At 57.4% G+C, this 54,841-nt stretch carries 59 protein-coding genes and 3 tRNA genes (1 of these 62 cut by a window edge); 25 read left to right on the plus strand and 37 right to left on the minus strand.

What is annotated here, in order from left to right:
* Window positions 1–108 precede the first annotated feature (108 nt).
* Window positions 109–1,104: a hypothetical protein gene (locus GOW93_RS08760; RefSeq protein ID WP_170383216.1), complete on the minus strand. Its 996-nt coding sequence runs from the start codon at window positions 1,102–1,104 to the stop codon at window positions 109–111.
* Window positions 1,105–1,355: 251 nt separating this feature from the next.
* Here GOW93_RS08760 and GOW93_RS08765 point away from each other — a divergent pair, with 251 nt between their 5' ends.
* Entirely contained in the window at window positions 1,356–1,739 is a 384-nt protein-coding gene (locus GOW93_RS08765) for an MAPEG family protein (protein WP_170383218.1), read from the plus strand.
* Between the two features lie 15 nt (window positions 1,740–1,754).
* Here the strand turns inward: GOW93_RS08765 and GOW93_RS08770 are convergent, their stop codons facing one another.
* Window positions 1,755–1,907 carry a hypothetical protein gene (locus tag GOW93_RS08770; RefSeq protein WP_170383220.1) on the minus strand — a complete coding sequence of 51 codons (153 nt, stop codon included), beginning with the start codon at window positions 1,905–1,907 and terminating at the stop codon, window positions 1,755–1,757.
* Window positions 1,908–2,055: 148 nt separating this feature from the next.
* On the opposite strand from GOW93_RS08770, the gene GOW93_RS08775 reads away from it, so the two are divergent.
* From GOW93_RS08775 to GOW93_RS08785, 3 genes are all read left to right on the plus strand, one after another.
* Window positions 2,056–2,130, plus strand: a tRNA-Gly gene (locus GOW93_RS08775).
* A gap of 33 nt (window positions 2,131–2,163) precedes the next feature.
* Window positions 2,164–2,238 (plus strand) — tRNA-Gly (locus GOW93_RS08780).
* A gap of 81 nt (window positions 2,239–2,319) precedes the next feature.
* Complete coding sequence (locus GOW93_RS08785) at window positions 2,320–3,180, plus strand: GNAT family N-acetyltransferase (protein WP_170383222.1); 861 nt, start codon at window positions 2,320–2,322, stop codon at window positions 3,178–3,180.
* Here the strand turns inward: GOW93_RS08785 and GOW93_RS08790 are convergent.
* Complete coding sequence (locus GOW93_RS08790) at window positions 3,177–3,416, minus strand: Lrp/AsnC family transcriptional regulator (protein WP_170383224.1); 240 nt, start codon at window positions 3,414–3,416, stop codon at window positions 3,177–3,179. The two genes, GOW93_RS08785 and GOW93_RS08790, sit on opposite strands and share 4 nt — an antisense overlap.
* A 154-nt stretch (window positions 3,417–3,570) precedes the next feature.
* Between GOW93_RS08790 and hisB the strand changes: the two genes are divergently transcribed.
* Together hisB and hisH are read left to right on the plus strand one after the other, a co-directional pair.
* On the plus strand, window positions 3,571–4,158 hold the full coding sequence (gene hisB, locus GOW93_RS08795; protein WP_170383226.1) for an imidazoleglycerol-phosphate dehydratase HisB: 588 nt from the start codon (window positions 3,571–3,573) through the stop codon (window positions 4,156–4,158).
* On the plus strand, window positions 4,159–4,797 hold the full coding sequence (gene hisH / locus GOW93_RS08800) for an imidazole glycerol phosphate synthase subunit HisH (protein WP_170383228.1): 639 nt from the start codon (window positions 4,159–4,161) through the stop codon (window positions 4,795–4,797).
* Window positions 4,798–4,800: 3 nt separating this feature from the next.
* Here hisH and GOW93_RS08805 read toward each other — a convergent pair whose 3' ends face one another.
* Window positions 4,801–5,202 carry a DUF2147 domain-containing protein gene (locus GOW93_RS08805; RefSeq protein ID WP_170383230.1) on the minus strand — a complete coding sequence of 134 codons (402 nt, stop codon included), beginning with the start codon at window positions 5,200–5,202 and terminating at the stop codon, window positions 4,801–4,803.
* Between the two features lie 134 nt (window positions 5,203–5,336).
* Between GOW93_RS08805 and hisA the strand changes: the two genes are divergently transcribed.
* Complete coding sequence (gene hisA / locus GOW93_RS08810; RefSeq protein ID WP_170383231.1) at window positions 5,337–6,056, plus strand: 1-(5-phosphoribosyl)-5-[(5-phosphoribosylamino)methylideneamino]imidazole-4-carboxamide isomerase; 720 nt, start codon at window positions 5,337–5,339, stop codon at window positions 6,054–6,056.
* 5 nt (window positions 6,057–6,061) lie between these two features.
* On the opposite strand, the gene GOW93_RS08815 is transcribed toward hisA, so the two are convergent.
* Window positions 6,062–6,508, minus strand: a complete 447-nt coding sequence (locus GOW93_RS08815; protein WP_438826190.1) for a DUF302 domain-containing protein — start codon at window positions 6,506–6,508, stop codon at window positions 6,062–6,064.
* A 118-nt stretch (window positions 6,509–6,626) separates the two neighbouring features.
* Here GOW93_RS08815 and hisF point away from each other — a divergent pair, with 118 nt between their 5' ends.
* The 4 genes from hisF (at window position 6,627) to GOW93_RS08835 (ending at window position 8,755) form a co-directional block, all read left to right on the plus strand.
* The gene (hisF, locus tag GOW93_RS08820) at window positions 6,627–7,388 is read left to right on the plus strand and encodes an imidazole glycerol phosphate synthase subunit HisF (RefSeq protein ID WP_170383233.1); all 762 of its coding nucleotides are present in this window, start codon (window positions 6,627–6,629) and stop codon (window positions 7,386–7,388) included.
* The gene (locus GOW93_RS08825) at window positions 7,388–7,801 is read left to right on the plus strand and encodes a hypothetical protein (protein ID WP_170383235.1); all 414 of its coding nucleotides are present in this window, start codon (window positions 7,388–7,390) and stop codon (window positions 7,799–7,801) included. The genes hisF and GOW93_RS08825 overlap by 1 nt, the downstream gene beginning before the upstream one ends.
* On the plus strand, window positions 7,798–8,115 hold the full coding sequence (locus tag GOW93_RS08830; RefSeq protein ID WP_170383237.1) for a phosphoribosyl-ATP diphosphatase: 318 nt from the start codon (window positions 7,798–7,800) through the stop codon (window positions 8,113–8,115). The genes GOW93_RS08825 and GOW93_RS08830 overlap by 4 nt, the downstream gene beginning before the upstream one ends.
* A 73-nt stretch (window positions 8,116–8,188) precedes the next feature.
* Window positions 8,189–8,755, plus strand: coding sequence for a hypothetical protein (locus GOW93_RS08835; protein WP_170383239.1), 567 nt, complete (start codon window positions 8,189–8,191; stop codon window positions 8,753–8,755).
* Between the two features lie 3 nt (window positions 8,756–8,758).
* On the opposite strand, the gene GOW93_RS08840 is transcribed toward GOW93_RS08835, so the two are convergent.
* From GOW93_RS08840 to rlmB, 4 genes are all read right to left on the minus strand, one after another.
* Window positions 8,759–9,229, minus strand: coding sequence for a CoA-binding protein (locus GOW93_RS08840; RefSeq protein WP_170383241.1), 471 nt, complete (start codon window positions 9,227–9,229; stop codon window positions 8,759–8,761).
* A 198-nt stretch (window positions 9,230–9,427) separates the two neighbouring features.
* The gene (locus GOW93_RS08845; RefSeq protein WP_170383243.1) at window positions 9,428–9,880 is read right to left on the minus strand and encodes a YHS domain-containing (seleno)protein; all 453 of its coding nucleotides are present in this window, start codon (window positions 9,878–9,880) and stop codon (window positions 9,428–9,430) included.
* Window positions 9,881–9,986: 106 nt separating this feature from the next.
* Complete coding sequence (locus tag GOW93_RS21010; protein WP_170383788.1) at window positions 9,987–10,268, minus strand: hypothetical protein; 282 nt, start codon at window positions 10,266–10,268, stop codon at window positions 9,987–9,989.
* Window positions 10,269–10,288: 20 nt separating this feature from the next.
* Window positions 10,289–11,062: a 23S rRNA (guanosine(2251)-2'-O)-methyltransferase RlmB gene (gene rlmB / locus GOW93_RS08855; RefSeq protein ID WP_170383245.1), complete on the minus strand. Its 774-nt coding sequence runs from the start codon at window positions 11,060–11,062 to the stop codon at window positions 10,289–10,291.
* 116 nt (window positions 11,063–11,178) lie between these two features.
* Between rlmB and GOW93_RS08860 the strand changes: the two genes are divergently transcribed.
* A tRNA-Tyr gene (locus GOW93_RS08860) sits at window positions 11,179–11,262 on the plus strand.
* 34 nt (window positions 11,263–11,296) lie between these two features.
* Here the strand turns inward: GOW93_RS08860 and GOW93_RS08865 are convergent.
* The 7 genes from GOW93_RS08865 to GOW93_RS08895 form a co-directional block, all read right to left on the minus strand.
* Entirely contained in the window at window positions 11,297–12,415 is a 1,119-nt protein-coding gene (locus tag GOW93_RS08865; protein WP_170383247.1) for an alanine racemase, read from the minus strand.
* Complete coding sequence (locus GOW93_RS08870; RefSeq protein ID WP_170383248.1) at window positions 12,412–13,659, minus strand: D-arabinono-1,4-lactone oxidase; 1,248 nt, start codon at window positions 13,657–13,659, stop codon at window positions 12,412–12,414. The genes GOW93_RS08865 and GOW93_RS08870 overlap by 4 nt, the downstream gene beginning before the upstream one ends.
* 87 nt (window positions 13,660–13,746) lie before the next feature.
* Complete coding sequence (locus tag GOW93_RS08875; protein WP_170383250.1) at window positions 13,747–14,268, minus strand: DUF2478 domain-containing protein; 522 nt, start codon at window positions 14,266–14,268, stop codon at window positions 13,747–13,749.
* Between the two features lie 72 nt (window positions 14,269–14,340).
* Window positions 14,341–15,006, minus strand: coding sequence for an NnrU family protein (locus GOW93_RS08880; RefSeq protein ID WP_170383254.1), 666 nt, complete (start codon window positions 15,004–15,006; stop codon window positions 14,341–14,343).
* 119 nt (window positions 15,007–15,125) lie between these two features.
* Window positions 15,126–17,192 (minus strand): ABC transporter permease, encoded by a 2,067-nt coding sequence (locus GOW93_RS08885; RefSeq protein ID WP_170383256.1) that lies wholly within the window; start codon window positions 17,190–17,192, stop codon window positions 15,126–15,128.
* Entirely contained in the window at window positions 17,189–18,241 is a 1,053-nt protein-coding gene (locus tag GOW93_RS08890) for a quaternary amine ABC transporter ATP-binding protein (RefSeq protein ID WP_170383258.1), read from the minus strand. The genes GOW93_RS08885 and GOW93_RS08890 overlap by 4 nt, the downstream gene beginning before the upstream one ends.
* A 10-nt stretch (window positions 18,242–18,251) precedes the next feature.
* Window positions 18,252–19,202: an ABC transporter substrate-binding protein gene (locus GOW93_RS08895; protein WP_170383259.1), complete on the minus strand. Its 951-nt coding sequence runs from the start codon at window positions 19,200–19,202 to the stop codon at window positions 18,252–18,254.
* A 417-nt stretch (window positions 19,203–19,619) separates the two neighbouring features.
* Between GOW93_RS08895 and GOW93_RS08900 the strand changes: the two genes are divergently transcribed.
* Window positions 19,620–20,282, plus strand: a complete 663-nt coding sequence (locus GOW93_RS08900) for a DNA-3-methyladenine glycosylase I (protein WP_170383260.1) — start codon at window positions 19,620–19,622, stop codon at window positions 20,280–20,282.
* Window positions 20,283–20,341: 59 nt separating this feature from the next.
* Window positions 20,342–21,010 (plus strand): hypothetical protein, encoded by a 669-nt coding sequence (locus GOW93_RS08905; RefSeq protein WP_438826191.1) that lies wholly within the window; start codon window positions 20,342–20,344, stop codon window positions 21,008–21,010.
* A 3-nt stretch (window positions 21,011–21,013) separates the two neighbouring features.
* Here GOW93_RS08905 and GOW93_RS08910 read toward each other — a convergent pair whose 3' ends face one another.
* The gene (locus GOW93_RS08910) at window positions 21,014–21,418 is read right to left on the minus strand and encodes a c-type cytochrome (RefSeq protein WP_170383264.1); all 405 of its coding nucleotides are present in this window, start codon (window positions 21,416–21,418) and stop codon (window positions 21,014–21,016) included.
* Window positions 21,419–21,510: 92 nt separating this feature from the next.
* Here GOW93_RS08910 and GOW93_RS08915 point away from each other — a divergent pair, with 92 nt between their 5' ends.
* Complete coding sequence (locus GOW93_RS08915) at window positions 21,511–21,948, plus strand: DMT family transporter (protein WP_170383266.1); 438 nt, start codon at window positions 21,511–21,513, stop codon at window positions 21,946–21,948.
* On the opposite strand, the gene GOW93_RS08920 is transcribed toward GOW93_RS08915, so the two are convergent.
* The 3 genes from GOW93_RS08920 to proS form a co-directional block, all read right to left on the minus strand.
* Window positions 21,932–22,618 (minus strand): ABC transporter ATP-binding protein, encoded by a 687-nt coding sequence (locus tag GOW93_RS08920; protein WP_170383268.1) that lies wholly within the window; start codon window positions 22,616–22,618, stop codon window positions 21,932–21,934. The two genes, GOW93_RS08915 and GOW93_RS08920, sit on opposite strands and share 17 nt — an antisense overlap.
* Window positions 22,611–23,906, minus strand: coding sequence for a lipoprotein-releasing ABC transporter permease subunit (locus GOW93_RS08925; protein WP_170383270.1), 1,296 nt, complete (start codon window positions 23,904–23,906; stop codon window positions 22,611–22,613). Before GOW93_RS08925 ends, GOW93_RS08920 begins: the two co-directional genes overlap by 8 nt.
* 950 nt (window positions 23,907–24,856) lie before the next feature.
* Window positions 24,857–26,197 carry a proline--tRNA ligase gene (gene proS / locus GOW93_RS08930; RefSeq protein ID WP_170383272.1) on the minus strand — a complete coding sequence of 447 codons (1,341 nt, stop codon included), beginning with the start codon at window positions 26,195–26,197 and terminating at the stop codon, window positions 24,857–24,859.
* Window positions 26,198–26,364: 167 nt separating this feature from the next.
* On the opposite strand from proS, the gene GOW93_RS08935 reads away from it, so the two are divergent.
* The 5 genes from GOW93_RS08935 to GOW93_RS08955 all read left to right on the plus strand — a co-directional run bounded on the left by GOW93_RS08935 (window position 26,365) and on the right by GOW93_RS08955 (window position 32,162).
* Window positions 26,365–27,729 (plus strand): FAD-dependent oxidoreductase, encoded by a 1,365-nt coding sequence (locus GOW93_RS08935; RefSeq protein WP_170383274.1) that lies wholly within the window; start codon window positions 26,365–26,367, stop codon window positions 27,727–27,729.
* Entirely contained in the window at window positions 27,729–28,703 is a 975-nt protein-coding gene (locus tag GOW93_RS08940; protein WP_170383276.1) for an isopenicillin N synthase family dioxygenase, read from the plus strand. The genes GOW93_RS08935 and GOW93_RS08940 overlap by 1 nt, the downstream gene beginning before the upstream one ends.
* Window positions 28,704–28,783: 80 nt before the next feature.
* Window positions 28,784–29,878: an AI-2E family transporter gene (locus GOW93_RS08945; RefSeq protein ID WP_170383278.1), complete on the plus strand. Its 1,095-nt coding sequence runs from the start codon at window positions 28,784–28,786 to the stop codon at window positions 29,876–29,878.
* On the plus strand, window positions 29,879–30,568 hold the full coding sequence (locus tag GOW93_RS08950) for an HdaA/DnaA family protein (RefSeq protein ID WP_170383280.1): 690 nt from the start codon (window positions 29,879–29,881) through the stop codon (window positions 30,566–30,568).
* A gap of 49 nt (window positions 30,569–30,617) precedes the next feature.
* On the plus strand, window positions 30,618–32,162 hold the full coding sequence (locus GOW93_RS08955) for a Ppx/GppA family phosphatase (protein WP_170383790.1): 1,545 nt from the start codon (window positions 30,618–30,620) through the stop codon (window positions 32,160–32,162).
* A gap of 3 nt (window positions 32,163–32,165) precedes the next feature.
* On the opposite strand, the gene GOW93_RS08960 is transcribed toward GOW93_RS08955, so the two are convergent.
* The 6 genes from GOW93_RS08960 to scpA all read right to left on the minus strand — a co-directional run bounded on the left by GOW93_RS08960 (window position 32,166) and on the right by scpA (window position 37,604).
* A complete protein-coding gene (locus tag GOW93_RS08960; protein ID WP_170383282.1) occupies window positions 32,166–32,537 on the minus strand; it encodes a hypothetical protein in 372 nt (123 codons plus the stop codon).
* Window positions 32,538–32,574: 37 nt separating this feature from the next.
* Window positions 32,575–33,552 (minus strand): endonuclease/exonuclease/phosphatase family protein, encoded by a 978-nt coding sequence (locus GOW93_RS08965; protein ID WP_170383284.1) that lies wholly within the window; start codon window positions 33,550–33,552, stop codon window positions 32,575–32,577.
* 5 nt (window positions 33,553–33,557) lie between these two features.
* Complete coding sequence (locus tag GOW93_RS08970; protein WP_170383286.1) at window positions 33,558–34,238, minus strand: molecular chaperone DjiA; 681 nt, start codon at window positions 34,236–34,238, stop codon at window positions 33,558–33,560.
* Window positions 34,239–34,283: 45 nt separating this feature from the next.
* Window positions 34,284–34,772, minus strand: coding sequence for a GNAT family N-acetyltransferase (locus tag GOW93_RS08975; protein WP_170383288.1), 489 nt, complete (start codon window positions 34,770–34,772; stop codon window positions 34,284–34,286).
* Entirely contained in the window at window positions 34,769–35,371 is a 603-nt protein-coding gene (locus GOW93_RS08980; protein WP_170383290.1) for a VOC family protein, read from the minus strand. Before GOW93_RS08980 ends, GOW93_RS08975 begins: the two co-directional genes overlap by 4 nt.
* A gap of 106 nt (window positions 35,372–35,477) precedes the next feature.
* On the minus strand, window positions 35,478–37,604 hold the full coding sequence (scpA, locus tag GOW93_RS08985) for a methylmalonyl-CoA mutase (protein ID WP_170383292.1): 2,127 nt from the start codon (window positions 37,602–37,604) through the stop codon (window positions 35,478–35,480).
* A gap of 168 nt (window positions 37,605–37,772) precedes the next feature.
* On the opposite strand from scpA, the gene GOW93_RS08990 reads away from it, so the two are divergent.
* Window positions 37,773–38,219, plus strand: coding sequence for a DUF4174 domain-containing protein (locus GOW93_RS08990; RefSeq protein ID WP_170383294.1), 447 nt, complete (start codon window positions 37,773–37,775; stop codon window positions 38,217–38,219).
* Between the two features lie 76 nt (window positions 38,220–38,295).
* On the opposite strand, the gene GOW93_RS08995 is transcribed toward GOW93_RS08990, so the two are convergent.
* The gene (locus GOW93_RS08995) at window positions 38,296–40,341 is read right to left on the minus strand and encodes an acetyl-CoA carboxylase biotin carboxylase subunit (RefSeq protein ID WP_170383295.1); all 2,046 of its coding nucleotides are present in this window, start codon (window positions 40,339–40,341) and stop codon (window positions 38,296–38,298) included.
* 114 nt (window positions 40,342–40,455) lie between these two features.
* Window positions 40,456–40,659: a hypothetical protein gene (locus GOW93_RS09000; RefSeq protein ID WP_170383296.1), complete on the minus strand. Its 204-nt coding sequence runs from the start codon at window positions 40,657–40,659 to the stop codon at window positions 40,456–40,458.
* A gap of 641 nt (window positions 40,660–41,300) precedes the next feature.
* Between GOW93_RS09000 and GOW93_RS09005 the strand changes: the two genes are divergently transcribed.
* A complete protein-coding gene (locus GOW93_RS09005) occupies window positions 41,301–42,455 on the plus strand; it encodes a DcaP family trimeric outer membrane transporter (RefSeq protein WP_254443503.1) in 1,155 nt (384 codons plus the stop codon).
* Window positions 42,456–42,541: 86 nt separating this feature from the next.
* On the opposite strand, the gene GOW93_RS09010 is transcribed toward GOW93_RS09005, so the two are convergent.
* The 3 genes from GOW93_RS09010 to GOW93_RS09020 form a co-directional block, all read right to left on the minus strand.
* Window positions 42,542–42,895: a hypothetical protein gene (locus GOW93_RS09010; RefSeq protein ID WP_170383298.1), complete on the minus strand. Its 354-nt coding sequence runs from the start codon at window positions 42,893–42,895 to the stop codon at window positions 42,542–42,544.
* A 130-nt stretch (window positions 42,896–43,025) separates the two neighbouring features.
* Window positions 43,026–43,511 carry a DUF6497 family protein gene (locus tag GOW93_RS09015; protein ID WP_254443504.1) on the minus strand — a complete coding sequence of 162 codons (486 nt, stop codon included), beginning with the start codon at window positions 43,509–43,511 and terminating at the stop codon, window positions 43,026–43,028.
* 98 nt (window positions 43,512–43,609) lie between these two features.
* Window positions 43,610–45,142 carry an acyl-CoA carboxylase subunit beta gene (locus GOW93_RS09020; protein WP_170383300.1) on the minus strand — a complete coding sequence of 511 codons (1,533 nt, stop codon included), beginning with the start codon at window positions 45,140–45,142 and terminating at the stop codon, window positions 43,610–43,612.
* Between the two features lie 183 nt (window positions 45,143–45,325).
* On the opposite strand from GOW93_RS09020, the gene GOW93_RS09025 reads away from it, so the two are divergent.
* Together GOW93_RS09025 and GOW93_RS09030 are read left to right on the plus strand one after the other, a co-directional pair.
* Window positions 45,326–46,531, plus strand: a complete 1,206-nt coding sequence (locus GOW93_RS09025; RefSeq protein ID WP_170383302.1) for a multidrug effflux MFS transporter — start codon at window positions 45,326–45,328, stop codon at window positions 46,529–46,531.
* A 65-nt stretch (window positions 46,532–46,596) separates the two neighbouring features.
* On the plus strand, window positions 46,597–47,997 hold the full coding sequence (locus GOW93_RS09030) for a helix-turn-helix domain-containing protein (protein WP_170383304.1): 1,401 nt from the start codon (window positions 46,597–46,599) through the stop codon (window positions 47,995–47,997).
* A 74-nt stretch (window positions 47,998–48,071) separates the two neighbouring features.
* On the opposite strand, the gene GOW93_RS09035 is transcribed toward GOW93_RS09030, so the two are convergent.
* From GOW93_RS09035 to GOW93_RS09060, 6 genes are all read right to left on the minus strand, one after another.
* Window positions 48,072–48,311: a YdcH family protein gene (locus GOW93_RS09035; RefSeq protein ID WP_170383306.1), complete on the minus strand. Its 240-nt coding sequence runs from the start codon at window positions 48,309–48,311 to the stop codon at window positions 48,072–48,074.
* 78 nt (window positions 48,312–48,389) lie between these two features.
* Window positions 48,390–50,048, minus strand: coding sequence for a choline dehydrogenase (gene betA / locus GOW93_RS09040; protein ID WP_170383308.1), 1,659 nt, complete (start codon window positions 50,046–50,048; stop codon window positions 48,390–48,392).
* A gap of 73 nt (window positions 50,049–50,121) precedes the next feature.
* Window positions 50,122–51,630, minus strand: coding sequence for a choline-sulfatase (gene betC / locus GOW93_RS09045; RefSeq protein WP_170383310.1), 1,509 nt, complete (start codon window positions 51,628–51,630; stop codon window positions 50,122–50,124).
* Window positions 51,627–52,199, minus strand: coding sequence for a choline-binding transcriptional repressor BetI (betI, locus tag GOW93_RS09050; protein WP_170383312.1), 573 nt, complete (start codon window positions 52,197–52,199; stop codon window positions 51,627–51,629). The genes betC and betI overlap by 4 nt, the downstream gene beginning before the upstream one ends.
* A 91-nt stretch (window positions 52,200–52,290) precedes the next feature.
* Window positions 52,291–53,199: a DMT family transporter gene (locus GOW93_RS09055; RefSeq protein ID WP_170383314.1), complete on the minus strand. Its 909-nt coding sequence runs from the start codon at window positions 53,197–53,199 to the stop codon at window positions 52,291–52,293.
* 40 nt (window positions 53,200–53,239) lie between these two features.
* Window positions 53,240–53,839, minus strand: a complete 600-nt coding sequence (locus tag GOW93_RS09060) for a LysE/ArgO family amino acid transporter (RefSeq protein WP_170383316.1) — start codon at window positions 53,837–53,839, stop codon at window positions 53,240–53,242.
* 86 nt (window positions 53,840–53,925) lie between these two features.
* Between GOW93_RS09060 and GOW93_RS09065 the strand changes: the two genes are divergently transcribed.
* A protein-coding gene (locus GOW93_RS09065; protein WP_170383318.1) for a LysR family transcriptional regulator ArgP crosses the window boundary here: on the plus strand, window positions 53,926–54,841 show its 5' portion. 2 nt of this gene lie beyond the right edge of the window; only the first 916 of its 918 coding nucleotides appear in the window; the start codon lies at window positions 53,926–53,928; the stop codon is cut by the window's right edge — 1 of its three bases falls inside, at window position 54,841.

Raw genomic sequence — 54,841 nt, forward strand, 5'->3', positions numbered from 1 at the left:
CGTACAGCCCGGCGGCCAGATCGACGCCAAGGACCTGCTGGTCGAACTGGAATAAAATAGAAAGGCGCGCAAACTGCGCGCCTTTTCACTTTCGGACGGTAGGCAGTATCAGCCGTCGACGACCTCATCTTCTTCTGTCGTCTCAGTCCCTGCATCAGCCTCAGCCTCAGCCTCAGCCTCAGCCTCAGCCTCAGCCTCTTCCGAGATTTCTTCGAGTTCCTCCGGATCGGGCAACCCCAGTAGATCATGCAACTCGTCCATTGCATCCGGCGACAATTCGCGACCACCTGTCAGTGCGTCGAAAGTCTCCTGCGGGTCTGCCGCATTTGCCAGATCATTTTCGGCATCCTGAACAGCCTGTTCAGCGTCGGCCACCGCATCATTGTACTTGTCTTCAGTCGTGATGCCCTGCTCAGCCTCTTCCTCGGTCGGCGCGAACTGTTCCTCGATTTGCTCGTCTGTCAAATCTTTCAGGTCGGATAGTTCTGTCTGTTTTTCTTCCAAATCCGCAGTTGCGTCCGGGTAACCAAGTACACTTTGCTGATACGAATACAGCTTGCCGGGCATACTATTAGGCGCTGCATTTCTAAGCCCTGTCTGGCTCGCATGCGCAGCATTGAGCGATTTCAACTCGGAAGCGATTTTTCCATGTTTGTTAGGTGGAACTGCTTCTTCGTCAAGCGCGACAACCTCTTTGGGCTTTGCACGCGTCACAGCCTTGGCCTTATTTTTGTTGCCCTTAACAATGTTTTCCAGCTTGGTCATGAATGCCGGCTTGTTCTTGTTTGCAGAGCTGGATTTCGTAGATTTTTTCTGGTCGGTTTTCTTTAGACCCAATCTGCCCAACAGCCCCTTGCCTGTACCAGCCGATGTCTTGCCTGAATTGCCCTTGGCTTTTGCGCCTTGTTCGCCGGATTTGCCGCCGCTATTGCCTTTGTCGCCGCCGTTTCCTTTGCCGCCGCCATTGCCGCCGCCGTTTCCACCGCCATTGCCGTTCTTAGCGATGGCCACGTCCGGAGCAGCGACAACCGCAACAAAGCTGGCTGCCCCAAGCAGCATCAAGGAGGTCGCAAAAACGCGAGAGAACAACATAACTCGTTTCATAATATCCACCTGTCCCTTTCATTGATGGCAGCGGGAGCCACGGTATTGCATGTTCAAAAAGCTATATTTGCATAGAATGGTCGTGGAATTTGACAAAATTGCGGCGGAAGTTTGACCAGCATCTGGGCAACTGGAACTTGCTAGAAAAAACTAACTTTTCCTCTCTAACTGGAACAGGCCACCAAACCGGCTAATGTTCAAGGCATCGCTCAAACGCCCGCGCAGCTTTTGATGATTAGAAAGAGACCTCAATGCTGACCTTCACTCCAATCTATGCCGCGTTGTTGGCGATCCTGTATGTCCTGCTAAGCCTAAAGGTCATCAGCCAACGCCGTATCGGCAAGATCTCTTATGGTGACGGCGGGAATACAGACATGCTTAAGGCGATGCGGACGCATTCGAATTTTATCGAATACACGCCTTTTGCCTTGCTGCTAATCTTGATGGTCGAACTGCAGGCAGGCAGCGGTCTGCTGGTGAATCTGCTGGGATTGAGCCTTCTGGTCGGCCGCGTGCTGCATGCCTATGGCTTCGGCCGCAGCCCGCAGATCATAATTCTGCGCCAGATCGGGATGTTGCTGACATTCACGGCCATTCTGGTGGCCGCCCTCGCGAATCTCGTACTGGTACTCTGACTCAGTTGACGGGGCTTATCCCGTCAATGTCTGAGTCTCTATCAGCGGCGCTTTCATGAGGACCGGCTCGACCTCGACCAGCTTGTCCTCATCTTGTGCGCAAATCACGGCCGTCAAAGCGATCAGCGCGGCCAACAGTGCCATTTTCATATCTGCGATCCGTGTCATTTCCTCTCCTCGAACCTTCTTGTTTTATAATGCTCTTTGTTTTGAACGTACGTTGGCGAGATTTCCGTCGAAAGATTTTTCCGCGTTTTTGTGTTTTTCCGCTTGCAGCCCCGCGTGGGAGTTTATACATCCCTCCTCACTCAACGGCGCGGGCGTAGCTCAGGGGTAGAGCATAACCTTGCCAAGGTTAGGGTCGGGCGTTCGAATCGCCTCGCCCGCTCCATTGAGAGGTCTACGGACCATATATGTATCTGATGCGGGCGTAGCTCAGGGGTAGAGCATAACCTTGCCAAGGTTAGGGTCGGGCGTTCGAATCGCCTCGCCCGCTCCAGATACAAAACCTTTCGGACATTCTGGTTCTTTCGCGATCGTTGCGCCATTCTGGTTGCGGTACGTAACACAGGATTCCTCCATGTCCGACTATGTCATCCGCCCTCTCACCGCTGACGAGTTGCAACAGGCCGTGGATTGGGCGGGGCGCGAGGGGTGGAACCCTGGCCATCATGATACCGCATGCTTCCATAACACCGATTCCGACGGATTCTGGGGAGGATTTCTGGATGGAGAGATGATCGCCTCAATCTCGGTTGTTCACTACAACGATACCTTTGCCTTCCTTGGGTTCTACATCGTGCACCCTGAATTTCGCGGCGCTGGGCATGGGCTAAAGCTTTGGCAGCACGCATTGTCCAACTGTTCTGCCCACAACGTCGGGCTGGATGGGGTCGTCGATCAACAGCACAATTATCGCAAGTCGGGGTTTGCCTTTGCGTATAACAACTATCGTTTCACCGGGACCATTGCGGATATTCAGCGGGCGTTGAAACCTTCAATTGGTGTTGAAACTCTCACTCAGGCCTCAGACGCCCTGGTTGCTTATGACCGACAGCTCTTTCCAACCCCGCGTGACACATTCCTGCAGGGCTGGATCAGCGCACCTACCCATGTCTCCCGCGTCTATTCCGAGGACGGCGAAATCAAGGGCTATGCAACGTTGCGACCGTGTCAAACCGGTTACAAGGTCGGGCCGCTATTCGCGGACCGCGCCGATATTGCCGAAACCCTTCTGGCAAGTTTGCTGGAAGCTTTACCAGCGGATCATAGCGCGCAAGAGGTCTTCATCGACATACCCCAACCCAACCAGGCCGCATTTGATTTGGCAGCAAAGCTTGGGTTGGAAAAGGTTTTCGAAACGGCTCGGATGTATTCCAGCCATCAGCCGGACATCGAACTGAACCGCATCTTCGGCGTCACCACGTTCGAGCTTGGTTAAAACGCTTTGAACGTCATCGTGGTCAGAGACCGCTCGATATCGGGAATGACCAGCAGGTTTTCGTTGATGAAATGCCCCACATCCTCGGTTTCGGGGATGTAGAGTTTCAACAGCAGGTCATATTCACCACTGGTCGAGTAGAGTTCGGAGTGGATTTCGCGCAGGGCGATTTCCTCTGCCACTTTGTAGGTGGTACCGGGTTTGCAGCGGATCTGGATGAAAACGCAGGTGGACATGGGCCGAGCCTTGTTGGTTGAGTTGCCCGCAGGCTGGCATGGGCCGCGCCCGGGTGCAATCCCCTGCAACAGTTTGCGGCGAATGCCACGTGTGGTCTGGAAAAGCCCGCCCTTCCCCGTCTATAAGCGCGCCTGTAGCAAAAGGAATTGACCCATGCGCAGCGCAAAGATCAGCCGTCAAACTGCCGAGACCGAGATCTCGGTCGAGGTAAATCTGGACGGCACCGGCACCTATGACAACCAGACCGGCGTTGGGTTCTTCGATCATATGCTGGACCAGCTGGCGCGGCATTCGCTGATCGACATGACGATCCGTGCGAAGGGCGATTATCACATCGACGATCACCACACCGTTGAGGATACCGGCATTGCGCTAGGTCAGGCGCTGACGCAAGCCCTGGGCGACAAGAAAGGTATCCGTCGCTATGGCGAATGCCACCTGCCTATGGACGACGCTCAGGTACGCTGTGCGCTGGATTTATCTGCTCGTCCCTTCCTGATCTGGAATGTGGAATTGCCGACTCAGAAGATCGGCACATTCGACACCGAACTGGTGCGCGAATTCTTTCAGGCGCTCAGCACTCATGGCGGCATCACGCTGCATATCGACCAGTTGCACGGTTTCAACAGCCACCACATCGCCGAGGCTGCCTTTAAGGCTGTCGCCCGCGCCCTGCGTGACGCGGTTGAAACCGACCCGCGCAAGGCGGATGCGATTCCCTCGACCAAGGGTGCGCTGTAAATGCTAACTGCCATCATCGACTACGAGAGCGGCAACCTGCACTCGGCCGAAAAGGCATTTCAACGCATGGCGCGCGAGGTGGATGCGGGTGAGGTCGTGGTGACCTCGGACGCGGATGTCGTGGCGCGTGCCGACCGGTTGGTACTGCCCGGAGACGGCGCGTTCCCCGCCTGCGCGGCCGAGCTGCGCGGGCACAAGGGCATCTACGACGCGATGGTCGAGGCCGTCGAACAGAAAGGCCGCCCCTTTCTTGGCATCTGTGTCGGCATGCAGCTGATGGCCTCCAAGGGTCACGAATACAGCGAAACCGAGGGGCTGGGCTGGGTGGCTGGCGACGTGGTTCGGATTGAACCATCCGACCGTACGCTAAAAGTGCCGCATATGGGTTGGAATGATCTGGTTCTGGAAAGCGATCACCCCGTTTTTAGCGGGATCAAATCAGGCGACCACGCTTATTTCGTCCACTCTTACCATTTTCGCGTTGCCGATCCGGCCCAGCGTTTGGCCTATGTGGACTATGGGCAAGAGGTCACGGCCGTAATTGGCCGCGACACGATGATCGGAATGCAATTCCACCCAGAGAAAAGCCAGGATGTGGGCCTGCGCATGATCGGCAATTTCTTGACCTGGACCCCCTAAGGATTACTGAACCCGCGTCCAGGTTTGCCCACGGCAGACCAGCCCCCCAACCGCGCACCCTTTGACCGTTAGCTTGTTCTGACTGTCCAGCGTCATCTTGGATTTGTAGGTTTTGTCACGGTCCGGCGCCCAGATCTTGCCGCTGTCGTACTGGCCATCACCTTCGGGCACCATGTCCCAGATGATTTGCTTGCCCAGATTTTCATATTCCAGTTGTTGGTTTCCATCGCCATCAAAGGCGCTGTCGATGATGCCGCAAATGGCACTTCCGCACTCGGAAATGGTCACGTGAAGATATCCGCCCGTGTCGCCCGGCTCTGTCTTCCACAGACCATCAACCGGATCGGCGGCAAAGGCTGTTGTCGCTATCCCGGCAATACCTGCTGCGAGTAGAAGTTTCTTCATGATGCTCTCCCTGTTTTACAGTCACTCTGGCCCGGTGACCGGCTTCGGGCAAGAATGACTTTGCGTCGCGTTGCATCCCCTGCCCTGCTTGTGCGATACGCCGCCCGTGTAACACTGATATAGGGCCGCCCGACATGATCCTCTACCCCGCCATCGACCTGAAAGACGGCAACGCTGTGCGCCTGCTGCGTGGTGAAATGGACAAGGCCACTGTGTTTAACGAAGATCCCGCCGCACAGGCCCGCGCCTTTGTCGAGGCTGGCTGTGAATGGCTCCACCTTGTCGACCTGAACGGCGCTTTTGCCGGCGAGCCGGTCAACGCTGCCCCGGTCGAGGCAATTTTGAAGGCCTGCAAAGTGCCTGCTCAGCTGGGTGGCGGCATCCGCGATATGGCTACCATCGAAACCTGGATCGAAAAAGGTCTGGCACGGGTCATTCTGGGTACTGTCGCGGTAGAAAACCCTGACCTGGTACGTGAGGCTGCCAAAGCCTTTCCCGGCAAGGTTGCCGTGGGAATCGACGCCCGTAACGGAATGGTTGCCACTAAAGGCTGGGCCGAGGAAACCAATGTGCAGGTCACCGATCTGGCCCGCAGCTTTGAGGACGCAGGCGTCGCGGCCATCATCTACACCGACATCAACCGCGACGGTGCCATGCAAGGCCCAAATATCGAAGCGACCGCAGATCTGGCCCGTGCTGTTTCGATTCCGGTAATCGCGTCCGGCGGCGTCAGCTCTCTGGACGACCTGATCGCCCTGCGCGACTGTGGCGTAGAGCTAAACGGCGCAATTTCTGGCCGCGCTCTCTATGATGGCGCGATTGACCTGAACGAAGCCATTCGCGCCCTGTCTTAAATCACCTACTGCGCGGCAACCGAGGTCAGCTTGGCCAGCGCGCCGCGCATCTTTTCGATGACCGGAGAGCTCTCGACCCCATCAAGGTCATCCATGGTCTCTTTCGGGTCTTCATAGGCCAGCCAGACCTGCCCGTTTTCATCCTCATAGGCCTGAACCTTCAATGGCAAAAACAATCCCGCACGCGGGTCGATCTGCATGGCGGGTGTGCCCAGCGCCGGGTTGCCAAAGATCAGTACTTGGTTTGCCGGAATGGTCAAACCGACCTTTTCGGCACCGGCCGCGTGGTCGATGCGGGCAAAGACCGTTGCTCCGGCGTTGCCGATCGCAGCCTCTAGCGCATCCAGCGCTTCGGACACCGATTTATCTGTATTTACCTTGATGATATCATCTGCCATCGCCGCGACGGTTCCCCCTATGACAAAAGCAGTTGTTAAAAACAATTTGCGCATCTCATTGATCTCCTGATGAATTTAGGGGCAGTTTTCACAGGTTTGAGAGATGTGGCAATCACAAGTCTGGCATCGGCAAGGCTTTGCCGGTAGAGGTGCGCCAATAAAGGAATCCGACATGCTGAAAACCCGCATCATTCCCTGCCTGGATGTCGCTGATGGCCGTGTGGTCAAGGGCGTCAATTTCGTTGGCCTGCGCGATGCGGGTGACCCGGTGGAATCGGCCAAGGCTTATGACGCCGCCGGCGCGGATGAAATCTGTTTTCTGGATATTCACGCCACCCACGAAAACCGCGGCACCATGTTCGACGTCGTACAGCGCACGGCTGAGCAGTGTTTTGTTCCTCTGACGGTGGGCGGAGGTGTCCGCACCAAGGACGACGTACGCGCCCTGCTGCTGGCGGGTGCGGATAAGGTCAGCTTCAATTCTGCCGCTGTGGCGAATCCGGATGTGATTGCCGAGGCAGCGGACCAGTTTGGCAGCCAATGCATCGTCTGCGCCATAGACGCCAAGACCGTCAGCCCCGGCAAGTGGGAGATTTTCACCCATGGCGGACGCAAACCCACTGGCATCGACGCGGTTGAGTTTGCGAAAACCGTTGTGGCCAAAGGCGCCGGGGAAATCCTGCTAACGTCAATGGATCGCGACGGCACCAAAGCGGGCTTCAACCTGCCGCTGACCCGCGCAATCTCGGACGCGGTGGATGTGCCGGTTATCGCATCAGGCGGTGTAGGAAACCTGGACCATCTCGTCGAAGGTGTAACCGAAGGCGGGGCCAGCGCAGTACTGGCCGCCTCAATCTTCCATTTCGGCGAGTACACTATCCGCGAGGCCAAGGAACATATGGCCGCCGCCGGCATACCGATGAGGCTGACATAGTGCGCTGGGAAGATATTTCTGTCATCGAGCAAGAAACCGAACGAACACCTTGCGATTGCTGCCGAAAAGTTACCACCTTTGGCGCAGGGGAACTCCTTTATACGGGCGAGTTCGTTGGGTGGTTCTCAGTAAAGTTTTCAGAAGACCCTGAGTCTCACTCAACGATTATCAAAGTATATGTTGGCGACTGGTCAGATGGTGCGCCGGTTGATACACGCTGGGGCATTAGTGTCTCTTGCCATTCAGAAGGTTGCACTTTGCTCGATTGGGGAGAAGAAGATCAGAAAAACAATGATCTGTTCACTTGTCTCAATCGAGCCGACATACTTGGTTCAGATTTTGCAGCAGAACTCTGGGCTATGGTTGACGCAATCATAATGAAGGACAGCCGTCTTAAGGAACTGAACCTATGACGACACTCGAAGAACTTGAGCGGACTATTGTATCACGCAAAACGGCCGACCCGGACTCCAGCTGGACTGCTAAGCTGTTGGCCAAAGGCCCCGAGAAATGCGCCGAGAAATTCGGAGAAGAGGCCGTTGAGGCGATTATCGAGGCCGTAAAGGGTGACAAAGGTGGGCTTACAGCTGAAGCTGCAGACGTGCTTTATCATCTGCTGGTCATGCTGGCAGCGCGGGACGTGGCTCTGGATGACGTACTAGCGGAACTGGCCCGGCGTCAGGGCACCAGCGGTATTGCCGAAAAAGCCGCGCGCCCCAAAGGATAATCCGCAGGGTTCCGTCATCTTGAACCACCCTTTATGATCAGGTTTCACAGTCCCCGGATCAAAGGGCACAAGAATGATCAGAGCCCTGGCCATTGTTCTGGCCTTTGTGACACTATCGGCCTGCGCAACCCCGCCCCCTTCGGCCGGGGATGAAGTGCAACGCTTGGCGAGTGAAATCCGCAGCCTTGGCCCTGACATTGACCCCAAAGAAGCGGACCGAGCAGCCCGTATCGCCTATTCCTACACCGCGCAGCTAGTGCAGGAGTATGAGATCACCGACCCTCCTCTGATCCACAACGCCAAGGTCAACAAAGGTCTGCGCCCGCGCGGCCTGTGCTGGCATTGGGCCGAGGACATTGAACGACGTCTGAAGCAAGAGAATTTCAAGACGCTGGATCTGCACCGCGCCATCGCCAATGCGGACAACCCATTTCGGATCGACCACAGCACCGCCATCATCAGCCGCAAGGGCGAGACGATGTATGACGGCGTGGTGCTGGACCCATGGCGCTACGGCGGGGTGCTGTTCTGGTCGCCTTTGGAGGAAGATACCAAGTATGAATGGGTGCCGCGCGATATCGTATTGGATAAGCGCCGTCAGGAGCAATACGGTGAACTGCTGCCCTATGCTGGCGAATAGCCGTCACAGCTTGGACGAGATCACTCCGGTGGCGAATCCACCCATGCGCAGTTCGCCGAACAGACGCTGATATTCGATCTTTGGGCAACGGTTCATCACCACATCCAGACCGCGTGCCTGTGCGGTTGCGGCAGCATCTGAGTTTTGCACACCGATCTGCATCCAGATTGTGCGCAGGTTGGGGATTGTGGCCAAAGCCTCGTCGACAATTGGCGGCACAGCTTCAGAACGACGGAAGATATCGACCATGTCCACCGGCTCGGAAATTTCGGCCAATGACGCCCTAACGGTCCGACCAAACAATTCTTTCCCAGCGTGGCCAGGGTTGACCGGGATAACCCTATACCCCTTAAGCGACAGATATCGCGCCACGTAATAGCTGGGCCGCACCGGGTTCATCGACACACCAACCACGGCGATCACCTTGGTGCGCTGCAAGATCTCTTTCAGATAAACATCAGAGTATTCAGCCATGCGGGCACCCTAGTCGGTGTGTGCAAAAGAAAAAAGCGCCCAGGTCGAACCTGAGCGCCAGTTGTTGGAACGAGGGACAGTGAAATGACCCGCGGCAGTTCCGTTCCGCGGTCACTGTGACATTTAGGCATAATTTAGAAGAAAAAAAGAGGCAGCGCGCATTTTTGTGATGACAGCTCACGAATGGCGATAACTGGCCTATTGCTCGTAGAGAATTCCGGGCCAATACATCTCGGCCATGGAGATATATTCGGCAGTGGCTTCGCGCCACATCTCTTCGACCTCGGGGGAATGTGTCAGGTACAAACGGCCATCCACAACACCCCAGAGCGTCGGCTCCGTGCTTTTCAGCTTACCGTGCGCCATAGCATAGGCACAATATCCGCCGAATTGTGGTGCAAAGGCGTGCGGGTTGCGTTCAAATGCATCCCGGTTCTCAGCCGAGGCAAATTGCCACTCGGCCCCCTTCCATACGACCGCGTATTCCGGCCGCCCCAGAACAGGCGCATTTCCACTGAAATAGGATACCACGTCATACCCGGCCACCGCGGCACCATCGGTCGCGTAAAATACGGGCATATCCTGCGCTTTTACGGCAGGAGCAAACAGAACGGCGGTCAGTGCGCCCAGAAGGAAACGTCGAGTCAGCATCACAGAATTCGATTCAAAAACTTCAGGGTCTCAAAATGCAATATTTTCGGCCCAGTTGAACCCCATTTAACGAGGTTGTGATCGCAATTGTCATCCAGAGACTTTGTCAGTCAAAGATATCTTCGATAACATCCCACGCCTCATCCAACACGCGCGAAAGAACACTCTTCTTCTTTTTCTGCTTCTTTTTTCTTTGACCAACAGTCGATTTGGATACGTCGCGCCTTGGCTTGCCCTCAGCTAGCTTGCGCTTGGGCAGCATCTTGAGATCATGCAGTGGTGCCCCACAACTGGAACAACTCAATTCATGTCGTTGCTTGCCTTTCAGAACCAACGCGGCGCGGGTCCCGCAATAACAGCAGGTAGCAATCTTGGATGGGCTGGGAATGGGGCTCTCCTGTCTATCTTCTATCTGTGCCTAGAAGCATATAAGGCAATTGCAGCGGCATTTGAGACATTGAGCGAGCCAAACCCGCCCGCAGCGTCGATTTTCACCAGATGGTCAACGGTTTCCTTAGTTTTCTGCCGCAATCCGGGCCCTTCAGCCCCCAGCACCAGCGCCACGGGCTGATCCAACTTGCCACCCAAGGCCGTCTCAATGGTCTCTTCAGCCTCACCATCCAGCCCCAGAACCAAGAATCCCATATTCTGCAATTCAACGATGGCGTCAGCCAGATTTCGAACCCGCAGATAGGGCTGGCGCTCTAACGCGCCACTTGCTGTTTTGGCCAGCGCACCGGTTTCCGGCGCCGAGTGATGCCGCGTACCGATAACTGCGCTGGCGCCCAAAACCTCGGCCGAGCGTAGAATCGCCCCGACGTTATGCGGGTCAGTCACGCGATCCAGCAGAATCACACGAGGATGTTCGCGCCCGATGCAGTTTTCAGCCAACCCGCCCCAATCCAGCGGCTTGACTTCAAGAGCTGCGCCTTGATGGACAGAGCCCGGATCAATTGGCGCAGTGAATTTGCGAGGGTCGACCATTTCGGCATCAATCCCTGCAAATTCAATCGCTTCAGCCAGTTTGTCTCGCGCGTTACGTGTCACGATCAGGTGCAGTTTTTGTCGGTTCGGGTTCATCAAAGCGTCCCGCACGGCGTGCAGGCCAAACAGCCAGACGGTTTCTGCAGAGGCCGCTTTACGGGCCTGCTCCTTTTCAACGACCCACTTGGGTTTCTTCATTTCTTGGGCCTCCGGGCCGGGAATTCGGTTTCATGCGTCAAAGCGGAATTTTCCTGTTGACGCTCCTTTAAGGCGCTAGTAATCACGCCTCCACGTCAGGTGCAACGCCTGACAGTGGGCGACAGGCCGCAAGGTGTGGCAGGGGACTGTAACTCCCTCGCGGAGACGCACGCCTGGTTCGATTCCAGGGTCGCCCACCATCTTCCTTAGATGGTGACAAAGTTCAACTGGCCGTTAATTCGGCAGAACATCCCATTCTTCCACAACCTTCCCACCCCGCACCGCCAGCACGATTCCGAACTGGTTCAGTACCGCCTCGCTTTGGTTTGGGTGCAGCAATGCAATATCTCCAGGCGCGACCGAAGCAGAGCGCGGGCCGGTCCACATCTCTTGATTGGTTGAACGTCCAAAGACCGACGAATAACCGAACCGCTCGGGGAAAATGGGAGCGGCCTGATAATACCCACCGAAAATGGCAAGGTCAGTCTTCTGACGGGGCAGAAAATCCAAACCAGGCAGAGAATTACCCGGCATTGTCTTCAAAATTGGCGTGGCTATGTAGGCCGCGGGCTGAAAGTTTTGCGTCGTGGTGTGGTCGAAATCTCCGGGTTTTACCAGCACCGAGCCAAAGGCAATCTCGGTAGCGGTTCCACCAGAACTGTAGGACTGAAAGGTCAGGCTACCCCCTGTGTTCAGGCACAACCCGTGTGCATCATTCGGCAGTTGCGATACCGCATGACTAAAGTTACCTGAACAAGCCCGTATCGCGCGCTTGCGCAGCAATCCGGGCAGCTTGGCCAAATGCGCCTCATACCCCATGACGCCAGACAGACGAGCAAAGGGGTTAGATTCTATCTCTTGCGCAATCGACGCAATCTGGTCAGGTCGAAACCCACCCCGATGCAGCCCGATATCAACTTCAAGCGACAGGCGAAGGACGAATTGCCGCTCTGCCGCCAAATTCAAATACTCCTGCAACCTTTCCGGGGAATCGATCAGCCATTGAACACGCGCTGCGGCGTCTGGGCATGCACAAAGAACCCGCGCCGCGGAAGTGACGGGCAGCGGCTTGCCGATCAGGTGATCGGTTTCGCCCTCAACCTGCAACAATACCTGCAGCATAGGCTCGGAAAAGGTCATCAAGCCACTGGTCGGGATCTGCCTGCGTATGTGATCCAGTAAAGGCAGGCACGGCAACGACTTGGCAACCAAACGGTAATCCAGTCCTTCATCCGCAGCCTGCACCGCCAAGGAACAATTCGCATCCAAGCGGTCCAAATCGACCACTGCAACCGGTTTATCGACGCCATAAACCCGAAGGACTGTAGAAAGGGATTGCAGGTATGCTGTCATGGTCGAAACAGCTTTGCCAATGCGGGCGTAAGGAACTTTCCCGTGGGGTCCAGTTGCTCCCGCAGCGCGCAGAACCGGTCAAAATCCGGGTAAAGGGTGGCCAGGACTTTGTAGGTCAGGCTGTGCATCTTGCCCCAATGGGGGCGCCCACCGGCTTCGACAAATAGCGGTTCTATCGCATCGAAATATCGGCGGTGATCCTCGTTCGCGTCGGTGTGGATGGCAATTGAAATCCGAGGCCCGCCCTGAAACGGGGAAAGACAGGCGGTGTCACCCGCAGTCTGGCGCACCTCGATCGGAAAATAGATGTCCTTGTGGTCGCGATGCAGGCGGGCGATGACCTCTTGCAGCACGTCGCCCGCGACATCGGGCGGCAGATGGTATTCCATCTCATTGAACCGGATGCGCCGGTCGCTGCACAGCACGCGCCAGCTTTCGCCCACATAGTCTTCGTCAGAGTGCGCCATGGTCAGCATTTTAAGCAGCGCACGGCGCAATCCGCCACTGACTCTGCCTTTATTGCGCGCCAGCTTCAGCACCTTGACGGCAATCATATCCAGATCACGCGGCACCTTACCCTCAGGCGCGTCAGACACCTCATGGCGCAGTTCAACAGCTTTGCCGCTGAAGGGGATATAAAAGAACTCGAAATTCCGGTTCTTACTCCAGTTCCGATGCATGTTTGCGATGCTGTCCTGCAGGTCGACCAATCGCACCTGACGGCGCAAATTGTATTTCGGCACCACCGAAATTTGCGCTTCGATCAGGATGCCCAGCATCCCCAAAGTGACTTGGGCCATCTCAAGTGGAATATCGTCAGTGGTCAGAATATCCCCCCTCGCGCTGACCAGCTTTGCCGCCGTGATTTCCGCCGCAAGGCAAGGCAGCGTCCGCCCTGTGCCATGCGTCGCGGTCGAGACCGCCCCGGCCAGAGATTGCGCATTGATATCCCCAAGATTTCGGAACGCTAGGCCGTGGTCTGCTAACGCAGGTGATAAATCCCGCAGGTGCGCATTTGCATTGACCCAAACCCGACCGCCACTGACCTCGCCCACCTTTGGCAGGTTCAGGTTCGACAGGTCCAAAATCCGGTCGCCCCCGGCGACAATGGGCGTAAAGGAATGACCCGCCCCCACAACGCGCAGATTACCAGGCTGGGCCATGGCTCGCTGCAAATCAGTGACAGAGGTCAGGCGTGCAATGGCCGTGTTTGCCTGTTGGTTTCCTGCCCAATTGGTCCACATCTGCTGTCTCCTCAGGGATCGAGGATTGCAGCACATGGGCATTGAAACAAGACAGGATTACAGAGACTTACGCAACGGCAGGTTATTTCAAGCGGCTGCCGCACGCTGCGAATTGACCCGCTCAAACCAAACCGAGATTGCCTCGAGATTAGGGTCGATCTGCTCGGCTGCGCCATCCGTAAAGGCCTGGAACTTGTCGTTGTTCAGGCCATTCACACCAACAAGAACAGGGATGTCCTGCGCCAGTGCCTCGGCGATCACCGGGCGGAAACCCCGCCCATCGGATTCATGCTTACCAAACTTGTTGATGATCAAGAGTTGCGGGTCGTCTCCCAGAGAACTGCTGACCAATCCCACGGCTTGCTCCAGAGCGGCAGGATCCAGACGGCAGCCCCGTGCATGTTCCCCCAGCGACTGTGAGATGCGAATGGTCTCTCCGTCCGGCAGGACGCGGACATCCATGTCGCATTTACTGCTGTCGACGCATTCGGTGTTGGTCTGCACCACACCGGCCAGACGGGCACCTTTGGACAACAAGAGATCGGCAGCCGCGCTCAGCAAGCGATCAGTTGCGCCGCGGTCGGTTGTGGTGACATAGGCCAGATACATTGAAAGACCCTCATAGTCTAAAGTGTGACAGTTCAGATAGCACGCGTGGCCCGGTCCGACCACTCCTGAGTGCTACGGCAGCGGCGAAAGGCCGATCACAGGTGCGTGCAGGTGAAGCAGGACAGCGAAGACGGCAAGAGCAACCACCCCGATCCAGAAACCGGGCCAAGGTTGAGGAGCGCGCAGGGAAAACCGGGCGGTATTGCGGGACAGGCGCGTCCATTCGATACCCATCTGTTGGGCCTTGCGGCGGTCTATCAACGCCATGCCCATCGCGGCAAAGCCCGCGAACAGACCAAACAGAATGACGTGAGACAGGCTGCCATTAGCCAATAGGTGCGCGCAGGCCCAAAGCATGAGCGCGGCCAGAATCGGGTGACGTGTAGTGCGAAGGATGCCGGGGTTTTCCGGATCAAATGATCGATGTCCCAATCCACCGAAGGAAAACGGATTATCGATAGACAACCCGGCCACAGCCAGCCAGCAAACCACCGGCATGACCAGCAGCGGAGCCCAACGAAATATGCTGAGCGGAGGGATGACTTCAACATATGGCGCCTGAGCAGCCGCGATGATCAGCCAGCCCAGCACCAGCAAGGATAATGCGGAATAAGCTGCAAAGTACCGTCTGCGCCCCATGGTTTCAATCAACCATCCACGCACTGCCGGACGCGCCGGGATAACGTGTGTCAGCAGAAAGGTGATCAGTGCTGCAAGGAAAAGGCCCCAGCCCATCATGGTAGTCTCCGAACATATTTCGCCCGGTTTAGGCCGCTGAACCGGGGCAGTCCTTGTCCGAAATCAAGTCGAATTCGGGGGCTCGAGCAAAGGGGCGAACGGGTCGCCCCTGCCCTTGTTTACAGGCCCAGCGCCTTGCGCCGTTCCTCGGCAAAACCCTGCACCATACGGTCCGCGATCAGCGCCAGAATAGCCATTGCAGCCCCTGCCGAGATACCAAGCCCGACATCCGCCTGCCCCAGCGCCAGATAGATCGACTGACCCAGACCGGTGGTCCCGATCAACGCCGCGATCACCAGCATGGCGAAGGCGTAAAGGATGGTCTGGTTCAGCCCCAACAGGATGGTTGGCGCAGCATATGGTGCACGCACGTCGCGCATGATCTGCCACTCGGTCGCGCCACTGGAAATGGCGGCTTCCATCATTTCGTCCGGTGTGTTGACCAGCCCGTGCCGCGTATAGCGGATCATTGGGACGATGGCATAGGCGCAGATCGCCAGAAAGGCCGAGAACTCACCGATCTGAAATACCATCAGAACCGGGATCAGGAACACGAACAGAGGGATCGTCTGCAGCATATCGCAGATCGGGCGAACCACCTTCCACACTGGCTCCCACACAGCGCTGGCCAGACCGATCAGCCCGCCAACAACGGCACAAGAGAATACGGCCGCGCCGCTGAGGTATAGCGACAATAGCGCCCTCTCCCACAGGCCCGAAACGAGGATGGTGCAAAGCAGCCCCACCGACAATGCCGCCAGACGCCAGCCGCCCGCGACCCAACCCAAAGCGGCCGCTCCGGTCAGGACAAACGGCCAAGGCAGGTTGGCGATACCGGTTTCCAGCATGCCGATCAGGATCAGGACCACCAGCCCACCGGTCAAATGCCCGCACCATGCCATTAGCAGGGCAATCACCGCACCGACCGCGAAGAGCCCGTAGCTCATGACAGGTGTCCACTGGAAACCCCACGTGAATGGCAGTACCGCCTGATCCAACCCGATGCGCAAAGGCAGAAGCACGTAGAACAGCGAGTTGTTCTTCAGCGCATCCAACCACGGACCGTTCGCCTGTGTGAACGCCGTCAAGCCACTGTCCACCGCCTCGGCCATCGGGTCCAGCAGTGTCAGCTCGGACGGGTTCGGAAGCCACGCCCAGAATGCGGCTGTAAACAGCACTGTAAAACCCAGAACCGCCCAGACGACACGCTGGTCGTAACGCTTGCGCTCGGTCGCTAAGGTGCCACTCATCCGGTCGATCACCACTGCGAAAACCACGATCACCAGACCAGCCATCAGAGATTCACCAAACTGCGCCTTGCGCATGGTTAGCAGAACTTCCCAACCAATATCGTTGAACCCGCCGATAACAGCAGCGATGATCACCATCGACAGTGCTGCCATCAGGCATTGGTTTACGCCGACCATGATCTGGGTCGCAGCCGCCGGTATTTCGACCTGAAACAGTTGCTGAAACCGCGTGCCGCCGGACATGATGGCCGCTTCTTTGATCTCGGGCTCTACCCGTTCCAGCCCCAACATCACATTGCGCGCCATCGGTGGCGCGGCGTAGATGGCCGAGGCAATCAAACCTACGACAGGACCGAAACCAAATAACAACAGCAACGGGGTTAGATATGCAAAGGTCGGCACGGTCTGCATTACATCCAGAACCGCCTGCACAAAGGATTTCACCCGCGGTACTTCATTTGCAAGGATGCCAATGGCCCCGCCTACGAACAGCGCAACAGGAACTGAAACAGCAACCAGCGCCAGCGTATTCATGCTCTCGGCCCAATAGCCCGAGGCCAGCACAAAGCTGAGACCAATGAACCCCAACAAAGCCATCGGCAATCCGCCCAGATACCAGCCCAGCGCGGTCACCAGACCGATCAGGATCGGCCACGGTGTATTACCCAGCACATAATTGGCTGCATCCATCGGATAGGTCATCAAATCGGAAAACAGACGCATTGCTGGTTTGATGCCGTTCAGAAACCAGTCCAGAAACGCTCCAACCCACTGAGTTGCAGGTAGTTCCCACGCGGCAGGCCATTTGACCAGCCATGGCGCGACACTTTCCAGTGCCAGGCACACTGCACCTACGATCACCGTGATCAGCGCGGCCTTAGCACCCGCTGTCAGTCGCGCCGCGTGCTGAGAGGGGATGTCTGTGACCGCCGTCATGTCTCATCCACCTGCAACGCCGCGGCCAGATCGGACGGATGGACGTTGCCAACGATGTTGCCTGCCTCATCGCGGACCGGCACGGGCTCGTACAGTTCCATGCAATGTGCCAGCGCTGCGTCCAGTGTCATCGCGGTGGTCAGGCCCGGATCGTCGGGCCCACATTCGCTTTCATCGCCACGCATGACCGAAGCAACCTTGGCATGCTGCCCTTTGGCCACGTCCTTTGAGAACTCTCGCACGTAGTCGTCGACCGGGCGCAGCACGATATCGGTCGGCGTGCCGATCTGAACGATCTTGCCATCGCGCATGATTGCGATGCGGTCGGCCAGTTTCAGCGCCTCTTGAATGTCGTGCGTGATGAAAACAATGGATTTCTTCAACGTCGCCTGGATGCGCAGGAATTCGTCCTGCAACTGGCGGCGGATCAGTGGATCAAGGGCAGAAAACGGCTCATCCAGAAACCAGATATCTGGATTCACGGCCAAGGACCGCGCGATCCCCACACGCTGACGCTGACCACCGGAAAGCTGGCGTGGGAAGCTATCTTCGCGACCTTCCAGTCCGACCAGCGAAATCACCTCTTGTGCGCGGGCCAACCGTTCTTTGCGGCCAACGCCCTGAACGCGCAGCGGGTAAGCCACGTTTTCAGCAACCGTCATATGGGGAAACAAGCCAAAATGCTGGAATACCATGCCCAGCTTTTTACGCCGCAGTTCCGTTAGCGCCTTCTTCGACGCGCCGATGACGTTTTCACCGTCGACTCTGATTTCGCCGCCCGTTCCTGGCAGCAATTGAGAGATACAGCGGATCAGCGTGGACTTACCCGATCCCGAAAGCCCCATGATGACGAATAATTCGCCCTCTTTGACTTCGAAATTCGCGTCCTGAACGGCGGGGATGAACCCGCTTTCGCGCAAGTCGGCAGCGGCCGTGTCAGCATCATTCCCTGACCGAGACAACGCGTCGGTCAGGGCTTTGTCAGCACCGGGGCCAAAAACCTGCCAGAGATTCTGGCAGGCAATGGCTGGTGTAGTTGCATCAGTCACTTAAGCAGGCTCACTGAGTTGCCGCGTCAACGACCGGACGCCATTTGCCTTCGTTCTCGGCCATCCATGCGGCGACGACCTCTTCGACGGAGCCGCCATCAACGTCGATTGCGCCCATCATCGGCTGTTGGTCTTCGACCGCCAGTTGATAGTTGGTCAGGATCTCATAGGCGGCTGGCCATTTGTCCGCCATGCCGCTCCACCCTGCCTTGAAAATACGCGAGGGCGAGAAATCACAATCATTCACCGCATTCGGGTTCGGACCCCAAGCCGGATCGGTAAAGCAAGCCTCCTCGCCTGCGGGTAGGTCCACAAACTGCACGTCATAGGCGGACATCGCCCAATGCGGCTGCCAGAATGTGATCAACAGGGGCGATTTCCGCTCGGTCGAAGCACGCAGTTCAGCGATCAGAGCGCCTTCGGAACCCGCAGGCACAGCTTTGAAGGGAAGTTCCAATCCGGTCATGCGATCCGCGCCGGGTGTGCCCCAATCCGCCGGATAATCGACAAGACGACCGCCCGGCAGCGTTTCAGCCGTAGCAAATACCTGCGCGCAGTCCTTCAACGCTTCCCACGCAGGCAGACCTGGGCACAGGTCGGCGACATGCGCCGGGTATGCAATACCCTCTTTGGCGTCCAGCCCCAGATCACCGATTTCGACAACAGTGCCTTCTTCGATTTTCTTGGCGTATTCGTCGGATACGTTGGACGACCAGATTTCCAGCGTCGCGTCGATGTCACCATCGGCCAGGGCCTGGAATTGGTTCATCATGCCTGCAGTGACGTACTCCACGTTGTAACCTGCGGCTTTCAGCATTTCGCCTGCAACATGGGTGGTGACGTGCTGACCGGTCCATTCGTTGATCGCCAGTTTGATCGGTTCATCCACGGCGCCCATATCAGCGGCATACGCGGAACTGGCAACGGCCATTGCCAACAGGCTTACACTAAGTTTTTTCATCGACATTTCTCCCTGTCATATTTTGTATTTGCCCACCCGGCGCGAAGTCTGGCACCGGAAAGCTTGTCTAACGACAATACCATGTCGCAACATGCACAAAATCAGCCGGAAAAGGGAAGTGAACTGTTCGAGCTAGAGCGGATTTATCGCCATATAGCCCAACAAAATTCCCCCCACCTGCTGCGTCGTGCAGAACGCTCAGCCCCCGGATTTCGTATTTTCTGCGGCTTGAGGTTGACTGACGAGTCAATCAGAAACCCGATTCCCCCTTTTTGTCGAGCATTTCTTTTTCTTTTCCGCTGTTTTTTTCTGCCTTGTTTCAAACTTGGCAGGATCGGTTACGCGTAAAGCGATCAAGATTATGGGCCTTGAAACTGCGCGCCCAACACGCAAGCTTGCCAATGGAGGACCCTGCAGATGCATCACTTCGACGAGATCTTCACCATGGCCGCGAACCGCCACGGCGGTCCGGGCGCTCTGAACGAAAAGCTGAGCAAACCCAAAAGCATAACTGAGCTGGCTGAAATGCCGGATGATCGCTGGTTGTCTATTATCACCAAGACCATCTTTCAGGCAGGGTTCAACTGGAAGGTCATCGAAAACAAATGGGAGGGGTTCGAGACTGCCTTTGACGGGTTCGACGTTGGGCGCTGTGCATTCATGGATGATGAGAAATTCGATACCCTGCTGCAGGACAAGCGCATTGTACGAAACGGCACCAAGATCGCCGCTGTTCGGGACAATGCGGCTTTTCTGCTAGAGCTGCGTCAGGAAGGCGGAGTAGGACACATTCTGGGCGGGTGGCCTTCGACCGACTACATTGGCCTGCTCGCGATGCTGGGCAAGCGCGGCTCACGCCTTGGCGGAGCCTCGGCCCAATATGCGATGCGGTTTGCTGGGCGCGACAGTTTCATCCTGTCGCAGGATGTAACAGCTCGCCTGATTTCTGAAGGTATCGTCGACAAAGCGCCGAGTTCGAAAAAGGCAATGGCAGCCGTACAAGACGCCTTCAACACATGGATGGATCAATCCGGGCGGTCGCTGACCGAAATCAGCCGCGTTTTGGCGATGAGCCTGTGAAAACCTGTTGCAGAGCGGATGCATCGGATTAGGCTTGGTTTATGGCTTGGCGAATTTTTATGACGTTTTTGTTGATGCTGGCCTCCTGTGGTCGACCGCTAACTGATCAGGAGCGCGCGTTTGCGAGTGCCGTTCAAGGCGACACGCTGAATCTGGACCGAGTACGTCTGGTCGAAGGTGCACCAGTCGCACCGATTACCTACTATCGAAAATCCCGTCCCCGCCTTGCATGCCGCGAGCGTATTCTGCCGCCTCCGAAAGAGGGGGTTGTTACCGGCAAGCCCGCCGCTGTGGCTCTGTTCAACAAGGTCTATTTCACGCAGGACTGGTATCTTGAGGACTACATGTCCGATTTCCCTGATCAGATGAACCTGATCGCCGCTATGTTGCTGGCCCATGAGCTTACCCATGTCTGGCAATGGCAGAACCGAAAGACCACCGGTTACCACCCACTGCGGGCCGCAGCCGAACACGGTGGCAGCAAAGATCCCTATCTGTTCGATCTGGAAACGTCGCCCGATTTTCTGGCCTACGGGTTTGAGCAACAAGGCGCAATTGTCGAGGAATATGTCTGTTGCCGGGCGCTTGACCCGCAAGCCCCTCGTACGCAGCGCCTGCACGACATGCTGGGTGAACATTTCGATCTGGCGCAACTGCCGGACCAGCCACGCGAACGCGCCGTGGTCATCCCCTGGAGCGGGGCCGAGATCGAAGGCATTTGCCGCTAAGGATTACTGCCCCTGCAACGTCTCAAGATAGGCGACCAGATCCACAATCGGCTGACTTGTCAGTATCGGTTGGCCTGCAGGGGTTTTCATTGAAGTGTCCTGCCCGTCGAAATATGGCCCGTAGACCGGCATCGGACTGCCATGGCTAACCAGCGGGTCGCGCCCGTCAATCCGCGCAACGACACGGGCGGTTGGAAACACCCCATCCTCTCCGGCCAGTTTGGTGAGGTCTGGTGGCTGAATGACCAGCACGCCCGCCATCGGACCATGCCCGGTTGCATCAGTTCCGTGGCAGGTCGCGCAATAATGTTGATACAGTTCGGCCCCGGTTGCCACATCCTGCGCTGCGGTCTGCGAAGCCACCGCAAGCACTCCGATTGAAATTGCCGTCATTAGCGGTCTGGTCATCGCATCCTCCTGTCACGATTGACATTTGCAGGCTTGCCCGGCGAGCGGCTTGGCGCAATGATCCAGATCAACGAAGCAGGAGGATACGGGCAATGACACAATACGCAGCCATCATGCTGGCCGCTGGGATTGGCGTTCCGATCCTTGCAGCATTGAATGCCGCGCTTGGAAAACTGATCGGATCCCCGACCACTGCCGCTGTCGTCCTGTTTGCCATCGCATTCGGTGCATCCGCACTTGTGATGCTGGTTTTTCCCGGAATGGGCGCGCTGGCCAAAGTCGCGCAAGCCCCCAAGCACCTTTTACTTGCGGGTGTTTTGATTGCCTTCTACGTGCTGTCGATTACCCATGTGGCACCGCATTTCGGCGTCGGCAACGCGGTGTTCTTTGTGTTGCTAGGTCAGCTGATCAGCACCGCAGCCATTGACCATTTCGGCCTGTTCGGCGCACAGGTCACACCCCTGACATGGGTGCGCGCGGGTGGTATTGCGGTCATGGCGGCGGGTGTCGCCATCACTCAACTGGCGTGAGCACTCCGCCTTCAAGCCGCAGCTTGCGATCCATCCGCGCCGCCAGATCCATGTTATGCGTGGCGATCAACGCCGACAGCCCTTCTTCGCGCACCAAAGCCATCAAGGCGTCAAACACCTGATCCGAGGTCTCGGGGTCCAGATTGCCTGTAGGCTCATCCGCCAGCAGAATACGCGGCTTGTTGGCCAGCGCCCGGCAAAACGCAACCCGCTGTTGTTCGCCCCCTGACAGTGCTGCTGGGCGGTGATCCGCGCGCGCGGCAACACCGACGCGATCCAGCAAAGACATCGCCCGCGCCTGCGCCGTCTTCTCGGACACCCCGTTGGCCAGTTGCGGCAAGGTGATATTTTCCAGTGCCGTGAATTCGGGCAACAAGTGATGGAACTGATAGACAAACCCCACGTCCTGTCGTCGCAGGGTGGTGCGGGTCCGATCGCCCTTGCCCTTGACAGCCTGGCCCGCGATTTCGACCGACCCGCCGTCAGGTGTGTCTAACAACCCCGCAATATGCAGAAGGGTCGATTTGCCCGCCCCTGAGGGCGCGACCAGTGCCACCGCTTCGCCCGCGCGAAGTTCAAGATCGGCACCGCGCAGCACCTGCACCTCGCCCGGCGTGCCTTTCAGATAGGTTTTGGTCAGACCGTTCAGCCGCATCGTCACATCATTCATAGCGCAGCGCCTCAACCGGGTTCAGCCGCGCCGCGCGGCGGGCGGGGAAATAGGTGACAAAGAAAGACAAACCCAATGATAGTCCAATCGCCTTGAGCACATCCGACAAGTGCAACTCGGCCGGCAGAGCATAGATGCCGCGAATTGAGGGATCCCAAACACCGCCGCCCATGATGTAATTCACGAACGAAAAGATCGGGTCGATATAGATTGCGAACAGGCAGCCCAGAACGACGCCCATCGCCGTTCCGATTATTCCCGTGAACGCACCGCAGATGAAGAAGACCCGCAGAACCGAACCTTCGCTCAGCCCGATTGTTCGCAGGATGCCGATATCACGGCCCTTGTTCTTTACCAACATGATCAAGCCCGAAACGATGTTCATTGCGGCGATCAGAACGAGGATCGACAGGATGATGAACATCACGTTGTCTTCGACCTCAAGCGCACGCAGAAACCCGCCCGAGGCGTCCTGCCAAGTCCAAATCTGGCTGCGCTCGCCTGCCGCCTCAAGGATGGGGATCAGGATCGGGGTCAGTTCCTCAGGTCTATCGACCATTACTTCGATTTCGTCGGCCACACCTTCCCGATTAAAAAAGCTTTGCGCCTGTTCGAAGGGCATATAGACCCGCGTGCGGTCGATATCATAGCGTCCAGCTGAGAACACATAGACCACGCGATAGGCATTCACACGCGGCGAGGTACCAAACGCCGTTTTCACCCCGTTTGGCGAGGTCAATTTGACCGTATCCCCAACGGTCGCACCGATGCTGCGCGCTACGCCGGACCCGATGGCAATGACGTCTTCTCCATTCTGGAACTGAGACAGGTCTCCCGCGGCCTGCTCGCTTTCGGCCACACCGGGCAGGTCCAACAGGTCATCGGGGTGGATGCCGAATACCTCAACACCGCTGCTACGCTCGCGGTTGGTGATCAGCACCTGCCCTTTGACCAGAGGTGCGGCCCGCTCAACCCCCGGCACATGAGCAATACGGCCAGCCACGTCGTTATAATCTTCAATGGTGCGATCCAGTTTGCCCTGCGCATCGAAATTGCCCGCAGAATAAACCGTGACATGCGCGTTGGCCCCCAGAATGGTGCCCACGAACTCTGATCGGAACCCGGACCGCACGGACAACGTCGCGATCAGGGCAAACACCGCCAGTGTTATCCCGATCAGCGATATCCAAGTCATCACGCTGACGCCGCCCTCAGCCCGGCGCGCGCGCAGGTATCGCCAAGCGATCTTCCATTCAAATGCGGCAAAGGGCGGGGGCGTCTTGGCCATGTCTGCTCCGGGTATTTTAGTTTGGCGCGACCCTTTCGGCATTTCGCCAAATGGTCAAGCTGGTTATGCCCGCCCCGCATCACGATAGGCAACTCTGCGACTATTCAGAGGTGCAGTTCCACGCGAATCACTTCAAAAGCCAGAAAGGTCACTCTGGCAAAAGGAGACAAAGGGAATGATGGCTACCCCCTTGGTTGTGACTCATTTCACAGACATACCCCTAATGTTTCAGTTATGAAGTCAATTGGCACATTGCGTGAGCAACTGAACTGAATATGCCACATCAATTAAGCAACTTTATTTCGCCTTTTGCTTATTTTGGGAAATTTTGTCACCATAGAGCTGAGGGGGACACCATTTTAAGAGCGGGAGTCGCTCATGTTTGTAAAGAGTAAGACGGAATTATTGGGCCCGATTTTAGTCCGAAATTCTTCAACAGAACTTGATTGTGAAACTGCGGCGCTTTTACGTGCAACCATTCGCCCCGTCTTTGACACAGCGGCAAGCTGGGCGAGCCTGACAGACATCCTAAAAGACAAAGGGTACCGCCTTGTGTTTCGTCAGGGGCGGTTGTGCATTACGGATCGCGAAACTGATCAAAGGGTCTGCGGGATACGTTTTCTAGGGTTCGAACTAAGGGATCTGGTCAGACGTCTGGGGCGCCCGATCGTCGTGGCGCGCGGCAACAGTGCCGATGGCGATATCTTGGCTGAACGCCCGGAGCCCAAACGGCCCCAATAGATCCACCTGGACCGAACCTTGCAGCGCAGGGTTTTAGTCCGGCTAAAAAGCCGGTCCCGGACGATGGTTGCTGCACCGATCCACATGTATGACGGGCGATCCAAGTAAAACTAAATACAGTTTTGTGTGGCGAGGATGTTCTCGCCACACCGGGCTTAACCTGTTCCCGTTTTACTGCGTCCGCCGAAAGAAGCAGTGGAAGTCCCTGTTCAAACTGTTCGCTCGTAAATTTCAGCAACTTTCGTCACGGCGGCCTCGGGGCTCAGCTCTTCACTTTCGCCGGTGCGGCGGCAGGTCAGTTCGACCACACCGTTTTTCAGGCCGCGCGGCCCAACGGTGATGCGCCAGGGCAAGCCGATCAGGTCCATGGTAGCGAACTTGCCACCTGCCCGTTCGTTGCGGTCGTCATACAGCGGCTCAAGCCCCAGAGCCGTCAACGCGCCATAGATTTTGTCGCATGCGGCGTCGGCTTCATCATCACCTTGCTTGAGGTTGACGATGCCGCAATGGAACGGAGTCACTCCTTCGGGCCAGATGATGCCCTTGTCGTCGTGGCTGGCCTCGATGATCGCACCGATCAGGCGGCTGACGCCGATACCATGGCTGCCCATATGGACTGGAACCGGTTTGCCATCAGGGCCTTGCACCGTCGCGCCCATCGCTTCGGAATACTTGGTGCCGAAATAGAAGATCTGGCCGACCTCGATCCCGCGCGCCACGCGGCGCCGTTCTTCGGGGATTTCGTTGAAGAGTGCCTCGTCGTGGGTCTCGTCTGTGCGGGCGTATTTCGAGGTGAACTCTTCCAGGATGGCCTGACACTGTTCACGGTTGTCATAATCAATCTGACGGTCGCCAAAGGTCAGATCAGTAACAGCGCTGTCATAGAAGACCTCAGACTCACCGGTATCGGCCAATACCAGGAATTCATGCGTGTCATCGCCACCGATGGGGCCGGAATCGGCGCGCATTGGGATGGCCTGCAGGCCCATTCGTTCATAGGTGCGCAGATAGCTGACCAAGTGACGGTTGTAAGCGTGCAATGCGTCTTCTTTGTTCAGGTCAAAGTTATAGCCGTCCTTCATATAGAACTCGCGCCCGCGCATCACGCCGAAACGCGGACGGATCTCGTCGCGGAATTTCCACTGGATCTGGTACAGGGTCAGCGGCAGGTCCTTGTAGCTGCTGACATGGCCGCGGAAGATATCGGTCACCAATTCCTCGGCGGTCGGCGTATACAGCATGTCGCGGCCGTGACGGTCCTGCATCCGCAGCATTTCCTGACCGTAGTCGTCGTAACGGCCAGACTCGCGCCACAAGTCTGCCGATTGCAGGATTGGCATCTGAATCGCGATGTGACCAGCGCGCGCCTGCTCCTCGTGCACGATGTTTTCCAGCTTGCGCAGGACTTTGAAACCCAGCGGCAACCAGGAATAAATTCCGGCGGCAGCCTGCTTGATCATCCCGGCGCGCAGCATCAGCCGGTGGCTGACGATCTGAGCCTCGGACGGGTTTTCCTTGAGAACGGGCAGAAAGTAACGGCTGAGGCGCATTTTGAACCTTTAAAGGTGAATTTGGACTTCAAAGGTCATTATTCCAAAGCCCCGCCGGGGGCAATCGGCCATTGGTGATTTTGCGACCCGAAGCCGGTCGGTTTTCTGATTGACCCACCAGTTAGGGTTTTCGATGGTATCGACAGTGTAAAACCAATGAGGCACCAATGCAGACCATTCAGGAACCCGCCCGTCAGATCCCTGTTGTCCATGAAACTGACGTTTTGGTCGTTGGTTCAGGCCCCGCTGGATTGTCCGCAGCGCTGGCCGCGGCACGTGCAGGGGCCGAAGTGTCTCTGGTCGATCGGTTCGGCTGCATGGGCGGAAATATCACCGCTGTTGGCGTTGAGGGTTTCGCTTGGTACCGCCATGAGCAGACCGTCGAGGCCGGTGGCATCGGTCTGGAGTTCGAAACCCGCGCCAAAGAGATGGGTGCGGCGGTGCCGGAAAGCCAATCGCTCAGCTATGAGCTGGACAGCGAAGGTTTTAAGCTGGTGGCCGACAAACTGGTTGAGGAGGCTGGCGTGCATCCGATGCTGCACCGGCAATTTGTTGCCCCGATCCTAGAGGGCGATCGGATCACCGGCATCATCACCGAATCCAAGGCCGGGCGCGAAGCAATTCTGGCCCGCGTTGTGATTGACGCCACGGGTGACGCCGACGTGGCCCATCGCGCGGGCGCGCCAACCTTCAAGACCGCGCCTGAGGAAATGATGGCGGCCTCGGTCATGTTCCATCTGGCGGGCGTCGACAAGCGCGCCTTCATGGAGGGCGTCAAGGCCGACCCGCAGACCTACAAGGATTGGGGCGGCGGCGGTGAGTGGAACATCGAAACATCGGGCAAAGAGGACGACATGTTCTCGCCCTTCGTCAAGAAACCGTTCCAGCAGGCCATCGAACAAGGACTGATCCCGCCGCATCTGAACACTATCGCGGGCACATGGGGTGCGGTGCATGATACCGGTGAGCTGACTTACATGAACCTGATCCATATGGATGGGATAGACGGCACCGATCCTGACAGCCTGACCCGTGGCGAAATCGAAGGCCGCCGCCAGTCGATGCTGGCTATCGAGGCGCTGCGCCGTTTTATGCCCGGCTGCGAAAACGCGCGTTTGCGGAATTTCGGCATGACCATCGGCATCCGCGACACCCGCAAGATCGATGCGGTCTACAATATGACCGAGGACGACGCCCGCCATCAGGGCCGGTTCGAGGACACGATTGGCATCTATCCCGAATTCATCGACGGGTACGGTATCCTGATATTGCCCACCACGGGACGGTATATGCAGATCCCCTACCGTTCGATGCTGCCAAAAGGGATCAAGGGCCTATTGGTCGCGGGCCGGTCACACGGGGCAGACAGAGTTGCCCATGCCGCCACCCGCAACATGTCCTGCTGTGCAGTCATGGGCCAAGGTGCAGGTATTGCGGCTGCTCTGTCATTGAAAAGCAATCAGGGCCTGCATGAATTGAACCTTGCACCGGTCCATGCCGAGCTGAACCGGCAAGGCGTAAGGATCCATTGATGGATCGTATCCCCACAATCGACATAACTCCGCTGCACGACAGAACGCATCCGGAATACGATCAGGCCGTTCAGGAGATGATGAAAGCTTGTACCCAGATCGGTTTCTTGTCGATCACTGGCACAGGTATTTCGCAAGAAACGGTCTCAGACGTACGGTCCAAGGTTCGTGCTATCTTTGCCGTTGACGAAAGCGCTAAATGGGATCAGGCGATAACCCGAGAGAACTATCGCGGGTTCATCCCCATGGGGTTCTTCACGCCGAACGACGGTTCAGGCAAGGCCGATAAATACGAAGGTTACAAGCTGCACTACGATGTGGCCGAAGAAGCGCCCATTCGCAAAGAATGTGCGCTTTACGGCCCAAATGTATGGCCGCCGCAGGTGCCAGACGCGCGCGGCACCATTCTTGATTATTGGTCTCAACTGGATTACGTCGCCGACATGCTTTTGGGCGCGCTCGAAACCGGGTTGGGGTTGGAGCAGCGCCAATTGCGTGATGCCTTCCGGCATCCGATGACCAACATGACACTGCTGTACTATCCGCCTCAGAAACCGGATGAGGGTGGCTATGGCATCCATCCCCACAAAGACACCGACGCCCTAACCATCATCGCCCCTGATCCCGTTGGCGGGCTTGAGGTACAGACCCGCGACGAAGGTTGGATCACGCCTGATTGCCCGCCGGACGGGTTTATCGTCAACATCGGCGACATGCTGGAACTGTGGTCGGGCGGGCGATTAAAGTCCACGCCTCATAGGGTGGTCAACCGCTCAGGCCAGGAACGCTATTCCTTCCCTTATTTTGCAGTGCCGCGCCACGATGTCGTGGTTGCCCCCCTCTTACCGCCCCTACCCGGCTTTGACCGCCCGTCCGTCCATTGCGGTCACTGGTCTGCGGAAATCTGGCGCACCAACTGGCCGGATGAAACCACGCATGACGACACGCCCGAACTGGGTACACTTCATGACTGACGCGCCGACCACGTAGCGCTTGCATCACAGGGCTGCATGCGCCAAGAACACCTGCAAGAGCCGACAACAAGAGGACAGCCATGGCTTTGCCGGTGAAGGATCAGCTCAGATACTGGGGGATTGCTGCGGCGATATTTGTGCTGCTGCTGTGGGCACTTGGCGACGTTTTACTGCCCTTTGTGATCGGCGGGGCCATTGCCTATTTCCTTGACCCTATTGCCGACCGGTTGGAGGCGATGGGACTGTCTCGCGTCGCGGCGACGGGCGTTATCACGATTGTCGGGATTCTGGGCTTTGTCCTCGTCATCTTGATGATCGTACCTGCCCTTATCACGCAGCTGATTGATCTGGTCGAAGTGCTGCCAAGCCTCTTCAAAGAGCTGCGCGGTTTCATTGAAAGACAGTTCCCATCATTGCTGGACAGCGAATCCAGCACGCATCAGGCGCTGGTTTCCTTGGGTGAAACCTTGCAATCGAAAACCGGTGACGTTCTGCAATCGGTCGTCGCCTCGCTAGGCTCCGCGATAAACGTGGTGGTTCTTCTGGTCATCGTTCCGGTGGTTGCCGTTTACCTACTGCTGGATTGGGACCGCATGATCGCCCGGATCGGAGAGCTGCTGCCTCGCGATCACGCCCCTACAATCAAGCGCTTGGCGGGTGAGATTGACGACGTTCTGGCCTCGTTCGTGCGCGGCATGGGAACCGTGTGCCTTATCCTGGGTACCTACTATGCAGTTGCGCTGATGATCGTCGGCCTGCAATTCGGCCTGATCGTGGGCTTCATTGCCGGGCTGGTCACTTTCATCCCCTATCTTGGTGCCTTGATCGGTGGCACGCTTGCCATTGGTCTGGCGCTGTTTCAGTTTTGGGGTGACTGGGTTCATATTGGTCTGGTTGCTGGCATCTTTGCTTTGGGTCAGGTGACCGAAGGCAATTTCCTGACCCCAAAACTGGTTGGCCACTCAGTCGGGCTGCACCCGGTCTGGCTGTTGCTGGCCCTGTCTGTCTTTGGTGCCTTGTTCGGTTTTGTGGGCATGCTGGTCGCGGTACCCGTTGCCGCCGCGCTGGGTGTAGTGGCGCGGTTCCTGACCTCGATTTATCTGGAGAGCCGCCTCTTTACCGGTCTCGACGGACTGAATGGCGGCGTCGACATGCCGAAGCAGGAAGACGAATAAATGCCCCAACAACTCAGCTTTGATCTTCCGGCCATAACCGCTCTGGGCCGCGAGGATTTCTTTGTCTCGCCAGCCAATGCGCTGGCCGTTGCAATGATCTCGGCCAACTCATGGCCTGGAAACAAGCTGGTGCTTAGCGGCCCTGCCGGGGCAGGCAAAACACATCTGGCTCATGTCTGGGCCGCTGAAACCGGCGGGCGGATCATTCAGGCCCGCGACGTACAATACGAGGATGTACCCGACCTCGCCCGTACCCCAATTGCAATCGAAGATGTTCCGATGGTCGCGGATGACCCCGAACAGCAGAAAACATTGTTCCACCTTCATAATCTGGTGTTGGCGGAAGGCCATGCACTTTTGATGACCGGACGACTGGCGCCAAAGTTATGGGAACTCCCTCTTCCCGACCTGCAAAGCCGGATAGAGGGTGCTCATCACGTGGCGCTCGACCCGCCTGATGATGCTCTTTTGGGGGCGGTTCTGGCCAAGCTGTTCGTCGATCGTCAGTTGAACCCTGGACCGGACGTGATCGCGTATCTGGTCAAACACATGGACCGCCGTTTTGAAACTGCAGCCGATGTCGTGGCGCGGCTGGATCACCTGGCCCTGTCGGAAAAGCGGGAAATCACTCGCGCTCTGGCCATCAGAGTTTTGAACGCGGACATGACAGATGTCGCATCCGACAATTGACCCACACCCGGCGATTTCGCATTCTGGCGCTGGAATATCTGGAAAAGACATGGATCAGATCGCAGCAACCGACATCCCGGACTGGGGGCCTTTCGGAAAACCGTTGTTCGACAACCCTGAGGCACGCGCCTTATCGCGGGTGGGTGTGGTCGATGTCGGCTCAAACTCGGTCCGGATGGTGATCTTTGACGGGGCCGCGCGGTCTCCGGCCTATTTTTTCAATGAAAAAGTTATGTGCGAGTTGGGCGCGGGGCTTTCGGAAACCGGGCGATTGAATCCGCGCGGACGTGTACGCGCGTTGGCCGCACTCCGACGGTTCCGGCGGCTGGCCGATGATCTGGGGTTGCCGGGCCTGCATGTTGTTGCCACCGCAGCCGTGCGCGAAGCCAAGGACGGCCCGGATTTCTGTGCAGAGGTCAAATCGGAAACCGGCCTGATCGTTCAGATCATCGACGGCGGAGAAGAGGCGCGCCTTTCCGCACAGGGCGTATTGCTGGGCTGGCCAGGTGCCTATGGCCTGATCTGCGACATTGGCGGTTCGTCCATGGAACTGGCCGAAATCGGCGACGGCAATGTCGGACGCCGACTGACTTCGGCACTGGGTCCACTGAAGCTGCGTGACATCAAAGGCGGACGGCGCGCGCGCAAAGCCCATATCAAGGCGACGATGGAAGAATTGCGTGACCAGTTGGGGCCACAGCGCGATCGTCTGTTTCTTGTGGGCGGCAGCTGGCGGGCATTTGCCCGTCTGGACATGCTACGCCGGGGCTATCCCCTGAACGTACTGCATGAATACCGCATGACCACCAAGCAGGTGCATCAGACGATCAAGTTCATCGAAAAATCCAACCCTGACGATCTGCGCGGCCCTGCGGGCGTCTCAAGTTCGCGCATGGCTCTGATCCCTTATGCGATGGACGTATTGGCGCGGCTGATCCGCACGTTCAAACCCAAAGACATCGCGATTTCTAGCTATGGAATCCGTGAAGGGTTGCTGTATGAACAAATGTCGCAAAATCTGCGCGACTGCGATCCGCTGATCGAGGCCAGCCGCTTTTCCGAAGCCAAGGATGCTCGCCTGCCCGGTTTTGGAAAACACCTGTACGACTTTGTCATGCCGCTGTTCAAATCGGCTCCTGAAACGCGCGTCCGCTTGATCAAAGCGGCCTGTTTGCTGCACGACGTCAGTTGGCGCGCGCATCCCGATTATCGCGCTGAGGTCTGTTTTGACTACGTTACCCGCGCCAATCTGAGCGGGCTGAAACATTCCGAACGGGTCTTTATCGGCCTCGCCCTGCAGCACCGGTATCGCAACAAGCGTGAGGGTAACCGGTTCGAACCGCTGTATAAACTGCTGGATGAGAAAGAACAGAAACAGGCCGAGATTCTGGGCAAAGCCATGCGCTTCGGTGCCATGCTTTGGATGCAGAGCGACGCCACCATGGGCACCCTGCGGTTCTACCCGAAAAAGCGCAAGCTCGAGCTGTTGCTGCCCAAAGCCGGTAGTCCCTTGTTCAACGAAGTGGCAGAATCGCGCCTCAACTCGCTGGCAAATGCCCTGAAATCCGAAACCCACGTGATCGTTCGGGACTGACAGTCAGATTTCAGTCGCACCATCCTCATCTTCGGGTTGCTCTGGCGTTTCCAGCTGATCCTGAGGCGGCTTCTTGCGGATGATGATGTCGCCATTAGGCAGCATCTCGGGCACCTCATAAGCGCTCCAATCCTCGATCTCACCAGCCATTTCAGCCAGAGCTGGCCCCATTTCTTCAAAAAACGACTGCATCGCCGGGCCGAATTGGCTGACCAGCCCTTGCAGATCCTCAAGCGCGGGCTCCATTTCCTGACGCAGACCTTCAAAAAACAGCTCGGCCCCCTGCTCCATCAGGGATTTGCCAGTGTCTTCTTCGGCATGAGCGGGCAGTGCCACTAAGATCGAAAGCGCACAAATCGGAAAAAGGTGTTTCATGACCTGAATATAGGCAGTGTCACCTATTGATGAAAGGCTACAGGTCGATATCCAGTGTCACCGGAAAATGATCCGAGGCTGTCAACAGGGCTTGCTGCAGGTCCGGCGAAGCCAGACACCCTGAATCTTTGAACGGATGCCAGATTCTCCAGGCCGGGCGCCGTGCACGCAAGGTTTCACTCACCATGATATAATCTAGCAAAGCCTCAAGATACTGCCCGTCCGCGCGGGCAAACCGAGCCGTTGATGGCGCAGCGTCTGTCCTTGCGGCGTTTGGATCAAACAAGCCGGTCAGCAGAAGAATCTCAACTGAAGAGCGCCCAAACAGGTTTTCGAACTCATCCAGCCCCGGCCCGTCATTCAGGTCGCCCAGCAGGATAACCTTTTCATCGGCCTCGATATGCCCTTGCACACGCCGAGACAGCCATACCGCCTGAGCCAGTTGCTTGCGGCGGTTCGCAATAGAAATGCGGATCGCCTCGTCCCGAGATCCTGCACCGTGCGGCGCCTTGGATTTCAGATGTGCGCCGATCAAACGAAAATGCGCCCCATCACGGGTCTCCACTGCCAATTCCATTGGCGGCTTGGAAAACTGTACGCGATCTTCGGTCGCGTCGATATCGAGGTCGATATGAAACACTTCGTCAAAACGCGGGGCCGCCGCGTTACCTGCGATCGGATCATGCCGCACTTTCAGCGCATCGGGATCGTACAATAAAGCCAGTTCCTGATGGGTATCGTTGGCAAACCCCATAACCGCATGAGAGGTGCGAAGGGCAAATGCCTCGGCAAACTTCTGCAACGCGCGGATGGTGTTTTGCGTTTTCCCGGTATTCGGCGCCTCGACGATCAGGATCGCGTCCGCGTCGAGCGCTGTCAGAACCTTGGCGATAGCCTCAACCTGTTGTGCCTTGGTGACATTGTGGCGACCGGACCAGCTGTCGTCGACGACCAGATTATCTTTGCGGTCAAATAGGTTAGCGAACCATTCAATGTTATAGGTCGCCAGCCGCATGCAGATTAAGCCCGCGCGCCGTTGATCTCATCCCAGGCGCGGTTGATGTCGATCATCTTCTTTTCGGCTAGACGGACGGCTTCCTCGGGCACACCGCGCGCCATCATAGCGTCGGGGTGCGTTTCGCGCACCAATTGACGCCAAACCTTGCGAATATCAGGCAGAGGCATGTCATGCGGCACACCCAGCACCGTATATGGATCTTTGGGCGCATCCGGAACGAAACGTTCGCGCAGGGCCATGAATTGCGCTTCGGTCTGGCCGAAAATGCGGCTGACCTCCTCCAGAAATTCATTCTCGTTCGGGTGATAGAACCCATCGGCCATGGCAATGTGGAACAACCCTTCCATCAAATCGCACAAGGTTGTGCTGTCATCTTCAAACATGCGGGCGATCTTGCGGGCATAGTCCTGGTATCCTGCAACATCGGTCCGAGCCATATCGAAGACGCGGGCCGCTCCGGCCTCATCGTCGCGCGCGATCTGGAAAACGTCGCGAAAGGCCGTGACCTCATCCCGCGTTACTTGTCCGTCGGCCTTGGCCATCTTTGCGCCCAACGCAATCACGGCAATTGCAAACGCGACCGAGCGTTCAGGCGGCGTACGCAGTTTCTCAAATACAGCCGTCAGGCTTTCACCTTGGGCCAGCGCGCTAAGCGCATCGGATATACGGGTCCAGATCGACATGAGGGCACCCTAGCGCCCCAAATCGCAACTGTCAGGTGCGACAGATCACTCCACAGAAAGAATTTTTTGCATCAGCACAAGATCCAGCCTTTTACCCCATTTGAACCCGACTTCGGGCATGTGGCCAACCTGCACAAACCCAAGCGCGGAATGAAAGGCTATTGCATCCGTATTGGCCGACGAAATCCCGGCCACCAAGACATGCACTCCGTCAGCACGCGCTGCCGTTTCGAGGGCAACCATCAAGGCGCGTCCAGCCCCCTGCCCTCGAACTTGAGGGGCCAGTTGGATCGTGTGCTCGCGGCACTGGGAATAGCCCGGGCCCGTACGAAACCGACCATAAGTGGCGAAGCCCATAACCTGCGCGGTATCTTCAACGACCACATAGGCAGGTCCGCGCGCCTCAATATCAGCGGCTATGCTTTCTATACTGCGCTCATCTGTGGTGAAAGTAACCTGCGTGTCGCGGATAATTGCATTGGTGATCGCTGCGATCGCCTCTGCGTCCTCGACCTGAGCCTGCCGGATGATCATTCCAGCACGCGCGGGCCATGGGGCGTTTCGAACTCAGCCCGCAGCGCGGCTGGCCCGGTGTCGAACACCACCTTCTCTAGATTACCCAGTAGCCGGGCCAGATCCAACGCTTCGGGGTGATAAACAACCAAGCGTTGCAAGCGGCAACCACTATCCTGCAACATCTGCGCTGGGTGCAAATCACCATGCCATTGAATGAGCGCCGGAAACAGATTGTCAAACGGCAGCCTCCCATTCGGCGGGACCGCCATTTGCCACCTCAACGCGCCTCGAGTCAGTTCAATAGGCAGCCCCACACCATTGGGGAAGGCGGACAACGAAGTCTCGATATCAGGGACCCGGCAGATCCAGTTGGTCAAACGAGGTGACCCGGCGAACTGGTCGAGGTCGAACCACCTTGTCCGTTCCACCATTGGAACCTGCGGATCAATTGCGATGGCCTCTAGGTACAGCCCGTCCCGCAGACCCAAAAGCCGGTTGTGTGTACCGAAAGCATCGTGTTTGCCGCCATCCTGCAGCGGCACTCCCAAGGCTTGTTCGATATGGGCGGAAGCTTCCTCCAATGTCTCGCCAGCAACGGCCAGATGATCCAGTAGCACGCGCGTCCTCCCCAAAAAATTTGACCAGACCCCGAAGGATCTGGTCGCATGTTTTCGCCAAAGGCACAAAACCACAAGATTTTTCGTTGCAAAATCTTGGCTGATTTCAGCTTTTGGCTTCGCCAATCAGACGCAGAATGTCCTGCGCCGCCTCGGGGATATTGGTGCCCGGACCGAAGATTGCCTTCACGCCGTGGTCATAGAGGAACTGGTAATCCTGCTGAGGAATGACGCCACCACAGATCACGATGATGTCTTCGGCCCCGGCCTTCTTGAGTTCCTCAACCAGTTGCGGCGCCAGTGTCTTGTGCCCCGCGGCCTGGGACGAGATGCCAACCACGTGCACATCGTTGTCCACTGCATCCTGTGCGGCCTCAGCCGGGGTCTGGAACAGCGGCCCGACATCCACGTCAAAACCGATATCCGCAAATGCCGTGGCGATCACTTTCGCGCCCCGGTCGTGCCCGTCCTGCCCCATCTTGACGACCAGCAGACGCGGGCGGCGGCCCTCGGCTTCGGCGAAATCTTCGATGGACTTCTGAATCGCGGCAAAGCCTTCGTCACCTTCATAGGCGGCACCATAGACGCCAGCCAACGTTTTCACTTCGGCACGATGACGGCCGAATTCTTTCTCCATTGCCATGCTGATCTCTCCTACGGATGCGCGGGCACGGGCGGCTTCAACTGCAGCCGCCAGCAGGTTTCCGCCCTCTTTGGCGGTCTTGGTCAGAACATCAAGTGCAGCCTGACATGCAGCTTCGTCGCGGGTGGCGCGGATACGTTCCAGACGCGCGACCTGAGCCTCACGCACGGCGACGTTGTCGACGTCCAAAATGTCGATCGGGTCTTCCTGTTCCTTGCGGTATTTGTTGACGCCGACGATCACTTCATCGCCCCGGTCGATCATGGCCTGACGGCGGGCGGCGCTCTCTTCGATGCGCAGCTTAGGCATGCCCGAGGCGACGGCCTTGGTCATGCCGCCCATCTCTTCGACCTCTTCCATCAAGGCCCAGGCCTTTTCGACCAGCTCATTGGTCAGGCTTTCGACGTAGTAAGACCCGGCCAGCGGATCGACCACATCGGTCACGCCGGTCTCTTCCTGCAGCACCAGCTGCGTGTTCCGCGCAATGCGGGCCGAGAAATCGGTGGGCAGCGCGATCGCTTCGTCCAAGGCATTGGTATGCAGCGACTGGGTGCCGCCCAGAACCGCGCTCATCGCTTCATAGGCGGTGCGGATCACGTTGTTATAGGGGTCCTGTTCCTGCAACGACACGCCCGACGTCTGGCAGTGGGTCCGCAGCATTTTCGACCGTTCGGATTTTGCCCCGAAGTCAGTCATGACCCGGTGCCACAGGGTGCGCGCAGCGCGCAGCTTGGCAATCTCCATGAAGAAGTTCATGCCAATGGCAAAGAAGAAGGACAAACGGCCCGCAAATTTGTCCACATCCATCCCGGCCTCGGTCGCGGCGCGCACGTATTCGCGGCCGTCGGCCAGCGTATAGGCCAGCTCTTGCACCAGGTTCGCGCCGGCCTCTTGCATGTGGTAGCCCGAGATCGAGATCGAGTTGAACTTGGGCATCTCGTTCGAGGTGTATTCGATGATATCCGAGATGATCTTCATCGAAGGTTCAGGCGGATAGATATAGGTGTTCCGAACCATGAACTCTTTCAGAATGTCGTTCTGAATGGTGCCCGACAGAACAGATTTGTCATGCCCCTGCTCTTCGCCCGCAACGATGAAGTTGGCCAGGATCGGGATCACTGCGCCGTTCATGGTCATCGAAACTGAAACTTTATCCAGCGGGATACCGTCGAACAGAATCTTCATGTCCTCGACACTGTCGATGGCAACACCAGCCTTGCCTACGTCACCGACAACACGCGGGTGGTCGCTGTCATAGCCGCGGTGTGTTGCCAGATCGAAGGCGACCGAAACACCCTGCTGACCGGCAGCCAGATTGCGGCGGTAGAAGGCATTCGATTCCTCGGCGGTCGAGAAACCGGCATATTGGCGGATCGTCCACGGACGGCCCGCATACATTGTGGCCTTAACCCCACGCGTGAACGGCCCAAAGCCAGGCAGCGTACCCATATGGGGCAGATCGGCTGTGTCTTCCTGCGTGTAAAGCGGTTTGACGTCGATGCCTTCCAGAGTTTCCTTGGTAAGGTCGTCCAACGGACGTCCACGCAGCTCTTTCTCGGCCAGTGCCTGCCAGTCTTTCGTATCGGTCATGGCGATATCCTTTTCTTAATTCCCGTCGCGCCGGGGCGTTGCCCGCGCGATGTGATGTTCAGAAGGGCCGTTTCAGACCCGGTCAAACGCAAGTTTTTGAACGTGCCGGGCAAATCGCCGGTCGCATTCATCGGCACAGGGGCTATATTCGAATGAACAGGAGGCCCTATGACACGAACGCTTGCCTTTGTTTTCTCGGCACTATTCCCGTTGGCCGCATTGGCCGCCGACGGGTCCGCGCCTGCGGATGACGAATATGTTCGGCCCGTCGGCGACAGCGAACTCAGTGAGTTTTTATGGGTCAAACGGCCCATCGTCGTCTTTGCCGACACATCCGCCGACCCGCGATTCCAGCAACAGATCGACATGCTGATCGAAGGCGAAGCAGCCATGCGTGACCGCGATGTGATCGTGCTGACCGACACCGACCCGTCGGCCCGATCCCCGATTCGATCGCAATTGCGTCCGCGCGGTTTCCAGATGGTGTTCGTCGATAAGGACGGAGTGGTGAAACTGCGCAAACCGTCCCCGTGGAGCGTGCGCGAGATTGGCCGCTCCATCGACAAGACGCCACTGCGCGAACGCGAGATTCGCGATCGGCGCGAGGGCGGCTGAGCGTTTCCGCCACGACCCAGATACCCGGCGCAAGACGCCGGGAATGTTGGGGTATATGGCGAAAACGCGGTCATTATCACTCGAACTCGATGATCACATCATCCACAGCGAGGCTGTCGCCAGGGCCTGCGTTGATCTTGGCTACGGTGCCCTTCTTCTCGGCGCGCAGGATGTTTTCCATCTTCATCGCCTCGACGGTGCACAGCGCCTGACCTTCCTGCACCTCCTGCCCCACTTCAACGTCGATCTTCACGATCAAACCCGGCATCGGGCAGAGCAGCATTTTCGAGGTATCCGGTGGCAGTTTTTCCGGCATCAGACGGGCCAGTTCCGCCTGACGTGGGCGACGTACATGCACTTTCAGGTCGGCACCCCGGTTACGAATACGGAACCCGCCCGAGATTTTGTCGACCTTCAGAACCAGCGGACTGTCATTCACATCCAAAACCGCCAATTGGTCACCTGGCGTCCATTCAGAAGCGACGCGCAGAGTTTCGCCATCCGCGAATTGGACGGTCGCACCCTCTTTGTCGGCCTCGATCGTTACGTCAAACTCCTGCCCCTGCAGCGCGACATTCCAGCGTTTGCCAACCTTGCGCTCGTGGTTGTCCATCCGGCCAGAGACACGAGTGCGGCGGATTTCGGCGACGCGGTACATGGCAGCACAGGACGCCGCGATGCGCCGCAGGTCGGTTTCGGGCAGCTCAACACCTTCGAACCCCTCAGGGTATTCCTCGGCAATGAATGCAGTGGTAATGTCGCCGCTGATGAATTTCGGATGATCCATCACTGCCGACAGGAACGGCAGGTTGTGGCCAATGCCTTCGACCTCAAAGCTGTCCAGCGCCACGCGCATCGCCTCAATCGCCGCCTCACGGGTCGAAGCCCAAGTGCAAAGCTTGGCGATCATCGGGTCATAATACATGCTGATCTCGCCGCCTTCATAGACGCCGGTATCGTTGCGCACGGCAGCCTCACCTTCAGGCGCATCACCTTGCCATTTTTCGTTTACCAGCAACGGGCCAGCCGCTGTTTCCTGCGGTGGACGATAGCGAGACAAGCGACCGATCGACGGCAGGAAGCCGCGATACGGATCTTCGGCATAGAGACGATTTTCAATGGCCCAGCCGGTGAGCGTCACGTCATCCTGAGTGATCGAAAGTTTCTCACCAGCCGCGACACGGATCATCTGTTCGACCAGGTCGACACCAGTGATCAGTTCGGTGACGGGGTGTTCCACCTGAAGACGGGTGTTCATTTCAAGGAAGTAGAAATTCTTTTCACCATCGACGATGAACTCGACCGTGCCCGCGCTGGCATATCCCACGGCCTTGGCCAGGGCCACTGCCTGCTCCCCCATCGCCTTGCGGGTTTCAGGATCAAGGAAAGGCGATGGCGCCTCTTCCACCACTTTCTGGTTCCGGCGCTGGATCGAGCATTCGCGCTCGCCCAGATAAATCCCGTTGCCGTGGCTGTCGCACAAAACCTGAATCTCGATATGGCGCGGTTGGGTCACGAATTTCTCGATGAAAATCCGGTCATCGCCGAACGAGTTTGCCGCCTCATTCTTGGATGACTGGAAGCCCTCGCGTGCTTCATCGTCATTCCACGCAATCCGCATGCCTTTACCGCCGCCCCCGGCGCTGGCCTTGATCATGACGGGATAGCCGATCTCATTCGAGATTTTCACCGCCTCATCTGCGTCCTCGATCAACCCCATATAGCCGGGAACAGTCGATACGCCGGCTTCCTGAGCGATTTTCTTCGACGTGATCTTGTCGCCCATCGCTTCAATCGCGCCCTTCGGTGGGCCGACAAAGGCAACACCTTCGGCCTCTAGCGCCTCGGCAAATTTTGAATTCTCTGACAGAAAGCCGTAACCAGGGTGCACAGCCTGCGCGCCGCTTTGGCGAATGGCGTCCATCACCTTATCGATTACGATATAAGATTGGTTCGCGGGCGGTGGGCCGATATGCACGGCCTCGTCTGCCATCGACACGTGCAACGCCTGTCGGTCTGCGTCCGAATAAATGGCAACCGTGCCGATACCCATCTTACGCGCAGTCTTGATAACCCGGCAGGCGATCTCGCCCCGGTTTGCGATCAGGATCTTGTTGAACATGGAACGTCCTTTATCTTGGTATTCAGTAGAAACGAAACGCTGTTACGGGGCCCAAGCCCTGTAACAGCGTTTCGCACGATGACAGCAGGGGCGACGGGCGCCCCGGAATTTAGGTTAGTAGCAGTTCTGCTGGGTCTTGCAGTACAGCACGTTGCCTGCGGCACCGACCGCAGCCCCGACGAACGGGTCAGCGCTGAGCACCGCCGCACCCAAGGCCCCCGCGCCGCCGCCAAGCAACGCCTGTTCGCCCAAAGAGTCGCCGCAAGCGGCAAGGCCTGCGCAGGTTGCCGCGACCAGGAAGAATTTAGAGATTCGCATGATTTCTGCCCCTTCTGGAATTTTACCCGCAGAATTAGTCCAGAACGGCTGTTTTTCAACAACCGATAGTTCACATCCTCGTTGTGCGCAAATTTATGCCGCGAAACCCGAACCTTACGCGAAACGAAAAACGCGGGCAGGATTTTGTGTATGTCACAAACCTGCCCGCGGAAGGAAGGGGTACGGAATAGTAGGTGCTTGTGCGGCGCAGGCAAAGTAGAGCCGCACGGCCCGTTCACATTGCCTTGTAGAACACGGGTCGCAAATGACTCTTTGCGTCCAATGAGATTTCCGGCTGAAACCTGCCCATCTGACAAAATCTCGCGCAAATTGGTGCCGATATGGTTCTTGGATATCCCTGCTGATCTATCCGACCGGATCGTCACATTACTGTTAAAAATCGTGTCCACGCAGTGATTTTCTGCGCCGACGCCCTCACGCAAAGTATACGGGGCATGACAAGAATTTCTCCACCGGAACAGGGGCTTATTCCGTCCGGTCACGGACCTGTGATGTTGCAAGCGCTTACCCACACATTTGCTTGAGAACTTACTCCGATTCTCTCTCAATTTGGTGATTTCCCTCGTGGCGACTTGCGTGAAAAGTTGGCGGCGCACACTCGCACACAAGGAACTAATCCCATGAAAATAAAGGCTAAAACAGCCAGCCTGCTTGCTGCCAGCACGCTTTCCGTGACCGGCATGCAAGCCTTGGCGCAAGATGCACAAACACAAGCCGAGCTTGATGCTCTGCGCGCCCGAGTCGAAGCTCTGGAGTCCGTGGGGCCGGGCTCTACACCCGGAGAATTCAAAATCGGAAGTACCGCGCTGGACATCTATGGCTACGTCAAAGCCGACTTCTTCTATGATTTCGATTTTGAATTGGGCGACACGGCGGACACCTCGAATATTGGTGATCCCGACGCTGCCACCAGCGGTACTTTCGGATCGACCGTTCGTCAGTCGCGGATTGGCCTGCTTTCCAGCACGCAAACCGGAATTGGTGAAGTCGGCGGACAACTGGAATTCGACCTGTTTGGAAGCGGCGGCACTGCCGAACTGCGCGTTCGTCACGCCAACATCACAATCGGCGACAACTGGTTGATCGGTCAGTACTGGACCAACTTCCAGCCGCTGGACAGCTACCCGACCTCGGTTGAATTCGACGGCCCCGTAGGTATCCCCTTTGCCCGCGTTCCGCAGGTCCGCTACACCAACAGCTTCGGCATCGACAACACGGCATTTGCCCTGTCGATCGAAGAAAATGTCGGCGGTTCGGACTCGCGCGATCCGGTTTTCGTCGGCTCGGCTGAATATAACGACGGCACATTCCTGGCCCGCGCTTCCGCACTGTACGGTAAAGCCGAGAGTGGCGGTGTAGAAGTCGATCAGACCGGCTTTACCCTGTCCGGCTCCGTTCGTCCGTGGGCAGGTGGCCTGTTCCAGGTCAACTATGTCGACGGCGAAGCGCTTGGCCCGTACCTGATCGGTGCCGGTGACGCCATCGTTAACGGTGAAGCTAACGATGTTGACGGGTTCACCGTCGAACTTCGTCAGGACATCGGCGAAAAATGGAACGTAGGTATCGCCTATGGTGAAGTTGACTATGATCTGCCGACGGCCGACGGTGCACTGGCCTTTACTGATATCGAGACCGTTCACTTCAACGTATTCTACAAAGCGACGGACAACCTGACGTTCAGCGCCGAATACTTCTATGGTGAGCGCAACGATGTGAATTCGGGCACCACCTTCGACGCAGACCGAATTCAGCTGGCGGCGCAGCTGAACTTCTGAGGTACGATACCGATCCCGCCCTTCATTGGGCGGGGTCACACCACTAAGAGGTGTCCGGCTCATATGTGCGCCCACACCGAACATTGTCAGCGCGCACCGTCAAATATATCGGGAAACGACTGACGCGCGATATCCAGGTTGATAACCAGCAAAGCTTCATAGCTTTCGGGATCGAACGGATCTTCGACCGCAACGACTTCACGTTCGAACAACCAACTCAGGCGACCAGCGTCTAGATTGCCCCGTTCGAAAGGCTGATCCCCGAAATGTTGCCACAGTGCTTCCATAAAGGCAGCATCCGCGCGGCGATCAGCAGGCTTTCGATCCCGAAACCGCTCTCGGCGCGTGATGGGTGTGACGCCCTTGGGGTTGGCCCGACGAATAGTGAATTGAAAGTCAGTTCCGGGTAAGCGTCCGGGAAAGCCGCGGTGCTTCAGCATGCCGGCACCTCTTTCTTCGCCGTTTTCCGAAAAGATAATTCATTCCCAAGAGCAGACGGGATCATGTTGCGCACCTCCAAAGCCGCATTGGTTTTCAGAAATGCTCTGAGGTCGTGAATGTGTTTCATTGTCAGAGCCCCTCCCAGATACACCGGGACTCTTCCAGCCGGTAGGCTTCAAAGAACTGAGTTGCGTCAGGCTTGGATTGCCCGAATTCGGTGGGCCGATCCGACAATGAAATGACTACCCGCGCTGGCTTAAGTTCATATTTCGCCACATAAGCAACTGCGAGGGTCTGGCACAGGTGTTCCATATCCGCCGAGGCCACATCATATCCAATCCGACCGACGGTATATCCGATCTTGGGTGCGACGAAACGAAACCTGACCCACAATTCACCGGGATTGTCGTCCAGCAAAACATCGCTCAGATGCACAGGCTGCCCCGATGGAACAGGCAGAAGGTTGTCAGATTGGGCAACTGCTGTTGACGACCATGCCAGAAAGGCCAGAAAAAAGACGCGACCCCAGACCTGCGAGACGCAGGCTCCTCTCTCTGGAATCGCGCGCGCATGGCTTTTGGCCCGCGCTTTTTTATATCTGGCAAGGCAAGTCATTTATCAGCTTTGGTCTCAAAGTCAAACATACCGTCTGCCCCTCTTGCGTTAGCCGCCATCAGAAACTCTTCTGGCGGCCACGTGGTTCAGTGCGTTCCTTACAGTGGGATATTGTCGTGCTTTTTCCACGGGTTCTTCAGCTTCTTGTTACGAAGGCTGGCGAACGCGCGGGACACGCGACGGCGGGTGGAGTGCGGCATGATCACCTCATCGATGAAGCCACGCTCGGCGGCGACAAACGGGTTGGCAAACCGGTCCTCATAATCCTGCGTGTGCTGCGCGATCTTTTCCGCATCGCCCAAATCCGCCCGATGAATAATCTCGGTCGCACCCTTGGCACCCATCACCGCGATCTCGGCGGTCGGCCACGCATAGTTGAAATCGCCGCGCAGGTGTTTCGACGCCATAACGTCATACGCACCACCATAGGCCTTGCGAGTGATCACGGTGACTTTTGGCACTGTCGCTTCACCATAGGCGAACAACAGCTTGGCACCGTGTTTGATAACTCCGCCATATTCCTGCGAAGTACCCGGCAGAAAGCCCGGCACGTCGACCAGCGTCAAGATTGGAATCTCGAAACAATCGCAGAACCGCACGAACCGTGCCGCCTTGCGTGAGCTGTCGATATCCAGACAGCCAGCCAGAACCATCGGCTGGTTGGCGACAACACCAACGGTCTGCCCCTCCAGACGGATGAAGCCGGTGATGATGTTCTTGGCGTAGTCTTCCTGAATCTCGTAGAAGTCGCCTTCATCCGCCACTTTTGTGATGAGTTCCTTCATGTCGTAAGGCGTGTTCGGGTTGTCAGGGATCAATGTATCCAGCGAAGCCTCGACCCGCTCGGGGCTGTCAAAGAACGGGCGCACCGGAGGTTTCTCGCGGTTGTTCAGCGGCAAGAAATCGACCAGACGACGCACTTCGGCCAGCGCCTCGACATCGTTTTCGAACGCTCCGTCGGCGACCGAGGATTTCTTGGTGTGGGTCGACGCCCCGCCCAATTCTTCGGCGGTGACGACCTCGTTGGTGACGGTCTTCACAACGTCAGGGCCAGTCACGAACATGTACGAGGTGTCTTTGACCATGAAAATAAAGTCAGTCATCGCAGGGCTATAAACCGCACCGCCCGCGCACGGCCCCATGATCACACTGATCTGCGGCACCACGCCCGAGGCCATGATGTTGCGCTGGAAAACTTCGGCATAGCCAGCCAGCGATGCAACACCTTCCTGGATTCGCGCCCCGCCCGAGTCGTTGATTCCGATCACCGGCGCGCCGTTCTGGATCGCCATATCCATGATCTTGCAGATCTTCTGTGCGTGGGTTTCGGACAGCGAGCCGCCAAACACGGTGAAATCCTGGCTAAACACATAAACCATCCGGCCGTTGATCGTGCCCCAGCCGGTGACCACGCCGTCACCCGCAGGCTTTTGATTTTCCATCCCGAAATCGGTACAGCGGTGGCTGACGAACATGTCGAACTCTTCAAAGCTGCCTTCGTCCAGCAGCAGTTCGATCCGCTCGCGCGCGGTCAGCTTGCCGCGGCCGTGTTGTGCGTCGATACGCTTTTGCCCACCGCCAAGCCGGGCGTCGTTGCGGCGGTCTTCAAGCTCGGTCAGGATGTCTTTCATGGCGCTAATCCCCTGTGAAATTTCGCGCGACACTATACGCAGATGCGCCGAGACCAAAGCATCTTTCGGCAAATTTGCAAATCATTGGCAACAAAGTTGCGGAAAACTGTAAATTTGCTAAGTATCGGCTTGATAGACGTTCTTTGATAGCATTCCCTGAAGCTACGGCTATACATGTGAACCATGCAGTTCAGTTCCCCCACGACGCGCCGGTCGCCACCCAATATTTCGACGCTAGTTTTGCTGTCCGGGCTGTCAGCCCTTAGCCTGAACCTCTTCCTGCCCAGCCTGCCAAATATGGCGCTGCATTTTCAGGCCGACTACAAAGTCATGCAGCTGTCAATCGCGCTGTATCTTCTGGTCAATGCCGTACTGCAAATCCTGATCGGCCCGGTTGCAGATAAGGCCGGGCGCCGCCCCGTTCTTCTATGGGGGTTGGCGCTGTTCCTGATCGCTACGCTGGGCTGCATCTACGCCCCTACGATCGAAGTCTTTCTGGCCTTCCGCATGTGTCAGGCCATCGTGGTTGTGGGTATGGTGCTCAGCCGGGCCGCGGTGCGTGATATGTATGATCAGGATCAGGCAGCCTCGATGATCGGTTATGTCACGATGGGCATGGCCGTCGTTCCGATGATCGGTCCAGCCATCGGCGGCCTGCTGGAAGAGAACTTCGGCTGGAAAGCCAATTTCTGGCTGCCCTTCGCTCTAGGCGTCATGACGCTGGCCCTTACATTTACCGACTTTGGTGAAACCTCCTCCAAAAGCGGCAAGACGTTGGTGCAGCAATTTCGTGAATATCCGGAACTGATACGCTCGCCGCGGTTCTGGGGCTATTCACTGTCCTCTGCATTATCCTCGGGTGCATTCTTTGCCTACCTCGGTGGGGCACCCTTCATCGGCACTGAACTGTTCGGCCTCAGCGCGGCACAGGTTGGCATCTATTTTGGCGCGCCGGCAGTTGGATATTTCTGCGGCAACTTTCTGAGCGGCCGGTATTCGGTTCGCTTCGGCGTGAACCGAATGGTACTTTGGGGGTGCTGGCTGAATGCGGCTGGTGTCGCCTTGTCCGCCGCCCTCTTTCTGGCGGGCTTTGGAACTGCACTCAGCTTTTTCGGGCTTATGACGTTTGTGGGCCTCGGAAACGGCATGACAATTCCCAACGCCACCTCTGGCGCCCTGTCGGTTCGCCCACATTTGGCCGCCACCGCCTCTGGCCTGAGCGGCGCCATCATGTTGGGCGGCGGCGCAGGGCTCAGCGCCCTTGCCGGAACCCTACTGACCCATGAAACCGGCGCGATGCCTTTACTGTGGTTGATGCTGGCGACTTCGGCGTTGGCCATATGCGCCATCGCCTCAGTTATCCGGCGCGAAAGGCAACTCGGCCTATAACACGGGTTGCGTCGAAAGGTTTGCAAAGTTAGCCTTTAAAAATCGAATAATTGCAAAGGCGACCCATGGCGACCCAAAAGCTCTATGCCGGTGCAAAACTGCGCGAAATGCGCACGCGCCTGGCCCTGACGCAAAAGGAATTTGCGACCAAGCTCGGCGTATCCTTACCCTACCTGAACCAAATGGAGAACAACAACCGGCCGATCTCCACCACGGTTATTCTGGCATTGGCGCAGGAATTCGGCATGGACGTGACCGAACTAAGCACCGGCGACAGCGAACGTTTGGTCTCGGATATGCGCGAGGCACTGGCCGATCCGGTTTTCGATGATGCCATTCCGCCCTTGGCGGACCTCCGCCTGACGGCATCAAACGCGCCTGCGTTGGCCCGTGCCTTCATCGCACTGCACCGCACGTATCGGCAAACCCACGAACGGCTGGCCTCTTTGGACGAAGCGCTGGGCCGTGAAGACGCGCAGATACAAGCCAGCCCCTGGGAGGAAGTGCGCGACTTCTTCCACTATTGCGACAACTATATTGATGCAGTCGACCGCGCGGCCGAGCGGTTTTCGAGCCGAGCGGAAGAATCCGGCGGAATCCGAGCAGCAGCCATCGAAAGCCTTGGCGAACGAGAAATTCGGGTGCAATTCGCCGACATACCTGATACGCGAAAATACGCCCCCGACAGCAAAACATTGCAACTGTCGTCCCGCATTGCCCCTCAGACGCAAGTGTTCCAACTCCTGCTTCAACTGGCGCTCATCAGTCAGGACAAACTGCTCGAGGCCACTCTGGACTTCGCCAAATTCCAAAGCGAAGAGGCACGCGCCATCGCGAAGATCGGCCTAGCCAATTATTTCGCTGGCGCATCTCTGATGCCCTACGATAAATTCTTGGCGGCAGCGCAAGACTATCGGCACGATCTGGAACTTCTCAGCAATCGGTTTGGAGCCTCCATCGAACAAATCGCGCACCGCCTGTCGACACTGCAACGTCCCGGTGCCAAAGGTATTCCTTTTTTCTTCGTTCGCGTCGATCAGGCCGGTACGATCACCAAGCGCCACTCGGCCACGCGCCTGCAATTCGCCAGGTTCGGCGGCGCCTGCCCCCTGTGGAACGTCCACCGAGCTTTTGAAACCCCCGGGCATTTCTTGCGGCAATTGGCGGAAACACCGGACGGTGTCCGCTATATCTCACTGGCTCGGGATGTGTCTAAATCTGGTGGCTCATTTGGCGCGCCCGTGCGCCGCTATGCCATAGCCCTAGGTTGCGAGGTTCGCCATGCCGAGGCCCTAGTCTATGCCGACAACCTCGATATCAATAACGCCAGCGCCTACGAACCAATCGGCATTTCGTGCCGTATTTGCGAGAGGCAGACCTGCCACCAACGCTCGGTTCCGCCGCTGGAACGACGCCTGTCGATTGACGCCCATACCCGTGGCACCTTGCCTTACGAAGTCACCTGATCTTCACCTGGCCTGAAAATATCCCGGGGGAGTCGCGGCCTGCCGCGACGGGGGCAGAGCCCCCGCCCTGAGTTTCATGCTTTCGTCAAGATCGCCCAGATCTCATCCTTGAGCGCTGCGCGTTTCTTGCGCAATTCTCCCTCGGCCAGATCTTCCATCGGTTCAATATTGGTTTCCGCCCGATGAACGACACGGTTGATCTCGTGATACTCATCAGCCAGCCGGGCGAAATGCGCATCTGATTGCTTGAGCTGGCTCATAAGTTCAACTTTTTCCGGAAACTCTTCGGCCAGTTCATGCGGGGTGTGGGACATTCCTGTTCGCTCCTCAAATATGTCGTTGCGATTCAGGTCTAAATGTATTTGCCACACCCCGCTTTGACGCGGATCAAATCAACGCTGCGCTGTCGCCCATGCCGGGTGAATCCACGGGCGGTCATTGGCTTTCGGCAGGGATTCCTTGCCCAACAGGTGATCCGATATCTTCTCCCCTACCATGATCGACGGCGCGTTGAGGTTGCCGTTGGTGATCTGAGGGAAAATCGAGCTGTCGGCGACGCGCAACCCGTCAACGCCGATCACACGGCCCTCCGGATCAACCACTGCATTTTTGTCATCGGCGCGGCCCATACGGCAGGTACCGCAGGGGTGGTAAGCACTCTCGGCATGTTCGGCGATGAACCCATTCAGTTCCTCGTCCGTCTGCACATCAGCACCCGGTTGGATTTCCTTGCCCGCATAGGGTTTGAACGCGTCTTGCCCGAAAATCTCGCGGGTCAGGCGGATACATTTGCGGAAATCCTCCCAATCCTTTTCGTGGCTCATATAGTTGAACCGGATCATAGGAGCATCCTCGGGCTGGTCCGAGCGCAGCTTGACCGCCCCGCGCGAGGGCGAGCGCATCGGCCCCACATGCGCCTGGAAGCCATGCCCTTCGGCCGCAGCCTGCCCATCGTAACGCACGGCGATCGGCAGGAAGTGATACTGGATATCCGGGTATTCCACCCCCGGATTGGACCGAATGAATGCCGCGCTTTCGAACTGGTTCGATGCACCAAGCCCGGTTTTGGTAAACAACCATTGCGCCCCGATCAGGCCCTTGCTGAACAGATTCCAGTGCTTATACAGCGTGATCGGCTGCAGCGAAGCCTGCTGGATATACAGTTCCAGATGGTCCTGTAGGTTTGCACCCACGCCGGGGCGGTCAGCAACAACCTCAATTCCATGCTCTGCCAGATGAGCCGCCGGACCGATCCCCGACAACATCAGCAACTTGGGAGAGTTTATCGAGGACGCGGCAAGCACCACCTCGCGTCGGGCGCGGATGATCTCCTTGTTGCCGCCGCGGATCAGCTCAACGCCGGTCGCACGGCCGTTTTCCATGACCACGCGCGACGCTAGACCACGCACGATATCGCAATTGTCGCGCTTTAGCGCAGGCTTCAGGTAAGCATTCGCTGCAGACCAGCGCCGTCCTTTCCAGACGGTCTGCTCCATCGGGCCGAAACCTTCCTGTTTTTCGCCGTTGTAGTCGCCTGTAACTTCGTAACCCGCCTGCTGCCCAGCATCGACAAAGGCTTGGAACAGAGGATTCTCACGCGGGCCGCGCGACACATGCAGCGGTCCGTCTTTACCTCGCCACTCTGCATCACCGCCATGACCGCCATCGTGCCATGTTTCCATGCGTTTGAAATAGGGCAGCACGTCCGAGTATGACCATCCATCGGCGCCCATCTCGGCCCAAGTATCAAAGTCACGCGCATGGCCGCGCACATAAACCATGCCGTTGATCGAGGACGACCCGCCAATCACTTTGCCGCGTGGGCAGGCCAGTTGGCGATTGTTCAGGTGTGGCTCGGGCTCGGACCGGTAACCCCAGTCATACATCGGCATGTTCATCGGATAGCTCAGCGCCGCGGGCATCTGGATGAACGGCCCGGCGTCGGTGCCGCCATGTTCGATCACCACAACCGAAGCTCCGGCTTTGCTTAGGCGATAAGCCATTGCACAACCGGCGGATCCGGCGCCAACAATGACGAAATCTGCTTCCATTTTCAGGTCTCCATGACCCGCCGAGCCTGTTTAAGACGCCTCCGGCGGGAGTATTTTCAAAAAGGTGAAGAGGCTATTCGCCACGTGGAAAACGGGCGTTTTCCTCAACGACATTCAGATCCATGTGATTGCGCATGTACCGCTCGGACGCTTTTTGCAGCGGCTGGTAATCCCATGGGTAATAGCCACCCTGCCGTAGCGCCTCATAGACAACCCAACGACGAGCCTGACTGGCGCGCACATCCGCGTCGAATTGATCCAAATCCCAACGCGCCTCGGATTTTGCGCGAAGGGTTTGCAGAGTTCCGGCATGAGCGGGATCACCAGCAAGGTTGATCTGTTCGTGTGGATCAGCCTCGAGATCGAACAGTTGATCCGGGTCCAAGGCGCAGCGGTTGTATTTCCATTTGCCATAGCGCAGCGAAACCAATGGGGCATAAGACGCTTCAGCCGCGTATTCCATGGCCACAGGCGCGGTACGCTCATCCCCCTTCGCCAAAGGCACAAGGTCTTCACCATCTGTCCAAGGTGCGATTTCGGCCATATCGACACCCGCCAATGCGCCCAGTGTCGGGGTCACATCAATTGTCGAAACCGGAGTATCGATCCGGCCCGCAGGCAGATCCGGGGCCGAGATCATCAGCGGCACGCGCGCCGAGCCTTCATAAAAGTTCATTTTGAACCATAGACCCCGTTCGCCCAGCATATCTCCGTGATCCGAGACAAAGAGGATGATTGCCTCTTGTCGCGTGGTTTCCAGCACTTCGAGGATTTCACCGATCTTGTCATCCAGATACGAGATATTCGCGAAATAGGCGCGGCGAGATTTGTGGATATCTTCCTCGGTAATGTCAAAGCTGCGCCAGTCATTGGCGTCGAAGATACGCTTGGAATGTGGATCCTGATTGTCATAGCCAAGGTCTGCAACTTCGGGCAAAAGGTGCTCGCAGTCTTCGTACAAGTCCCAATATTTCCGACGTGCCACATAGGGGTCGTGCGGATGGGTGAAGCTGACGGTCACGCACCACGGTCGGTCGTCCTTGCCACGCGCCAGATCGTAAAGCTTGGCCTTCGCGTTGTAGGCGACCTCGTCATCATACTCCATCTGGTTGGAAATCTCGGCCGCACCCGCGCCCGTTACCGAGCCCATATTGTGATACCACCAGTCGATACGTTCGCCCGGCTTGCGGTAATCCGGCGTCCAGCCGAAATCAGCGGGGTAGATGTCGGTGGTCAGGCGATCCTCGAACCCGTGCAGTTGATCGGGGCCGACAAAATGCATCTTACCGGACAGACATGTGTAATACCCGGCGCGACGCAGATGATGCGCATAGGTGGGAATGTCGCTGCGGAACTCGGCTGCGTTATCATAGACCCCGGTTCGCGAAGGCAGCTGGCCCGACATAAAGCTCGCCCGTCCCGGTGCACAGAGTGGCGAGGCTGTATAGGCGTTGGCAAACCGGGTCGACCGTTCCGCCAACTTTTTCAGGTTGGGTGCATGCAGCCAGTCTGCGGGACCGTCGGGAAAGAGGGTTCCGTTAAGCTGATCCACCATCAGGATCAGAATGTTCGGCTTTGTCATTTTTCAGCCTCGAGCAGAGTGTTGAGGACACGCATTGCGTGGTTCACCGCCAGTTGCGGTTCTTCCGGGGCGCTCAGCGCGGCGCGGATATAAAGACCATCGATCAGAGCGATCATGTTCTCGGCAGCCTCAACCGGATCGCGCATCAAGGGGCGCAGGGCGTCGACCAGGTTGGATCGGATTCGCGCCTGATAAATCTGCCACAGACGCAAGGCGTCATCGTTGGTCTGGGCCAGGACATAAAACGTCATCCATGCCGCGATCACATCGGGCGTAAAACAGGACGGTGCAAAACAGGCCCGGATGACGGCCTGGGCCCTCTTGTTTGGGGCAGCGGCCCTCAGTTCTCCCCGCGCTTCATTCCCGAAATCGGATAGGATGCGGCGCATAGCCGCCAGAAAGATCTGATCTTTGCCGCCGAAATAATGATGCGCCAATGCGCTGGACATTCCTGCCCGCTTGGCAATCTGGCTGACGGTCACATCGAGGGACTTTTTCGAGCCAAGCTCGGCAATCGTCGCCCTGACGATCGCGTCACGGCGGATTGGTTCCATTCCGAGTTTCGGCATAGCTGCCCCCTTCCTGCGGCTTGACAGAAAGAACGCTACGAAGATTTTATTGACCCGTCAATCAATAACCGTATGTACGCGCTGAAAGTCGCTAGAGCTTGGGCGCGATGCTTGGCGTTGTCAGGTTACTGCGATTTAGAACCGCCTCTCGCCAAGCGATAAAGCTTACAGCGGACAAGATCAGCGTACCCCCTGCAACGACCCATATGTCAACACTTTCGTGGAAGACCAAAGCACCCAACAGCGTGGCCCAAATCAATTGCAAAAATGTTACCGGCTGCGTGACCGCCACCGGGGCTGCCTGCAACGCCAGCGTCATAAAGTAGTGACCAGCGGTGGCGAAGCTGGCGACCAGAAACAGCACTCCGATGTCGCGCCAACTGGGCGGCTCCCAAACTGCGATAGCAAAGGGTATCAACCCCAGTGTTACCCAAATCGACAGATGCGCAACGACAACTGCGGGCGGGATATCACGCACCAGCAGTTTGGCCAGCAGGTAAGACCCGCCCAGCATCAGTGCAGTACCCAGCATGGCCAGATGGCCAGTCGAAACCTCGCGAAAACCAGGCCGCAGGATGATCAGAACTCCGATCAGAGCCACCAAAATCGCGGCGACCCGGCGAAAAGCCAGTTTTTCGCCGAGAAACAACGCCGCCCCCAGCGTGACATAGACCGGCGTCATGTAATTCATGGCCGTAACCTCGGCCAAGGGGATCTGCGTCATCGCGTAGAACCACAACATCACGGCGACCGCGTGAATAACCCCGCGCACGCCGAACAGGGTCACGAGCCGGGGCGTCAGGCGCGTTGTCAGGATTGCACGCAACGCTGGCAGCAGGAAAACGAGCCCTAGAACATATCGCAAAAATGCCGCCTGGATTGGATTCATGGTCGTTCCCAGTGATTTGACCAGGGCCGTCATCACCACAAAGGATATCCCGGCTGAGAACATCCAGAACATGCCCGCAAGGGGGCGGTAAGAGGCGGCAAGCTGTGTCATGCCGAAATCTGAACACTGAAATCCGGGCGGGAACAACCCTTCACATGGCAACAAGTTTTAAAGCAATACTCAGCATGACGACACCGATCACTACATCCAGAACCTGCCAAGCGCGCGGTCGGGCAAAGACAGGGGACAAGACCCCTGCCCCGTAACCCAGTGAAAAGAAGAACACGAAACTGGACAGCATCGCACCCACGGCAAAAGCCATACGGTCGTCATACTGCGCCGATATCGACCCGATCAGGACAACCGTATCTAAATAAACGTGCGGATTCAGCCATGTAAAAGCCAACACGGTCAACAGAACCGACCGCAGGCTGGCACGCTGACCTTTGCCCACATCCATCGCAGCCCCTCCGCGCCAGGCCGATTGCAGGCTGCGCAGCCCGTACCACGTCAGAAAGATGGCTCCGCCGTAGCGCATTGCCGTTTCAAACCATGGCGCCGCCTCTGCCAAGGCACCGAACCCCGCGACACCCGCGGCGATCAGAATAGCGTCGGACACGGCACAGGTCAGGCACAGTGGAAACACATGCTCGCGCCGCACACCCTGCCGCAATACGAATGCGTTTTGCGCACCAATGGCAAGGATCAGGCTGAAGCCCAGAGCGAAGCCAGCGAAAAGAGATGGGGACATGTGACCTCCTGCGTTCTGATGCGTTGACTACGGGCATTGGGTCCATCTATCAAATTAAAGATGCTAACCGAGATTAAGTTCAACTAATGCTGCTTGACCCCATTCATCTGTCGGCTTTGTCCTCGATCCTGCGCCACGGAAGCTTTGACGCCGCCGCTGACGAGCTTGCAGTAACACCGTCTGCCATCTCGCAGCGGATCAAAGCGTTAGAGGACCGTGTCGGCGCGGCGCTGATCCACCGAGGGACACCTTGCACCGGCACCCCGGCCGGATTGCGCATCGCGCAACATGCCGAAGACATTGGGCTGCTCGAATCCAGGCTGGTCCAGGAACTGACGCTGAAGCAGGCGACCGGTCCGGCACGTGTTCGAATAGCCATACCCGCCGACGTTCTGGCCACCTGGTTCATAGACGCCATGGCTTTGGTTGATGGGCTGTTGTTCGACCTTGTTCTTGACGATCAGGACCATTCGGCAGAATGGCTGAAGCGTGGTGAGGTTAGCGCCGCCATAACCGTGGGCGGCCAACCCGTTTCCGGCTGTGACAGCTTTGCCCTCGGCAATCTGAGGTACATCGCGACTGCGAGTCCGGATTTCATACGACAGTGGTTTTCCCCCGGCGTAAACGAGCAAACGCTGGCCAGCGCGCCTTGCCTGACCTTCAATCGCAAAGACAGCCTGCAAAGATCGTGGATTGCCGCACAAACTGGCCGTCGGATCACACCGCCCTCACATTACCTGCCCTCGTCGCAAGGTTTTGTTGACGCGGCGATCGCCGGTTTGGGCTGGGGGATGAACCCTGTTGGATTGGTGCGGCCCGCGCTGGAAGACGGCCGGTTGTGTCCGCTAAAGCCGAACGCGCCGCTGGACGTTCCTTTGACATGGCAGGTCGGTCGCGTCCTTGCACCGGCGCTGGCTCCCCTAACTGCTGCGGTCCGGAAAGTGGCAAGGGATGCCCTTTTGCCAGAACAATCGCAACATCTTCCTTCGGGTCAGTGCCCGT

Source organism: Ruegeria atlantica (genome assembly GCF_013032455.1).
Classification (GTDB): domain Bacteria; phylum Pseudomonadota; class Alphaproteobacteria; order Rhodobacterales; family Rhodobacteraceae; genus Ruegeria; species Ruegeria atlantica_B.

What these genes read in the sequence shown, in the direction of transcription:
- GOW93_RS08935 (WP_170383274.1), top strand. Translation starts at nt 26,365, where the DNA reads ATGCAGACCATTCAGGAACCCGCCCGTCAGATCCCTGTTGTCCATGAA.
- GOW93_RS08920 (WP_170383268.1), bottom strand. Translation starts at nt 22,618, where the DNA reads ATGAATGATGTGACGATGCGGCTGAACGGTCTGACCAAAACCTATCTG.
- GOW93_RS08785 (WP_170383222.1), top strand. Translation starts at nt 2,320, where the DNA reads ATGTCCGACTATGTCATCCGCCCTCTCACCGCTGACGAGTTGCAACAG.
- GOW93_RS09030 (WP_170383304.1), top strand. Translation starts at nt 46,597, where the DNA reads ATGGCGACCCAAAAGCTCTATGCCGGTGCAAAACTGCGCGAAATGCGC.
- GOW93_RS09010 (WP_170383298.1), bottom strand. Translation starts at nt 42,895, where the DNA reads ATGCTGAAGCACCGCGGCTTTCCCGGACGCTTACCCGGAACTGACTTT.
- GOW93_RS08955 (WP_170383790.1), top strand. Translation starts at nt 30,618, where the DNA reads ATGGATCAGATCGCAGCAACCGACATCCCGGACTGGGGGCCTTTCGGA.
- GOW93_RS08940 (WP_170383276.1), top strand. Translation starts at nt 27,729, where the DNA reads ATGGATCGTATCCCCACAATCGACATAACTCCGCTGCACGACAGAACG.
- GOW93_RS08885 (WP_170383256.1), bottom strand. Translation starts at nt 17,192, where the DNA reads ATGACGGCGGTCACAGACATCCCCTCTCAGCACGCGGCGCGACTGACA.
- GOW93_RS09000 (WP_170383296.1), bottom strand. Translation starts at nt 40,659, where the DNA reads ATGCGAATCTCTAAATTCTTCCTGGTCGCGGCAACCTGCGCAGGCCTT.
- GOW93_RS08915 (WP_170383266.1), top strand. Translation starts at nt 21,511, where the DNA reads ATGACACAATACGCAGCCATCATGCTGGCCGCTGGGATTGGCGTTCCG.
- proS (WP_170383272.1), bottom strand. Translation starts at nt 26,197, where the DNA reads ATGCGCCTCAGCCGTTACTTTCTGCCCGTTCTCAAGGAAAACCCGTCC.
- GOW93_RS08965 (WP_170383284.1), bottom strand. Translation starts at nt 33,552, where the DNA reads ATGCGGCTGGCGACCTATAACATTGAATGGTTCGCTAACCTATTTGAC.
- GOW93_RS08975 (WP_170383288.1), bottom strand. Translation starts at nt 34,772, where the DNA reads ATGATCATCCGGCAGGCTCAGGTCGAGGACGCAGAGGCGATCGCAGCG.
- GOW93_RS08895 (WP_170383259.1), bottom strand. Translation starts at nt 19,202, where the DNA reads ATGAAAAAACTTAGTGTAAGCCTGTTGGCAATGGCCGTTGCCAGTTCC.
- GOW93_RS08765 (WP_170383218.1), top strand. Translation starts at nt 1,356, where the DNA reads ATGCTGACCTTCACTCCAATCTATGCCGCGTTGTTGGCGATCCTGTAT.
- GOW93_RS08805 (WP_170383230.1), bottom strand. Translation starts at nt 5,202, where the DNA reads ATGAAGAAACTTCTACTCGCAGCAGGTATTGCCGGGATAGCGACAACA.
- GOW93_RS08960 (WP_170383282.1), bottom strand. Translation starts at nt 32,537, where the DNA reads ATGAAACACCTTTTTCCGATTTGTGCGCTTTCGATCTTAGTGGCACTG.
- GOW93_RS08905 (WP_438826191.1), top strand. Translation starts at nt 20,342, where the DNA reads ATGACGTTTTTGTTGATGCTGGCCTCCTGTGGTCGACCGCTAACTGAT.
- GOW93_RS08875 (WP_170383250.1), bottom strand. Translation starts at nt 14,268, where the DNA reads ATGTATCTGGCCTATGTCACCACAACCGACCGCGGCGCAACTGATCGC.
- GOW93_RS08945 (WP_170383278.1), top strand. Translation starts at nt 28,784, where the DNA reads ATGGCTTTGCCGGTGAAGGATCAGCTCAGATACTGGGGGATTGCTGCG.
- GOW93_RS09035 (WP_170383306.1), bottom strand. Translation starts at nt 48,311, where the DNA reads ATGTCCCACACCCCGCATGAACTGGCCGAAGAGTTTCCGGAAAAAGTT.
- rlmB (WP_170383245.1), bottom strand. Translation starts at nt 11,062, where the DNA reads ATGAAGAAACCCAAGTGGGTCGTTGAAAAGGAGCAGGCCCGTAAAGCG.
- GOW93_RS08870 (WP_170383248.1), bottom strand. Translation starts at nt 13,659, where the DNA reads ATGTGGACCAATTGGGCAGGAAACCAACAGGCAAACACGGCCATTGCA.
- GOW93_RS09055 (WP_170383314.1), bottom strand. Translation starts at nt 53,199, where the DNA reads ATGACACAGCTTGCCGCCTCTTACCGCCCCCTTGCGGGCATGTTCTGG.
- betA (WP_170383308.1), bottom strand. Translation starts at nt 50,048, where the DNA reads ATGGAAGCAGATTTCGTCATTGTTGGCGCCGGATCCGCCGGTTGTGCA.
- scpA (WP_170383292.1), bottom strand. Translation starts at nt 37,604, where the DNA reads ATGACCGATACGAAAGACTGGCAGGCACTGGCCGAGAAAGAGCTGCGT.
- GOW93_RS08835 (WP_170383239.1), top strand. Translation starts at nt 8,189, where the DNA reads ATGATCAGAGCCCTGGCCATTGTTCTGGCCTTTGTGACACTATCGGCC.
- GOW93_RS08840 (WP_170383241.1), bottom strand. Translation starts at nt 9,229, where the DNA reads ATGGCTGAATACTCTGATGTTTATCTGAAAGAGATCTTGCAGCGCACC.
- GOW93_RS08950 (WP_170383280.1), top strand. Translation starts at nt 29,879, where the DNA reads ATGCCCCAACAACTCAGCTTTGATCTTCCGGCCATAACCGCTCTGGGC.
- GOW93_RS09005 (WP_254443503.1), top strand. Translation starts at nt 41,301, where the DNA reads ATGAAAATAAAGGCTAAAACAGCCAGCCTGCTTGCTGCCAGCACGCTT.
- GOW93_RS08845 (WP_170383243.1), bottom strand. Translation starts at nt 9,880, where the DNA reads ATGCTGACTCGACGTTTCCTTCTGGGCGCACTGACCGCCGTTCTGTTT.
- GOW93_RS08925 (WP_170383270.1), bottom strand. Translation starts at nt 23,906, where the DNA reads ATGGCCAAGACGCCCCCGCCCTTTGCCGCATTTGAATGGAAGATCGCT.
- betI (WP_170383312.1), bottom strand. Translation starts at nt 52,199, where the DNA reads ATGCCGAAACTCGGAATGGAACCAATCCGCCGTGACGCGATCGTCAGG.
- hisF (WP_170383233.1), top strand. Translation starts at nt 6,627, where the DNA reads ATGCTGAAAACCCGCATCATTCCCTGCCTGGATGTCGCTGATGGCCGT.
- GOW93_RS08865 (WP_170383247.1), bottom strand. Translation starts at nt 12,415, where the DNA reads ATGACAGCATACCTGCAATCCCTTTCTACAGTCCTTCGGGTTTATGGC.
- GOW93_RS08760 (WP_170383216.1), bottom strand. Translation starts at nt 1,104, where the DNA reads ATGAAACGAGTTATGTTGTTCTCTCGCGTTTTTGCGACCTCCTTGATG.
- GOW93_RS08990 (WP_170383294.1), top strand. Translation starts at nt 37,773, where the DNA reads ATGACACGAACGCTTGCCTTTGTTTTCTCGGCACTATTCCCGTTGGCC.
- GOW93_RS08830 (WP_170383237.1), top strand. Translation starts at nt 7,798, where the DNA reads ATGACGACACTCGAAGAACTTGAGCGGACTATTGTATCACGCAAAACG.
- GOW93_RS08815 (WP_438826190.1), bottom strand. Translation starts at nt 6,508, where the DNA reads ATGCGCAAATTGTTTTTAACAACTGCTTTTGTCATAGGGGGAACCGTC.
- GOW93_RS08910 (WP_170383264.1), bottom strand. Translation starts at nt 21,418, where the DNA reads ATGACCAGACCGCTAATGACGGCAATTTCAATCGGAGTGCTTGCGGTG.
- GOW93_RS09015 (WP_254443504.1), bottom strand. Translation starts at nt 43,511, where the DNA reads ATGACTTGCCTTGCCAGATATAAAAAAGCGCGGGCCAAAAGCCATGCG.
- GOW93_RS08880 (WP_170383254.1), bottom strand. Translation starts at nt 15,006, where the DNA reads ATGATGGGCTGGGGCCTTTTCCTTGCAGCACTGATCACCTTTCTGCTG.
- hisA (WP_170383231.1), top strand. Translation starts at nt 5,337, where the DNA reads ATGATCCTCTACCCCGCCATCGACCTGAAAGACGGCAACGCTGTGCGC.
- GOW93_RS09020 (WP_170383300.1), bottom strand. Translation starts at nt 45,142, where the DNA reads ATGAAAGACATCCTGACCGAGCTTGAAGACCGCCGCAACGACGCCCGG.
- GOW93_RS09025 (WP_170383302.1), top strand. Translation starts at nt 45,326, where the DNA reads ATGCAGTTCAGTTCCCCCACGACGCGCCGGTCGCCACCCAATATTTCG.
- betC (WP_170383310.1), bottom strand. Translation starts at nt 51,630, where the DNA reads ATGACAAAGCCGAACATTCTGATCCTGATGGTGGATCAGCTTAACGGA.
- hisH (WP_170383228.1), top strand. Translation starts at nt 4,159, where the DNA reads ATGCTAACTGCCATCATCGACTACGAGAGCGGCAACCTGCACTCGGCC.
- GOW93_RS08995 (WP_170383295.1), bottom strand. Translation starts at nt 40,341, where the DNA reads ATGTTCAACAAGATCCTGATCGCAAACCGGGGCGAGATCGCCTGCCGG.
- GOW93_RS08970 (WP_170383286.1), bottom strand. Translation starts at nt 34,238, where the DNA reads ATGTCGATCTGGACCCGTATATCCGATGCGCTTAGCGCGCTGGCCCAA.
- GOW93_RS08900 (WP_170383260.1), top strand. Translation starts at nt 19,620, where the DNA reads ATGCATCACTTCGACGAGATCTTCACCATGGCCGCGAACCGCCACGGC.
- GOW93_RS09060 (WP_170383316.1), bottom strand. Translation starts at nt 53,839, where the DNA reads ATGTCCCCATCTCTTTTCGCTGGCTTCGCTCTGGGCTTCAGCCTGATC.
- GOW93_RS08770 (WP_170383220.1), bottom strand. Translation starts at nt 1,907, where the DNA reads ATGACACGGATCGCAGATATGAAAATGGCACTGTTGGCCGCGCTGATC.
- hisB (WP_170383226.1), top strand. Translation starts at nt 3,571, where the DNA reads ATGCGCAGCGCAAAGATCAGCCGTCAAACTGCCGAGACCGAGATCTCG.
- GOW93_RS08790 (WP_170383224.1), bottom strand. Translation starts at nt 3,416, where the DNA reads ATGTCCACCTGCGTTTTCATCCAGATCCGCTGCAAACCCGGTACCACC.